At 61.8% G+C, this 53,641-nt stretch carries 58 protein-coding genes, 4 tRNA genes and 1 pseudogene (1 of these 63 cut by a window edge); 14 read left to right on the top strand and 49 right to left on the bottom strand.

Annotated elements, in window-relative coordinates; all coding sequences use genetic code 11:
* The 9 genes from rplB to rpsL all read right to left on the bottom strand — a co-directional run.
* Positions 1 to 718 carry the 5' portion of a 50S ribosomal protein L2 gene (rplB, locus tag QQK95_RS08265; protein WP_010909276.1) on the bottom strand. It extends 116 nt beyond the left edge of the window, so only the first 718 of its 834 coding nucleotides appear in the window; it begins with the start codon at positions 716 to 718; its stop codon lies beyond the left edge, outside the window.
* A 22-nt stretch (positions 719 to 740) separates the two neighbouring features.
* Positions 741 to 1,034 (bottom strand): 50S ribosomal protein L23, encoded by a 294-nt coding sequence (locus QQK95_RS08260; protein WP_010909275.1) that lies wholly within the window; start codon positions 1,032 to 1,034, stop codon positions 741 to 743.
* Complete coding sequence (gene rplD / locus QQK95_RS08255) at positions 1,031 to 1,651, bottom strand: 50S ribosomal protein L4 (protein WP_019857964.1); 621 nt, start codon at positions 1,649 to 1,651, stop codon at positions 1,031 to 1,033. The genes QQK95_RS08260 and rplD overlap by 4 nt, the downstream gene beginning before the upstream one ends.
* Positions 1,651 to 2,364, bottom strand: a complete 714-nt coding sequence (gene rplC, locus QQK95_RS08250; RefSeq protein WP_010909273.1) for a 50S ribosomal protein L3 — start codon at positions 2,362 to 2,364, stop codon at positions 1,651 to 1,653. The genes rplD and rplC overlap by 1 nt, the downstream gene beginning before the upstream one ends.
* A gap of 61 nt (positions 2,365 to 2,425) precedes the next feature.
* The gene (rpsJ, locus tag QQK95_RS08245; RefSeq protein WP_010909272.1) at positions 2,426 to 2,734 is read right to left on the bottom strand and encodes a 30S ribosomal protein S10; all 309 of its coding nucleotides are present in this window, start codon (positions 2,732 to 2,734) and stop codon (positions 2,426 to 2,428) included.
* A 69-nt stretch (positions 2,735 to 2,803) separates the two neighbouring features.
* A complete protein-coding gene (gene tuf / locus QQK95_RS08240) occupies positions 2,804 to 3,979 on the bottom strand; it encodes an elongation factor Tu (RefSeq protein WP_010909256.1) in 1,176 nt (391 codons plus the stop codon).
* Between the two features lie 67 nt (positions 3,980 to 4,046).
* Entirely contained in the window at positions 4,047 to 6,137 is a 2,091-nt protein-coding gene (gene fusA, locus QQK95_RS08235) for an elongation factor G (RefSeq protein ID WP_284270863.1), read from the bottom strand.
* 29 nt (positions 6,138 to 6,166) lie between these two features.
* On the bottom strand, positions 6,167 to 6,637 hold the full coding sequence (rpsG, locus tag QQK95_RS08230) for a 30S ribosomal protein S7 (protein ID WP_006202127.1): 471 nt from the start codon (positions 6,635 to 6,637) through the stop codon (positions 6,167 to 6,169).
* A 60-nt stretch (positions 6,638 to 6,697) separates the two neighbouring features.
* Complete coding sequence (gene rpsL / locus QQK95_RS08225) at positions 6,698 to 7,069, bottom strand: 30S ribosomal protein S12 (protein WP_006333356.1); 372 nt, start codon at positions 7,067 to 7,069, stop codon at positions 6,698 to 6,700.
* Between the two features lie 473 nt (positions 7,070 to 7,542).
* Here rpsL and QQK95_RS08220 point away from each other — a divergent pair, with 473 nt between their 5' ends.
* The 3 genes from QQK95_RS08220 to QQK95_RS08210 all read left to right on the top strand — a co-directional run bounded on the left by QQK95_RS08220 (position 7,543) and on the right by QQK95_RS08210 (position 9,955).
* Positions 7,543 to 7,824 (top strand): hypothetical protein, encoded by a 282-nt coding sequence (locus QQK95_RS08220; RefSeq protein ID WP_010909270.1) that lies wholly within the window; start codon positions 7,543 to 7,545, stop codon positions 7,822 to 7,824.
* 28 nt (positions 7,825 to 7,852) lie between these two features.
* The gene (locus QQK95_RS08215) at positions 7,853 to 8,953 is read left to right on the top strand and encodes a PLP-dependent cysteine synthase family protein (RefSeq protein WP_284270842.1); all 1,101 of its coding nucleotides are present in this window, start codon (positions 7,853 to 7,855) and stop codon (positions 8,951 to 8,953) included.
* Positions 8,954 to 9,028: 75 nt separating this feature from the next.
* A complete protein-coding gene (locus QQK95_RS08210; protein WP_284270840.1) occupies positions 9,029 to 9,955 on the top strand; it encodes a Gfo/Idh/MocA family protein in 927 nt (308 codons plus the stop codon).
* Positions 9,956 to 9,958: 3 nt separating this feature from the next.
* Here QQK95_RS08210 and QQK95_RS08205 read toward each other — a convergent pair.
* The 14 genes and pseudogenes from QQK95_RS08205 to tuf (QQK95_RS08140) all read right to left on the bottom strand — a co-directional run bounded on the left by QQK95_RS08205 (position 9,959) and on the right by tuf (QQK95_RS08140) (position 27,258).
* Positions 9,959 to 10,623, bottom strand: a pseudogene (locus tag QQK95_RS08205) (O-methyltransferase).
* 154 nt (positions 10,624 to 10,777) lie between these two features.
* Positions 10,778 to 14,974: a DNA-directed RNA polymerase subunit beta' gene (gene rpoC / locus QQK95_RS08200; protein WP_284270838.1), complete on the bottom strand. Its 4,197-nt coding sequence runs from the start codon at positions 14,972 to 14,974 to the stop codon at positions 10,778 to 10,780.
* A 130-nt stretch (positions 14,975 to 15,104) separates the two neighbouring features.
* Positions 15,105 to 19,241, bottom strand: coding sequence for a DNA-directed RNA polymerase subunit beta (gene rpoB / locus QQK95_RS08195; RefSeq protein ID WP_010909266.1), 4,137 nt, complete (start codon positions 19,239 to 19,241; stop codon positions 15,105 to 15,107).
* A gap of 250 nt (positions 19,242 to 19,491) precedes the next feature.
* Positions 19,492 to 19,869 (bottom strand): 50S ribosomal protein L7/L12, encoded by a 378-nt coding sequence (rplL, locus tag QQK95_RS08190; RefSeq protein WP_010909265.1) that lies wholly within the window; start codon positions 19,867 to 19,869, stop codon positions 19,492 to 19,494.
* A 54-nt stretch (positions 19,870 to 19,923) separates the two neighbouring features.
* Positions 19,924 to 20,442 carry a 50S ribosomal protein L10 gene (gene rplJ, locus QQK95_RS08185; protein ID WP_019857958.1) on the bottom strand — a complete coding sequence of 173 codons (519 nt, stop codon included), beginning with the start codon at positions 20,440 to 20,442 and terminating at the stop codon, positions 19,924 to 19,926.
* 392 nt (positions 20,443 to 20,834) lie between these two features.
* The gene (gene rplA, locus QQK95_RS08180; protein WP_010909263.1) at positions 20,835 to 21,533 is read right to left on the bottom strand and encodes a 50S ribosomal protein L1; all 699 of its coding nucleotides are present in this window, start codon (positions 21,531 to 21,533) and stop codon (positions 20,835 to 20,837) included.
* A 4-nt stretch (positions 21,534 to 21,537) separates the two neighbouring features.
* A complete protein-coding gene (rplK, locus tag QQK95_RS08175) occupies positions 21,538 to 21,966 on the bottom strand; it encodes a 50S ribosomal protein L11 (protein WP_010909262.1) in 429 nt (142 codons plus the stop codon).
* 189 nt (positions 21,967 to 22,155) lie between these two features.
* Entirely contained in the window at positions 22,156 to 22,683 is a 528-nt protein-coding gene (gene nusG, locus QQK95_RS08170) for a transcription termination/antitermination protein NusG (RefSeq protein WP_010909261.1), read from the bottom strand.
* A gap of 29 nt (positions 22,684 to 22,712) precedes the next feature.
* The gene (secE, locus tag QQK95_RS08165; protein WP_010909260.1) at positions 22,713 to 22,916 is read right to left on the bottom strand and encodes a preprotein translocase subunit SecE; all 204 of its coding nucleotides are present in this window, start codon (positions 22,914 to 22,916) and stop codon (positions 22,713 to 22,715) included.
* Between the two features lie 364 nt (positions 22,917 to 23,280).
* Positions 23,281 to 23,356: transfer RNA gene (locus QQK95_RS08160), tRNA-Trp, on the bottom strand.
* An 82-nt stretch (positions 23,357 to 23,438) separates the two neighbouring features.
* On the bottom strand, positions 23,439 to 23,651 hold the full coding sequence (locus QQK95_RS08155) for a putative glycolipid-binding domain-containing protein (RefSeq protein WP_284270819.1): 213 nt from the start codon (positions 23,649 to 23,651) through the stop codon (positions 23,439 to 23,441).
* Between the two features lie 26 nt (positions 23,652 to 23,677).
* Positions 23,678 to 24,163: a group II truncated hemoglobin gene (locus QQK95_RS08150; RefSeq protein WP_284270817.1), complete on the bottom strand. Its 486-nt coding sequence runs from the start codon at positions 24,161 to 24,163 to the stop codon at positions 23,678 to 23,680.
* 98 nt (positions 24,164 to 24,261) lie between these two features.
* Positions 24,262 to 25,866 carry a COG3904 family protein gene (locus tag QQK95_RS08145; RefSeq protein ID WP_284270815.1) on the bottom strand — a complete coding sequence of 535 codons (1,605 nt, stop codon included), beginning with the start codon at positions 25,864 to 25,866 and terminating at the stop codon, positions 24,262 to 24,264.
* 216 nt (positions 25,867 to 26,082) lie between these two features.
* Entirely contained in the window at positions 26,083 to 27,258 is a 1,176-nt protein-coding gene (gene tuf / locus QQK95_RS08140) for an elongation factor Tu (RefSeq protein ID WP_010909256.1), read from the bottom strand.
* 294 nt (positions 27,259 to 27,552) lie between these two features.
* Here tuf (QQK95_RS08140) and QQK95_RS08135 point away from each other — a divergent pair, with 294 nt between their 5' ends.
* Together QQK95_RS08135 and QQK95_RS08130 are read left to right on the top strand one after the other, a co-directional pair.
* Entirely contained in the window at positions 27,553 to 28,440 is an 888-nt protein-coding gene (locus tag QQK95_RS08135; RefSeq protein ID WP_284270808.1) for a DMT family transporter, read from the top strand.
* Positions 28,441 to 28,551: 111 nt separating this feature from the next.
* Positions 28,552 to 28,689, top strand: coding sequence for a hypothetical protein (locus tag QQK95_RS08130; RefSeq protein WP_284270806.1), 138 nt, complete (start codon positions 28,552 to 28,554; stop codon positions 28,687 to 28,689).
* Between the two features lie 62 nt (positions 28,690 to 28,751).
* Here QQK95_RS08130 and QQK95_RS08125 read toward each other — a convergent pair whose 3' ends face one another.
* Positions 28,752 to 29,009 carry a GlsB/YeaQ/YmgE family stress response membrane protein gene (locus tag QQK95_RS08125; protein ID WP_284270804.1) on the bottom strand — a complete coding sequence of 86 codons (258 nt, stop codon included), beginning with the start codon at positions 29,007 to 29,009 and terminating at the stop codon, positions 28,752 to 28,754.
* 130 nt (positions 29,010 to 29,139) lie between these two features.
* Between QQK95_RS08125 and QQK95_RS08120 the strand changes: the two genes are divergently transcribed.
* Positions 29,140 to 29,589 (top strand): YidB family protein, encoded by a 450-nt coding sequence (locus QQK95_RS08120; RefSeq protein ID WP_284270802.1) that lies wholly within the window; start codon positions 29,140 to 29,142, stop codon positions 29,587 to 29,589.
* Positions 29,590 to 29,668: 79 nt separating this feature from the next.
* On the opposite strand, the gene QQK95_RS08115 is transcribed toward QQK95_RS08120, so the two are convergent.
* Together QQK95_RS08115 and QQK95_RS08110 are read right to left on the bottom strand one after the other, a co-directional pair.
* A tRNA-Gly gene (locus QQK95_RS08115) sits at positions 29,669 to 29,742 on the bottom strand.
* Positions 29,743 to 29,832: 90 nt separating this feature from the next.
* Positions 29,833 to 29,917, bottom strand: a tRNA-Tyr gene (locus QQK95_RS08110).
* 203 nt (positions 29,918 to 30,120) lie between these two features.
* Here QQK95_RS08110 and QQK95_RS08105 point away from each other — a divergent pair.
* On the top strand, positions 30,121 to 30,969 hold the full coding sequence (locus QQK95_RS08105; protein ID WP_284270799.1) for a TrmH family RNA methyltransferase: 849 nt from the start codon (positions 30,121 to 30,123) through the stop codon (positions 30,967 to 30,969).
* 95 nt (positions 30,970 to 31,064) lie between these two features.
* On the opposite strand, the gene QQK95_RS08100 is transcribed toward QQK95_RS08105, so the two are convergent.
* From QQK95_RS08100 to gcl, 3 genes are all read right to left on the bottom strand, one after another.
* Positions 31,065 to 31,982, bottom strand: a complete 918-nt coding sequence (locus QQK95_RS08100) for a 2-hydroxy-3-oxopropionate reductase (protein WP_284270797.1) — start codon at positions 31,980 to 31,982, stop codon at positions 31,065 to 31,067.
* A 106-nt stretch (positions 31,983 to 32,088) separates the two neighbouring features.
* Positions 32,089 to 32,886 (bottom strand): hydroxypyruvate isomerase, encoded by a 798-nt coding sequence (gene hyi / locus QQK95_RS08095; protein ID WP_284270795.1) that lies wholly within the window; start codon positions 32,884 to 32,886, stop codon positions 32,089 to 32,091.
* 10 nt (positions 32,887 to 32,896) lie between these two features.
* Entirely contained in the window at positions 32,897 to 34,678 is a 1,782-nt protein-coding gene (gene gcl, locus QQK95_RS08090; protein WP_284270793.1) for a glyoxylate carboligase, read from the bottom strand.
* 213 nt (positions 34,679 to 34,891) lie between these two features.
* Between gcl and bhcR the strand changes: the two genes are divergently transcribed.
* On the top strand, positions 34,892 to 35,713 hold the full coding sequence (gene bhcR, locus QQK95_RS08085) for an HTH-type transcriptional regulator BhcR (RefSeq protein WP_284270791.1): 822 nt from the start codon (positions 34,892 to 34,894) through the stop codon (positions 35,711 to 35,713).
* 135 nt (positions 35,714 to 35,848) lie between these two features.
* The gene (locus QQK95_RS08080; protein WP_284270789.1) at positions 35,849 to 36,265 is read left to right on the top strand and encodes a hypothetical protein; all 417 of its coding nucleotides are present in this window, start codon (positions 35,849 to 35,851) and stop codon (positions 36,263 to 36,265) included.
* An 83-nt stretch (positions 36,266 to 36,348) separates the two neighbouring features.
* Here QQK95_RS08080 and QQK95_RS08075 read toward each other — a convergent pair whose 3' ends face one another.
* The 3 genes from QQK95_RS08075 to QQK95_RS08065 form a co-directional block, all read right to left on the bottom strand.
* Positions 36,349 to 36,654, bottom strand: a complete 306-nt coding sequence (locus QQK95_RS08075) for a BA14K family protein (RefSeq protein WP_027045656.1) — start codon at positions 36,652 to 36,654, stop codon at positions 36,349 to 36,351.
* A gap of 185 nt (positions 36,655 to 36,839) precedes the next feature.
* Positions 36,840 to 37,040, bottom strand: a complete 201-nt coding sequence (locus tag QQK95_RS08070; protein ID WP_284270784.1) for a hypothetical protein — start codon at positions 37,038 to 37,040, stop codon at positions 36,840 to 36,842.
* 204 nt (positions 37,041 to 37,244) lie between these two features.
* Complete coding sequence (locus QQK95_RS08065; protein WP_284270782.1) at positions 37,245 to 37,412, bottom strand: hypothetical protein; 168 nt, start codon at positions 37,410 to 37,412, stop codon at positions 37,245 to 37,247.
* Positions 37,413 to 37,569: 157 nt separating this feature from the next.
* Between QQK95_RS08065 and QQK95_RS08060 the strand changes: the two genes are divergently transcribed.
* A tRNA-Thr gene (locus QQK95_RS08060) sits at positions 37,570 to 37,645 on the top strand.
* A 236-nt stretch (positions 37,646 to 37,881) separates the two neighbouring features.
* On the opposite strand, the gene QQK95_RS08055 is transcribed toward QQK95_RS08060, so the two are convergent.
* Both QQK95_RS08055 and QQK95_RS08050 read right to left on the bottom strand, forming a co-directional pair.
* On the bottom strand, positions 37,882 to 38,124 hold the full coding sequence (locus tag QQK95_RS08055) for a hypothetical protein (RefSeq protein WP_284270780.1): 243 nt from the start codon (positions 38,122 to 38,124) through the stop codon (positions 37,882 to 37,884).
* Complete coding sequence (locus QQK95_RS08050) at positions 38,114 to 38,497, bottom strand: hypothetical protein (protein ID WP_284270777.1); 384 nt, start codon at positions 38,495 to 38,497, stop codon at positions 38,114 to 38,116. The genes QQK95_RS08055 and QQK95_RS08050 overlap by 11 nt, the downstream gene beginning before the upstream one ends.
* Positions 38,498 to 39,118: 621 nt before the next feature.
* Here QQK95_RS08050 and QQK95_RS08045 point away from each other — a divergent pair.
* Complete coding sequence (locus QQK95_RS08045; protein ID WP_284270775.1) at positions 39,119 to 40,633, top strand: TadE/TadG family type IV pilus assembly protein; 1,515 nt, start codon at positions 39,119 to 39,121, stop codon at positions 40,631 to 40,633.
* Positions 40,630 to 40,926, top strand: coding sequence for a hypothetical protein (locus QQK95_RS08040; protein WP_284270773.1), 297 nt, complete (start codon positions 40,630 to 40,632; stop codon positions 40,924 to 40,926). Before QQK95_RS08045 ends, QQK95_RS08040 begins: the two co-directional genes overlap by 4 nt.
* Here QQK95_RS08040 and QQK95_RS08035 read toward each other — a convergent pair.
* From QQK95_RS08035 to QQK95_RS07970, 15 genes are all read right to left on the bottom strand, one after another.
* Entirely contained in the window at positions 40,923 to 41,414 is a 492-nt protein-coding gene (locus tag QQK95_RS08035) for a hypothetical protein (protein WP_284270771.1), read from the bottom strand. The two genes, QQK95_RS08040 and QQK95_RS08035, sit on opposite strands and share 4 nt — an antisense overlap.
* Before the next feature lie 14 nt (positions 41,415 to 41,428).
* Positions 41,429 to 41,746, bottom strand: a complete 318-nt coding sequence (locus QQK95_RS08030) for a hypothetical protein (protein ID WP_284270769.1) — start codon at positions 41,744 to 41,746, stop codon at positions 41,429 to 41,431.
* The gene (locus QQK95_RS08025; protein ID WP_284270767.1) at positions 41,736 to 44,708 is read right to left on the bottom strand and encodes a hypothetical protein; all 2,973 of its coding nucleotides are present in this window, start codon (positions 44,706 to 44,708) and stop codon (positions 41,736 to 41,738) included. Before QQK95_RS08025 ends, QQK95_RS08030 begins: the two co-directional genes overlap by 11 nt.
* 3 nt (positions 44,709 to 44,711) lie before the next feature.
* Entirely contained in the window at positions 44,712 to 45,062 is a 351-nt protein-coding gene (locus QQK95_RS08020; protein ID WP_284270765.1) for a phage upper tail fiber protein, read from the bottom strand.
* Positions 45,063 to 45,073: 11 nt separating this feature from the next.
* Entirely contained in the window at positions 45,074 to 45,850 is a 777-nt protein-coding gene (locus tag QQK95_RS08015) for a hypothetical protein (RefSeq protein WP_284270763.1), read from the bottom strand.
* Positions 45,851 to 45,859: 9 nt separating this feature from the next.
* The gene (locus tag QQK95_RS08010) at positions 45,860 to 47,326 is read right to left on the bottom strand and encodes a hypothetical protein (protein ID WP_284270761.1); all 1,467 of its coding nucleotides are present in this window, start codon (positions 47,324 to 47,326) and stop codon (positions 45,860 to 45,862) included.
* Positions 47,323 to 47,628, bottom strand: coding sequence for a hypothetical protein (locus tag QQK95_RS08005; protein WP_284270759.1), 306 nt, complete (start codon positions 47,626 to 47,628; stop codon positions 47,323 to 47,325). The genes QQK95_RS08010 and QQK95_RS08005 overlap by 4 nt, the downstream gene beginning before the upstream one ends.
* 344 nt (positions 47,629 to 47,972) lie before the next feature.
* Complete coding sequence (locus QQK95_RS33460; protein WP_409371665.1) at positions 47,973 to 48,218, bottom strand: DUF6074 family protein; 246 nt, start codon at positions 48,216 to 48,218, stop codon at positions 47,973 to 47,975.
* 139 nt (positions 48,219 to 48,357) lie between these two features.
* On the bottom strand, positions 48,358 to 48,807 hold the full coding sequence (locus tag QQK95_RS08000) for a hypothetical protein (RefSeq protein WP_284270756.1): 450 nt from the start codon (positions 48,805 to 48,807) through the stop codon (positions 48,358 to 48,360).
* Positions 48,804 to 49,004 (bottom strand): hypothetical protein, encoded by a 201-nt coding sequence (locus QQK95_RS07995; protein ID WP_409371664.1) that lies wholly within the window; start codon positions 49,002 to 49,004, stop codon positions 48,804 to 48,806. Before QQK95_RS07995 ends, QQK95_RS08000 begins: the two co-directional genes overlap by 4 nt.
* The gene (locus tag QQK95_RS07990) at positions 49,001 to 49,324 is read right to left on the bottom strand and encodes a hypothetical protein (RefSeq protein ID WP_284270753.1); all 324 of its coding nucleotides are present in this window, start codon (positions 49,322 to 49,324) and stop codon (positions 49,001 to 49,003) included. The genes QQK95_RS07995 and QQK95_RS07990 overlap by 4 nt, the downstream gene beginning before the upstream one ends.
* Positions 49,321 to 49,557, bottom strand: a complete 237-nt coding sequence (locus QQK95_RS07985; protein WP_284270750.1) for a hypothetical protein — start codon at positions 49,555 to 49,557, stop codon at positions 49,321 to 49,323. Before QQK95_RS07985 ends, QQK95_RS07990 begins: the two co-directional genes overlap by 4 nt.
* Complete coding sequence (locus QQK95_RS07980; protein WP_284270748.1) at positions 49,554 to 49,742, bottom strand: DNA-binding protein; 189 nt, start codon at positions 49,740 to 49,742, stop codon at positions 49,554 to 49,556. Before QQK95_RS07980 ends, QQK95_RS07985 begins: the two co-directional genes overlap by 4 nt.
* 72 nt (positions 49,743 to 49,814) lie before the next feature.
* Positions 49,815 to 50,606: a hypothetical protein gene (locus QQK95_RS07975; RefSeq protein ID WP_284270746.1), complete on the bottom strand. Its 792-nt coding sequence runs from the start codon at positions 50,604 to 50,606 to the stop codon at positions 49,815 to 49,817.
* A complete protein-coding gene (locus tag QQK95_RS07970) occupies positions 50,603 to 51,955 on the bottom strand; it encodes a tyrosine-type recombinase/integrase (protein WP_284270744.1) in 1,353 nt (450 codons plus the stop codon). Before QQK95_RS07970 ends, QQK95_RS07975 begins: the two co-directional genes overlap by 4 nt.
* A 302-nt stretch (positions 51,956 to 52,257) precedes the next feature.
* On the opposite strand from QQK95_RS07970, the gene QQK95_RS07965 reads away from it, so the two are divergent.
* The gene (locus QQK95_RS07965; RefSeq protein WP_284270742.1) at positions 52,258 to 53,115 is read left to right on the top strand and encodes a hypothetical protein; all 858 of its coding nucleotides are present in this window, start codon (positions 52,258 to 52,260) and stop codon (positions 53,113 to 53,115) included.
* A 143-nt stretch (positions 53,116 to 53,258) separates the two neighbouring features.
* Positions 53,259 to 53,501, top strand: coding sequence for a hypothetical protein (locus QQK95_RS07960; protein ID WP_284270739.1), 243 nt, complete (start codon positions 53,259 to 53,261; stop codon positions 53,499 to 53,501).
* The last annotated feature ends 140 nt before the right edge of the window (positions 53,502 to 53,641 follow it).

The following is a 53,641-nucleotide window of genomic DNA, read 5'->3' as shown; positions in this document are numbered from 1 at the left end:
AGGTGCGGCCTTCACCACCGCCGTGCGGATGGTCGACCGGGTTCATGGTCACGCCGCGATTGTGCGGACGCTTGCCACGCCAAACCGTGCGGCCGGCCTTGCCGTCGTTGATGTTGCCGTGGTCGGGGTTCGACACGGCACCGACAGTGGCCATGCAGGAGCCGTGAACGACACGCTGCTCGCCCGAGTTGAGGCGCAGGATCGCCATGCCCTGGTCGCGACCGACGAGCTGGGCGTAGCCGCCGGCCGAACGGGCGACCTGGCCACCCTTGCCTGGCTTCAGCTCGATGTTGTGGACGATCGTGCCGACCGGCATCGAGGCCAGCGGCATCGCGTTGCCCGGCTTCACGTCGACCGCTTCGCCAGCCACGATCTTGTCGCCGGCGGCAAGGCGCTGCGGGGCGATGATGTAGGACAGCTCACCATCGTCGTACTTGATCAGCGCGATGAAGGCGGTGCGGTTCGGATCGTATTCAATGCGCTCGACCGTGCCGACGACGTCGAACTTGCGGCGCTTGAAGTCGATGATGCGGTACGAACGCTTGTGACCACCGCCGATGAAGCGGGCGGTGATGCGGCCGTAATTGTTGCGGCCGCCCGACTTGGTCAGGCCCTCGGTCAGACCCTTGACGGGCTTGCCCTTGTAGAGGCCCGAGCGGTCAACGATGACCAGCTGGCGGGTGCTCGGCGTTACCGGGTTGAATTTTTTCAGTGCCATTGTTCTGTCCTCGCGGCCTTGCTCAGAGACCCGTCGCGACGTCGATCGACTGGCCGTCGGCCAGCGTCACAATCGCCTTCTTGACGTCGCTCTGGCGGCCGATCGTGCCGCGGAAGCGCTTGATCTTGCCCTTGCGGACAAGCGTGTTCACGGCCATCACCTTGACGCCGAACAGCGCTTCGACGGCGGCCTTGATTTCCGGCTTCGACGCCTTCTTGGCGACGTTGAAGACGACCTGGTTCTGCTCGGAAGCCATGGTCGACTTTTCAGTGATCGCCGGGCTGACGATCACGTCGTAGTGACGAAGGTCGGTCATTTAAAGCGCTCCTCGAGAGCCTCGACGGCGGCCTTGGAAAGGACCAGCGTGCCGCGGCGCAGAATGTCGTAGACGTTGATGCCCTGGATGGGCAGCACGTCGATGTTGGGGATGTTGGTCGCGGCCAGCTTGAAGTTCTTGTCAAGCTCGGCGCCACCGATCACCAGGGCGTTGCTCAGGCCCAGCGTCGCGAAATTCGCGATCAGCGCCTTGGTCTTGGCCTCGGTCAGCTTCAGCTCGTCGATGACGATGATCGACGCGCTCTTGGCCTTGGCCGAGAGAGCATGCTTCAGGCCCAGAGCGCGCACCTTCTTCGGCAGATCGTGCTCGTGGCTGCGAACGACCGGGCCGTGGGCCTTGCCGCCGCCGCGGAACTGCGGAGCGCGTGCCGAATGGTGACGGGCGCGGCCCGTACCCTTCTGCTTGTACATCTTGGCGCCGGTGCGCGCGATTTCGGCGCGGCCCTTGGCCTTGTGCGTGCCCTGCTGCTTCTTAGCGAGCTGCCAGCGCACGACGCGCTGCAGGATGTCCTCGCGCGGATCAAGGCCGAAAATCTCCTCGGAGAGTTTCACCTTGCCGGCGTCCTTGCCGCCAAGCGTTGTGATCTTGAGATCCATTATTCCGCTCCCTCTGTGGCCGGAGCCTCGTTCTTAACAGCGGCGCGGATCGCGGCGGGCTTCGGCGCATTGGCCGGCAGTGCCACCTTGGCCGCATCGCGGACCAGGATCCAGGCGCCCTTCGATCCGGGAACCGCTCCGCGGATCAGGATCAGGCCGCGGTCCGCATCGGTCGAGACGATCTCGACATTCTGCGTGGTCACGCGGGTATCGCCCATGTGGCCGGCCATCTTCTTGCCCTTGAACACCTTGCCGGGGTCCTGGCGCTGGCCGGTCGAACCGTGCGTACGGTGCGAGACCGAGTTACCGTGCGTCGCGCGGCCACCACCCATGTGGTGACGCTTGATGACGCCCTGGAAACCCTTGCCGATCGTCGTGCCCGTCACATCGACCTTCTGGCCGGCGACGAAGTGCTCGACGGTGATCTCGGCGCCGACATCGATCATGTTGTCGGCCGAGACGCGGAACTCGGCAACCTTCGCCTTCGGCTCGACGGAAGCGGTCGCGAAATGGCCGCGCATCGCCTTCGACGTGTTCTTCACCTTGGCGAGGCCAACGCCGAGCTGAACGGCGGTGTAGCCATTCTTCTCCTGCGTGCGCTGCGCCACGACCTGGCAGTTCTCCATCTGGAGAACGGTGACGGGAACATGTTCCCCGGCATCGTTATAGATGCGGGTCATTCCCACCTTCTTTGCAATCACACCTGAACGCATCGGTTCAATTCCTTTAGAGTTCCGGGCCAGGGGCACCGCCCCTTACCGCGCTCTCATTCCCTTAGAGCTTGATCTCGACGTCGACGCCGGCGGCCAGATCGAGCTTCATCAAAGCATCGACGGTCTGCGGGGTCGGATCGACGATGTCGAGCAGACGCTTGTGCGTGCGCATCTCGAACTGCTCGCGGCTCTTCTTGTCGACGTGGGGCGACCGGTTCACCGTGAACTTTTCGATCCGCGTCGGCAGCGGAATGGGGCCGCGGACGTTTGCGCCGGTGCGCTTGGCCGTCGACACGATTTCCTTCGTCGAGGCGTCGAGCACGCGGTGATCAAACGCCTTCAGGCGGATGCGGATATTCTGTCCGTTCATGCGTCACTTCCTTGTTCTGGCGCGGCGCGGGCAACTTCCGCGCCCGCGACAGATCGGTTTAAGTCCAAATTACTCTTTGATGGTGACGACGATGCCGGCACCGACGGTGCGGCCGCCTTCACGGATGGCGAAGCGCAGCTTCTCTTCCATGGCGATCGGCACGATCAGCTCGACATCGACCGTGATGTTGTCGCCAGGCATCACCATCTCGGTGCCAGCCGGCAGCGACACGATGCCGGTCACGTCCGTCGTGCGGAAGTAGAACTGCGGACGGTAGTTGGTGAAGAACGGCGTGTGACGGCCACCTTCGTCCTTGGTCAGGATGTAGGCTTCGGCCACGAACTTCTTGTGCGGCTTCACCGTGCCGGGCTTGGCCAGAACCTGGCCGCGCTCGACACCTTCACGGTCAACGCCACGCAGCAGCGCGCCGATGTTGTCGCCAGCCTGGCCCTGGTCGAGCAGCTTGCGGAACATTTCCACGCCCGTGCAGGTCGTCTTGGTCGTCGGACGGATGCCGATGATCTCCAGCTCCTCGCCGACCTTGACCACGCCGCGCTCGACGCGGCCGGTCACGACCGTGCCGCGGCCCGAGATCGAGAACACGTCTTCGATCGGCATCAGGAACGGCTTGTCGAGCGGACGAACAGGCGTCGGGATGTAGGCGTCGACCTGAGCCATCAGCTCGCGGATCGCGTCCTCGCCGATCGTCTTGTTCGAATCTTCAAGCGCCGCCAGCGCCGAACCCTTGACGATCGGAATGTCGTCGCCGGGGAACTCGTTCTTCGACAGAAGCTCGCGAACCTCGAGCTCGACCAGTTCGAGCAGCTCGGCGTCGTCGACCTGGTCGACCTTGTTCAGGAACACCACGATCGACGGCACGCCGACCTGGCGGGCAAGCAGGATGTGCTCGCGGGTCTGCGGCATCGGGCCGTCGGCGGCCGACACCACCAGGATCGCGCCGTCCATCTGCGCGGCGCCGGTGATCATGTTCTTCACATAGTCGGCGTGGCCGGGGCAGTCGACGTGGGCGTAGTGACGGTTGGCCGTCTCGTATTCGACGTGAGCCGTCGAGATCGTGATGCCGCGTGCCTTCTCTTCCGGCGCCGCATCGATCTGGTCGTAGCGCTTGTACTCGCCAAAATACTTCGTGATCGCCGCCGTCAGCGACGTCTTGCCATGGTCAACGTGACCAATCGTGCCGATGTTCACATGAGGCTTAGTGCGCTCGAATTTACCTTTTGCCATGTGATGTCTCCATTTCCTGCTCGCCCATGCGGGCTTTGAATTGCGTTACCGCGACGGCTCTTTCGAGTTACGCGTACTTTTTCTGGACTTCCTGGGCGACCGCGGTCGGGACCGGCTCGTAGTGGTCGAACTGCATCGTGTAGGCCGCGCGGCCCTGGCTCATCGAGCGCAGGTTGTCGACGTACTTGAACATGTTGGCGAGCGGCACCATCGCGTTGATGACGACGGCCACGCCGCGCGCTTCCTGGCCCTGGATCTGGCCGCGGCGGCCGTTCAGGTCGCCGATGACGCTGCCGACATAGTCTTCCGGCGTCACGACTTCGACCTTCATGATCGGCTCGAGCAGCTGCACGCCAAGCTTGGGTGCGGCTTCACGGAAGCAGGCGCGGGAAGCGATTTCGAAGGCCAGCACCGAGGAGTCGACGTCGTGGTAGGCGCCGTCGATCAGCGTCGCCCTGACGCCGATCATCGGGAAGCCCGCGAACGGACCGGCGCCCATGACGCTCTGGATGCCCTTTTCGACACCCGGGATGTATTCCTTCGGCACCGCGCCGCCGACGATCTTGGACTCGAAGACGAACTCTTCGCTCTCCGTATTCGGCTCGAAGATAACCTTGACGCGGGCGAACTGGCCGGTACCGCCGGTCTGCTTCTTGTGGGTGTAGTCCTGCTCGTGCTTGCGGGTGATCGTCTCGCGATAGGCCACCTGCGGAGCGCCGACATTGGCTTCGACCTTGAACTCGCGACGCATGCGGTCGACGATGATGTCGAGGTGCAGTTCGCCCATGCCGGAGATGATGGTCTGGCCGCTTTCATCGTCGGTCTTGACGCGGAAGGACGGATCCTCGGCAGCCAGACGGTGAAGGGCGAGGCCCATCTTTTCCTGGTCGTTCTTGGTCTTCGGCTCGATGGCGATCTGGATGACCGGATCGGGGAATTCCATGCGCTCGAGGATGACCGGGTGCAGCGGATCGCACAGCGTGTCGCCGGTGGTCGTGTCCTTGAGGCCTGCCAGAGCGACGATGTCGCCGGCGAAAGCTTCTTCGACGTCGGCGCGCGAATTCGCATGCATCTGCAGCATGCGGCCGATGCGCTCCTTCTTGCCCTTGACGGTGTTGTCGACCGAGATGCCCTTGGTGAGCTTGCCCGAATAGATGCGGGCGAAGGTCAGCGAACCGACGAACGGGTCGTTCATGATCTTGAAGGCCAGCATCGACAGCGGCTCGTCGTCCACCGCATGACGCTCGATCTCGGCGTCGGTCTTGGCATCGACGCCCTTGATGGCGGGAACGTCGGCCGGCGACGGCAGGTATTCGACAACGGCGTCGAGCAGCGGCTGCACGCCCTTGTTCTTGAAGGCCGAGCCGCAGAACATCGGGAAGAACTTGACCGCGATCGTGCCCTTGCGGATCAGCGAACGGATCTCGTCATTCGACGGCATCTTGCCTTCGAGGTAATTCTCGAGGGCCGTCTCGTCCATTTCGACGGCGGCTTCGATCATCTTCTCGCGGTATTCCTGGGCACGGGCCTGAAGGTCGGCCGGGATCTCGACGACGTCCCAGGCAGCGCCCAGCGTCTCGTCGCGCCAGACAAGCGCGTTCATCTCAACGAGGTCGACGACGCCCTTGAATTCGGTCTCGGCGCCAATCGGCAGCTGCATGACGACAGCCTGCGCACCGAGGCGCGAGCCGATCATCTCGACCGAGCGGTAGAAGTCGGCGCCGATCTTGTCCATCTTGTTGCAGAAGATCATGCGCGGCACGCGGTACTTGTCGGCCTGGCGCCAGACGGTTTCCGTCTGCGGCTCGACACCGGCGTTGGCGTCGAGCAGCGCGATGGCGCCATCGAGCACGCGCAGCGAACGCTCGACTTCAATGGTGAAGTCGACGTGTCCGGGGGTGTCGATGATGTTGAAGCGGCGCATCTTGCCGTCACGGCCCTTCCAGAAGGTCGTGGTGGCGGCGGACGTGATGGTGATGCCGCGTTCCTGCTCCTGCTCCATCCAGTCCATGGTGGCAGCGCCGTCGTGCACTTCGCCGATTTTGTGCGACTTGCCCGTGTAGTAGAGGACGCGCTCGGTGGTCGTCGTCTTGCCGGCGTCAATATGCGCCATGATACCGAAATTGCGGTAGTCTTCGATTTTATATTCGCGGGCCATCGTAGCTGCCTCTCAGTCCTGTTCGCGCTTTACCAGCGGTAGTGTGCGAAAGCGCGGTTGGCTTCAGCCATCTTGTGGGTGTCTTCACGCTTCTTGACAGCCGTGCCGCGGTTGTTGGCCGCGTCCATCAGCTCGCCGGAGAGGCGATCGATCATGGTGGTCTCGTTGCGGTTGCGGGCAGCCGCGATCAGCCAACGGATGGCCAATGCCTGGCGGCGCTCCGGGCGCACGTCGACCGGAACCTGGTAGGTGGCGCCGCCGACACGACGCGACCGCACTTCGACATGCGGCGCAACATTGTCGAGCGCCTGATGGAAGACGGTGACCGGCTCCTGCTTGGTCTTCGACTGGACCTGGTCGAGCGCGCCATAGACGATGGTCTCGGCGACCGACTTCTTGCCGTCATACATGACGGCGTTCATGAACTTGGTAACGATCAGATCGCCGAACTTCGGATCCGGGTTGATCTCACGCTTTTCTGCACTGTGACGACGCGACATGGCTTTTGTCTCTCAATCTCGTAGCCCGACGCATTCAAGCAGCGCCAGGGCCGGAAAATCTTACTTCGGACGCTTGGCGCCGTACTTCGAACGGCGCTGCTTGCGGTTCTTCACGCCCTGCGTGTCGAGCACGCCGCGGATGATGTGGTAGCGAACGCCCGGAAGATCCTTGACGCGGCCGCCGCGGATCATGACCACGGAGTGCTCCTGAAGGTTGTGACCTTCGCCGGGGATGTAACCGATCACTTCAAAACCATTGGTCAGGCGGATCTTGGCCACCTTGCGCAGCGCCGAGTTCGGCTTCTTCGGCGTCGTCGTGTAGACGCGCGTGCAGACGCCCCGCTTCTGCGGGTTCTGCTGCATGGCCGGGACCTTGTTGCGCTTCACCGGCGCAATGCGCGGCTTGCGGATCAGCTGGTTGACGGTAGGCATTAAACCCTCTTGTCTCTCAATTCCGTGTCTCGCCCGGTCAGGGCCGCTCAAAGCGTCATTTCCATACGCAAATTCGGGCCACAAACCGCGCCTCGCGGTCTTGCCCGAACAAATGGCAGAGGAAGCGGAAGCCGCTTCGTGCACGCCGGAAATGTCTTTTCGCTCGTAAAACGAACCCTGTTTGAAGCAAACTCCAAAGCGTGTCGCTTCGGAAAGGAGAGCCTCACATCGGTTCTGACTGGGCGGCTTCTACTCGTAAGCCCGCGAACCGTCAACCCCGCAGTGCCAAATATTGCATTGAGGCCAGGGCTTGGCAGCCATGCGAAAGGCGCATGTAATTTTCTTTCGCAATTTTGCAAGGACGGAGAAGAAAGTGACCGGCTTTTTGGCTGTCGCGAGGCCCCGCTTCATGCGAAAAGGCCGCCTGAGCACTCAAATCCCCTCGCCCGCGCTTTGCCAGGAGGAATCAGCCCGTGAACGACAACGAAGAACGCCCGGTCACCATCATCACCGGCCGGGTTTGGAAGCGCAAAGGCGGCAAGGCGGAAGGCGTGCATGTCATGCTGGTCGCTCCCGACGACGATTCGGCGGTGCGCCGTGCCCTCGAATCGCTGGCGGCGGAAGGTTATGCCGAGGCCGAGCTCGACCAGATCGGCGACATGGACGGCGTGCCCGACGACGAGCCACATCTGTCGGCCTATCAGGGCGCGCTCGAAGGCGAAGTGTCGATCGTCACGTTCGACGCGCCGATCTGAAGCCAGGGCACCGATGATGGCCGGAACAATGGGGGTTAAACCTGCATCCCGAGCGTGGGCCGACCAGGCGGTCGCCGCGATCGAGGCCGACCAGCACCGTTCGGCCGACACGCACCTGTGGAAACTCGACCTGCCGGCGCTGGCTGGAATCGACTTCTATCTCAAGGACGAATCCACCCACCCTACCGGCAGCCTGAAGCACAGGCTGGCGCGTTCGCTGTTTCTCTATGCGCTGTGCAATGGCCTTGTCCGCGAGGGCACCCCGGTGGTCGAGGCCTCATCGGGCTCGACAGCGGTGTCGGAAGCCTATTTCGCCCGCATGATCGGCGTGCCTTTCTATGCGGTGATGCCCCGGTCGACGTCGCGTGAAAAGATCGCCGCGATCGAGCATTATGGGGGCAACTGCCATTTCATCGACGACGGCAGGCGCATCTATGCCGAGTCGGCCGAACTCAGCCAACGGCTCGGCGGCCATTTCATGGACCAGTTCACTTATGCCGAACGCGCCACCGACTGGCGCGGCAACAACAACATCGCTGATTCCATCTTCGGACAGATGCGCGAGGAGCGGCATCCCATCCCGGCCTGGATCGTGATGAGCGCCGGCACTGGTGGCACAACCGCCACGATCGGCCGCTTCCTGCGCTACAAGCAGCATGCGACGCGGCTGTCGGTTGTCGATGTCGAACGCTCCGCCTTCTTCGAGGGCTTTGCCACGCATAATCACAATTGCCGCTGCGAGCAGCCGTCGCGCATCGAAGGCATTGGCCGGCCGCGCATGGAGCCGTCCTTCGTGTCAGGTGTCATCGATCACATGCTGCGGGTGCCGGATGCCGTGTCGCTGGCGGCAATGCGAGTGTTGTCACGCCGGCTCGGCCGTCGTGTCGGTGGTTCGACCGGTACCAACTTCATCGCCATGTGCCTTCAGGCGTCGCGCATGATCGAGCACGGCAAGACCGGCTCGCTGGTGACGCTCATCTGCGATTCCGGCGACCGTTACGCCAACACCTACTATTCTGATGAGTGGCTGGCGGCCAACGGCCTCGACCCCTCACCCTTCGAACCTGCGATCGAAGCCTTTCTGGCGGGCGGAAAACTGACGCTGCAATTCGAGGAAAGCTGGGGCTGACTTTTCGGCTTCCGGCTTGCCCGAGGCAAGTGTTCTGATAGAAACGCTCACCATCATCAAACAGACGGAGCGGTCGTGTCCCAGCCCATCAAGATAGGCATCGTCGGCGTTGGCAAGATCGTCCGCGACCAGCATCTGCCGGCCTTGGCCAAAGACCAGAATTATCGCCTCGTCGCCGCCGCCAGCCGGCATGGCAAGGTCGACGGCATCCCGAACTTTCCCACCATCGAGGCAATGCTCGACGCGGTGCCGGAGCTCGAGGCCGTCTCGCTCTGCATGCCGCCGCAATTCCGCTACGATGCCGCGCGCACCGCGCTCGAGGCGAAGAAGCATGTCTTCCTGGAAAAGCCACCGGGCGCCACGGTCAGCGAGGTCGAGGACCTAAAGGTGCTGGCCGCGAAGAACGGCGTCTCTTTGTTTGCCAGCTGGCATTCGCGCTACGCGCCGGCGGTGGACGCCGCGCGCGGCTTTCTCGCGACGACCCGGCTCCGCTCGGCAGCGATCGTCTGGAAGGAAGATGTGCGCCGCTGGCATCCGAACCAAGAGTGGATCTGGGCGCCGGGCGGCTTCGGGGTCTTCGATCCCGGCATCAACGCGCTGTCGATCGCAACCCACATCCTGCCGGCGATGTTCATCACGTCGGCGGTGCTCGACTTTCCCGAAAACCGCGCCGCCCCGGTCGCGGCACAAGTCGCCTTCCGCACCTCGAACGGCCTGCCGGTGACGATGGACCTCGACTGGCTGCAGACCGGCCCGCAAAGCTGGGACATCCTGGCCGACACGGATGCCGGCAAGATGGTGCTTTCCGGTGGCGGCTCGAAGCTCGCCATCGACGGTCGCGTGGTGCATGAGGAGCCAGAAGCGGAATACCCCATGCTCTACAAGCGTTTCGCCGAGATCGTGCGCGCCGGGACCTCGGATGTCGACCTCGCGCCGTTGCAGCACGTCGCCGACGCCTTCATGCTCGGCAAGCGCAACGTGGTCGAGGCGTTTTTCGACTGACTTTCAACTGACAATCGCAATCGCGAAGCCGTCATAACCCTTGGCGCCGACGGTCTGGATGGCGGTGCCATCCAGGCGCTTGTCGCCGCCGATGAACGAGAATGCCGCCCGGGCGCCTACGACATTGGCGTCATGGCCATCACCTTCGAGCACCGCGCCGTCGCGGATGACATTGTCGCAGATGATCACTGTCCCCGGCCTAGAAAGCCGCATGGCGCAGGACAGATAGTTCGGGTTGTTCGGCTTGTCGGCGTCGATGAAGATGAGATCGAATGGCCCGGCATTTTCAGCGCTTAGCGCGGCCAGCGATTCAAGGGCCGGCCCAACCCGCAGATCCACCCGCTCCGACACTCCTGCCCGTTCGAAATTCGACCGCGCCACCTTGGCGTGATGCGGGTCGAGCTCAAGCGTCACGATCTTGCCGTCCATGGGCAAGGCCCGCGCCATCCAGATCGTCGAATAGCCGCCCAGCGTACCAATTTCGAGAACCTTCTTCGCGCCCCGGTGCGTGTGAGAAGCGAAAGCAGCTTGCCCTGCGCCGGCGAGACGTCGATCGGTGGCAGGCCTTGGTCACGGTTGGCGGCCAGAACAGCGTCGAGGGAGGGATCCGCTTCGAACAGGGTATCAACGATGTAGTCGTCGACTGCGGCCCAGGTCTTCCTGCTCATCGTTTCTTCTCCGATCGAAGCCGAAATGCGGAAAGGTAGGCCCGGCGGGGACCTCTCTTACCACCACGGATACCAATTTCGCCACGTCCAGAAAACAAAAAGGCCGCCAGGTTGCCCCGACGGCCCAGTTGCCTGAGATCTGTTGCCGCCGCGCTTACTGCGCGGCGGTTGTCATATCGGCCAGCATCGGCTCGGCGATCTCCACACCGGAGGCCTTGCGGCGCTCGTCGATGATGAGTTCGTCGCGCGAGGTGGCGATGCGCCGGATCTGGCTCATCGTGCCGCCCGTACCGGCCGGGATCAGCCGGCCGACGATGACGTTTTCCTTCAAGCCCTGCAGCATGTCGGTCTTGCCGGCAACCGCGGCTTCCGTCAGCACCCTGGTCGTCTCCTGGAAGGAGGCGGCCGAGATGAAGGACGGCGTCTGCAGCGAGGCCTTGGTGATGCCGAGCAGCACCGGCTGACCTTCGGCCGGCTTCTTGCCGTCCTCGATCAGGCGCTCGTTGACCTCTTCCAGCTCGATCACGTCGACGTGGTCGCCCGGAATGTAGGTCGAGTCGCCCTGCGTGGTGATCTCGACCTTCTGCAGCATCTGGCGAACGATCACCTCGATGTGCTTGTCGTTGATCGACACGCCCTGCAGGCGGTAGACTTCCTGGATCTCGTTGACGAGGTAGGAAGCGAGTGCCTCCACGCCCTTGATCGCCAGGATGTCGTGCGGCGCCGGATTGCCGTCGAGGATGTAGTCGCCCTTCTCGATGACGTCGCCGTCCTGGAGATGGAACGGCTTGCCCTTCGGGATCAGGTATTCGACCGGCTCGAGCGTCGAGTCATGCGGCTCGATGATGATGCGGCGCTTGTTCTTGTAGTCGCGGCCGAAGCGGATCGTGCCATCGATCTCGGCGATGATGGCGTGATCCTTCGGACGACGTGCCTCGAACAGTTCGGCGACACGCGGCAGACCGCCGGTGATGTCCTTGGTCTTGGCGCTTTCCATCGGGATACGCGCCAGCACGTCGCCGGGACGAACCTGCGCACCCGGCTCGACCGAGAGAATGGCCTCGACCGAGAGCAGGAAGCGGGCATCGCCACCCTTCGACAGCTTGCCGACCTTGCCCTTGGCGTCCTGAACGACGATCGCCGGCTTCAGGTCGTTGCCGCGCGGCGTCGAACGCCAGTCGATGACCTCACGCTTGGTGATGCCGGTCGACTCGTCGGCCGTTTCCTGGACGGAGATGCCGTCGACCAGATCCTCGAATGCCACCCTGCCCTCGATTTCGGTGAGGATCGGGCGGGTGTAGGGATCCCACTCGGCGATACGCTGTCCGCGCTTCACCTTGTCGCCATCGTCCACGAAGATGCGCGAACCATAGGTGACACGGTGCGTGGCACGCTCCTTGCCGGCTTCGTCGAGGATCAGCACCGCCATGTTGCGGCCCATGACCATCTGCTGGCCGTCGGAGTTGCGCACCACGTTGCGGTTGCGGATCTCGACCTTGCCCTCATAGGAGGCTTCAAGGAACGAACTGTCCACCACCTGCGCCGTACCGCCCATGTGGAAGGTACGCATGGTGAGCTGTGTGCCCGGCTCGCCGATCGACTGCGCCGCGATGACGCCGACGGCTTCACCCTGGTTGACCGGGGTGCCGCGCGCCAGATCGCGTCCGTAGCAGACCGCGCACACGCCGACCCTGACCTCGCAGGTCAGTGCCGAGCGGATGCGGACCGACTGGACGCCGGCCTTTTCGATCTGCTCCACGTCGCGCTCGTCCATCAGCGTTCCGGCCTTGACCAGAAGGTCGCCGGTCACCGGATGGTTGATGTCGTCGAGCGCGGTGCGGCCCAGCACGCGCTGGCCGACCGAAGCGACGACCTGGCCGGCATCGACGATCGGCTGCATGGTGAGGCCCTTGTCGGTGCCGCAATCCACGGAGTTGACGATGCAGTCCTGCGCCACGTCGACCAGACGGCGGGTGAGGTAACCCGAGTTCGCCGTCTTCAAGGCGGTGTCGGCCAGACCCTTGCGGGCGCCGTGGGTCGAGTTGAAGTACTCGAGCACGGTCAGGCCTTCCTTGAAGTTCGAGATGATCGGCGTCTCGATGATTTCACCCGACGGCTTGGCCATCAGGCCGCGCATGCCGGCGAGCTGGCGCATCTGGGTGGGCGAGCCACGCGCACCGGAGTGCGACATCATGTAGATCGAGTTCATCGGCTTCTGACGGCCATTGTCCTCGAACTCGACCGCCTTGATGCGGGCCATCATCTCGTCGGCGACCTTTTCCGAGCACTTGGCCCAGGCGTCGACGACCTTGTTGTACTTCTCGCCCTGCGTGATCAGGCCGTCATTGTACTGCTGTTCGTATTCCTTGGCCAAAGCCTCGGTGTCCGACACCAGCTTGATCTTGCTGTCCGGGATCAGCATGTCGTCCTTGCCGAACGAAATGCCGGCACGGCAGGCGTGAGCGAAACCGAGCGCCATGATGCGGTCGCAGAAAATGACCGTCTCCTTCTGACCGCAATGGCGGTAGACGGTGTCGATCATCTTGGAGATGTTCTTCTTGGTCATCTCCTGGTTGGCGGTCTCGTAGGGCACATTGACGTTCTTCGGCAGAAGCTCGCCGATGATCATGCGGCCAGGCGTGGTGTCATGGATCTTCGACACGACCTTGCCTTCGGCGTCGACCGTGCGGAAGCGGCCCTTGATCTTGGCGTGCAGGGTCACTGCCTTGGTCTCGAGCGCGTGCTGGAGTTCGCCCATGTCGGCAAACACCATGCCCTCGCCCGGCTCGTTCTGGTTGACGATCGAGAGATAGTAGAGACCCAGAACCATGTCCTGCGACGGCACGATGATCGGCGCGCCGGAAGCCGGGTGCAGGATGTTGTTGGTCGACATCATCAGCACGCGGGCTTCAAGCTGCGCTTCCAGGGACAGCGGCACGTGGACCGCCATCTGGTCGCCGTCGAAGTCGGCGTTGAAGGCCGTGCAGACCAGCGGGTGCAGCTGGATCGCCTTGCCTTCGATCAGGATCGGCTCGAACGCCTGGATGCCGAGGCGGTGCAGCGTCGGCGCGCGGTTCAGCAGAACCGGGTGCTCGCGGATGACCTCGTCGAGAATATCCCAGACTTCCGGACGCTCCTTCTCGACCAGCTTCTTGGCCTGCTTGACGGTCGAGGAGTAGCCCTTGGCGTCGAGGCGGGCGTAGATGAAGGGCTTGAACAGTTCGAGCGCCATCTTCTTCGGCAGGCCGCACTGATGCAGCTTGAGCTCCGGACCGGTGACGATGACCGAGCGGCCGGAATAGTCGACGCGCTTGCCGAGCAGGTTCTGACGGAACCGGCCCTGCTTGCCCTTCAGCATGTCGGACAGCGACTTCAGCGGACGCTTGTTGGCGCCGGTGATGACGCGGCCGCGACGGCCGTTGTCGAACAGCGCATCGACGGCTTCCTGCAGCATGCGCTTTTCATTGCGCACGATGATGCCGGGAGCGCGCAGCTCGATGAGCCGCTTCAGGCGGTTGTTGCGGTTGATGACGCGGCGATAGAGGTCGTTCAGGTCGGACGTCGCGAAACGGCCGCCGTCCAGTGGGACGAGCGGACGCAGGTCCGGCGGGATGACCGGAACCACCTTCATGATCATCCATTCCGGACGGTTGCCGGATTCCATGAAGTTCTCGACGACCTTGAGCCGCTTCAGATACTTCTTCTGCTTCAGCTCGGACGTGGTCGAAGCCAGTTCCGAACGCAGGTCGCCGGCGATCTTCTCCAGATCCATGCCGGCCAGAAGGTCATGAATGGCCTCGGCGCCGATCATGGCGGTGAAGCTGTCCTCGCCATACTCGTCGACGGCGATCATGTACTCTTCCTCGCTGAGCAGCTGGTGCTCCTTCAGCGCGGTGAGGCCAGGCTCGGTCACGATGTAGTTCTCGAAGTAGAGGACGCGCTCGATGTCCTTCAGGGTCATGTCGAGAAGCGTGCCGATGCGCGAGGGCAGCGACTTCAGGAACCAGATGTGAGCGACGGGAGCGGCGAGCTCGATATGGCCCATGCGCTCGCGGCGGACGCGCGACAGCGTGACTTCCACGCCGCACTTCTCGCAGATGACGCCCTTGTACTTCATGCGCTTGTACTTGCCGCACAGGCACTCGTAGTCCTTGATCGGGCCAAAAATGCGCGCGCAGAACAGACCGTCACGCTCCGGCTTGAAGGTGCGGTAGTTGATGGTCTCCGGCTTCTTGATCTCGCCGAACGACCAGGACAGAATCTTCTCAGGGCTGGCCAGTGAGATCCGGATGGAATCGAACACCTGCGCAGGCGCCTGCGGATTGAAGAGATTCATGACCTCTTGGTTCATGCCGTTCTCCTTTTCGGGGTCCTCGAAAGCCCCTTGCATCTAGTCGCGGGCCAAACGCCCGCCGTCTTTGTCGGCCACCGGCCGTCGAATTCCGTTGGCGCGCCGCAACTTCGTGCGGCGCGCGCTAGCCTTACTCAGCCGCGTCGGGCAGCCGAACCGGGGCGTCGTCGAGCTTGGTGTTCTCCAGCTCGACATTGAGGCCGAGAGACCGCATTTCCTTGACGAGCACGTTGAAGCTCTCCGGAATGCCGGCCTCGAACGTGTCGTCGCCGCGCACGATCGCCTCGTAGACCTTGGTGCGGCCGGCGACGTCGTCCGACTTCACCGTCAGCATTTCCTGCAGCGTGTAGGCGGCGCCATAGGCTTCCAGCGCCCAGACCTCCATTTCGCCGAAGCGCTGGCCGCCGAACTGCGCCTTGCCGCCCAGCGGCTGCTGGGTGACGAGCGAGTACGGTCCGATCGAACGAGCGTGGATCTTGTCGTCCACCAGGTGGTGAAGCTTGAGCATGTAGATATAGCCCATCGTCACCTTGCGATCGAACGGCTCGCCCGTGCGTCCGTCATAGAGCTGCGACTGACCGCTGGTGTGCAGGCCCGCCTGCTCCAGCATGATGTTGATGTCAGCCTCGTGCGCGCCGTCGAACACCGGGGTTGCGATCGAGACGCCGCGGCGCATCTGCTCGCTCAGGCGAACAATGCTCTCGTCGTCGTATTCGCGGATCGGCTCGTTGCGATCATTGGCCGGCATGAAGCTTTCCAGCGTCTTGCGCAGCGGCTTGATGTCGCCAGCGGCCTTGTACGTGTCGATCAGCTCGCCGATCTTCTTGCCCATGCCCGCGCAGGCCCAGCCCAGGTGCGTTTCCAGGATCTGGCCGACATTCATGCGGCTCGGCACACCCAACGGGTTGAGCACGATATCCGCATGCGTGCCGTCCTCGAGGAAAGGCATGTCCTCGACCGGAACGATGCGCGACACGACACCCTTGTTGCCGTGACGGCCGGCCATCTTGTCGCCCGGCTGCATCTTGCGCTTCACGGCCACGAAGACCTTGACCATCTTCATGACGCCCGGAGGCATTTCGTCGCCGCGCTGGACCTTCTCGACCTTGTCCATGAAGCGCTGTTCGAGCGCCTTCTTGGAGTCGTCGTACTGGCCACGCAGGGCTTCCAGCTCGCTCTGGAGCTTTTCGTTCTCCACGGCGAACTGCCACCACTGCGAACGCGGATACTCGTCGAGCGTATCCTTCGACAGCGTCGAGCCCTTCTTGAAGCCCTTCGGTCCAGCGATCGCTTCCTTGCCGACGAGCACGTCGGAAAGACGCGCGTAGACGTTGCGGTCGAGGATCGCCTGCTCGTCGTCACGGTCCTTGGCGAGGCGTTCGATCTCCTCGCGCTCGATCGCCATGGCGCGCTCGTCCTTCTCCACACCGTGGCGATTGAACACGCGCACCTCGACGACGGTGCCGAAAGTGCCTGGAGGCATGCGCATCGAAGTGTCGCGCACGTCGGAAGCCTTTTCGCCGAAGATGGCTCGCAGAAGCTTCTCTTCCGGCGTCATCGGGCTTTCGCCCTTTGGCGTGATCTTGCCGACCAGGATGTCGCCCGGCTGCACTTCGGCACCGATATAGACGATGCCGGCTTCGTCGAGGTTCTTCAGCGCTTCTTCCGAAACGTTCGGAATGTCGCGCGTGATTTCCTCCGGACCAAGCTTTGTATCGCGCGCCATGACCTCGAACTCCTCGATGTGGATCGAGGTGAAGACGTCGTCGGCGACGATGCGCTCGGACAAGAGGATCGAGTCCTCGTAGTTGTAGCCGTTCCACGGCATGAACGCGACCAGCACGTTGCGGCCGAGCGCCAGATCACCGAGCTCGGTCGAGGGACCGTCGGCGATGATGTCGCCCTTGTTGACCCGGTCACCCATACGCACCAGCGGACGCTGGTTGATGCAGGTGTTCTGGTTCGAACGCTGGAACTTCATCAGCCGGTAGATGTCGACGCCGGACTTGCCCGGATCGAGATCTTCCGTCGCGCGGATGACGATACGCGTCGCGTCCACCTGGTCGACGATGCCGCCGCGGCGGGCGCCGATGGCGGCGCCCGAGTCACGGGCAACGATCGGCTCCATGCCGGTGCCGACGAACGGCGCCTCGGCGCGCACCAGCGGCACGGCCTGACGCTGCATGTTCGAGCCCATCAGAGCGCGGTTGGCGTCGTCGTTTTCCAGGAACGGGATCAGGGCCGCGGCCACCGACACCATCTGCTTGGGCGACACATCCATCAGGTCGACGTTTTCGCGCGGCGCCATCATCACTTCGCCGGCGCTGCGGCAAATGACGAACTCGTCGACGAAGCCGCCATTCTTGTCGAGCTCGGCGTTGGCCTGCGCGACGTGGTGCTTGGCTTCTTCCATCGCCGAGAGATAGACGACGTCATTGGTCAGCTTGCCGTCGACGATCTTGCGGTACGGGCTCTCGATGAAGCCATACTTGTTGACGCGCGCGAAGGTGGCCAGCGAGTTGATCAGACCGATATTCGGGCCTTCCGGCGTCTCGATCGGGCAGATGCGGCCGTAATGCGTCGGGTGCACGTCGCGCACCTCGAAGCCGGCGCGCTCGCGCGTCAGACCGCCCGGTCCAAGCGCCGACAGGCGGCGCTTGTGGGTGATCTCCGACAGCGGGTTGGTCTGGTCCATGAACTGCGACAGCTGCGAGGAACCGAAGAACTCGCGCACGGCGGCTGCCGCCGGCTTGGCGTTGATCAGGTCCTGCGGCATGACCGTGTCGATCTCGATCGAGGACATACGCTCCTTGATCGCGCGCTCCATGCGCAACAGGCCGACGCGGTACTGGTTCTCCATCAGCTCGCCGACAGAGCGCACGCGGCGGTTGCCGAGATTGTCGATGTCGTCGATCTCGCCCTTGCCGTCGCGCAGTTCGACCAGCGTCTTGACCACGGCCAGGATGTCTTCCTTGCGCAGCACGCGCACGGTGTCCTCGGCCTTGAGTTCGAGGCGCATGTTCATCTTGACGCGGCCGACGGCCGACAGATCATAGCGCTCGCTGTCGAAGAACAGCGAGTTGAACATGGCTTCGGCGGTCTCGAGCGTCGGCGGCTCGCCGGGGCGCATGACACGATAGATGTCGAACAGCGCGTCCTGGCGGCTCTCGTTCTTGTCGACGTTGAGCGTGTTTCTGATATAGGCGCCGACATTGACGTGGTCGATGTCGAGAACCTTGATCTCCTGCTCGCCGGTGCCAAGCAGCACCTTGAGCGTCTTTTCGTCGATCTCGTCACCGGCTTCGAGGAAGATCTCGCCGGTGGCGTAGTTGACGATGTCCTCGGCCAGGTAGTTGCCGAGCAGATCCTCGTCAGTCGCCTTGATCGCCTTCAGGCCCTTTTCGCCGAGCTGGCGCGCCTGGCGGGCGGTGATCTTCTTGCCGGCCTCGACAACGATCTCGCCCGTATCGGCGTCGACCAGGTCGCCGACGGCCTTGAGGCCGCGGAAACGCTCGACGTTGAACGGAATGCGCCAGTGGTCGCCGGCGCGGACATAGGTGATCTTGTTGTAGAAGGTCGACAGGATCTCTTCGCCATCCATGCCGAGCGCCATCAACAGCGACGTCACCGGAATCTTGCGGCGGCGGTCGATGCGGGCGTGCACGACGTCCTTGGAATCGAACTCGATGTCGAGCCACGAGCCGCGATAGGGGATGACGCGCGCGGCAAACAGAAGCTTGCCCGACGAGTGCGACTTGCCCTTGTCGTGGTCGAAGAAGACGCCCGGCGAACGGTGCATCTGCGAGACGATGACGCGCTCGGTGCCGTTGACGATGAAGGTGCCGTTCAAGGTCATGAGCGGCATGTCGCCCATGTAGACGTCCTGCTCCTTGATGTCCTTGATCGACTTGGCGCCGGTATCCTCGTCGATATCGAACACGATGAGGCGCAGCGTCACCTTCAGCGGCGCGGCATAGGTCAGGTCGCGCTGACGGCATTCGTCAACGTCGAATTTCGGTCCTTCGAACTCGTACTTCACGAACTCCAGCATCGAGGAGCCGGAAAAATCGGAGATCGGGAAGACCGACTTGAAAACAGCCTGCAGTCCCTCGTCCGGACGGCCGCCCTTGGGCTCGTCCACCATCAGGAACTGGTCATAGGATGCCTTCTGAACCTCGATCAGGTTCGGCATCTCCGCAACTTCCGGAATCTTTCCGAAGAACTTGCGTACGCGTCTGCGGCCATTGAAAGTCTGGGTCTGGGCCATCGTCGCTCCTTAGCTCTAAACTCGGGACGGACCTCGCCGCGGTCCGCCTTGCATACCGAGCCGCCTGGGCGGCGGCTCTCTGTCTGTTCTCCGTTCGCCTTTCGGCGGCCGGCTAAAACGGGAGAAAACCGGTTTCCTGAAGGCCGGTTGCGGCCCTCAGGAAAGAGGTTCTCGTACATCTCGCGCTACGCGTCCTCCCTCCAGGCGAAGGGAGTGGCGGACGGCGCGAGGCCGCCCGCCGCTTTTACGCTTACTTCAGGTCGACCTTGGCGCCGGCTGCTTCCAGCTGGGCCTTGAACTTGTCGGCGTCGGCCTTGGAAACGCCTTCCTTGACCGGCTTCGGAGCCGCTTCAACCAGGTCCTTGGCTTCCTTGAGGCCAAGACCGGTGATGGCGCGGACTTCCTTGATGACGTTGATCTTCTGAGCGCCAGCGTCGGTGAGGACGACGTCGAATTCCGTCTTTTCCTCGGCCGGAGCAGCAGCAGCGGCAGCGCCGCCAGCAGCGGCAACCGCCACCGGAGCAGCAGCCGAAACGCCCCACTTTTCTTCCAGAAGCTTCGACAGCTCGGCCGCCTCGAGGACGGTCAGCTTCGAAAGGTCGTCTACGATCTTTGCGAGATCAGCCATTGTTGTATTCCTTCGTTAGGTTCGAACGTGTGTTTTTGATAGCGAGGAACGGCCTCATGCCGCCTCGTCCTTCCGGGCGTAAGCGCCGATGACGCGCGCGACCGAAGCCGCTGGCGCATTGACGATCTGGGCGATCCGGGTTGCCGGCGTGGCGATCATGCCAACCAGCCTGGCGCGCAGCTCATCGAGCGACGGAAGTGTGGCGAGTGCCTTCACACCGTCGGCATTGAGCGAGGTGGTGCCCATTGCGCCGCCGAGAATGACGAGCTTGTCATTTCCCTTGGCGAAATCGGACGCGACCTTCGGCGCCGCAATCGGATCCTCCGAATAAGCAATCAGCGTCTGTCCCTTGAACAGGTCGATGATCGATGCGGAGTCCGTGCCCTGAAGAGCGATTTTGGCGAGACGGTTCTTCGCGACTTTAACGGTGCCACCGGCGGCGCGCATTTTCGACCGAAGGTCGTTCATTTGCGCGACGGTGATACCGGCATAGTGGGCCACGACCACTGAACCTGCGTTTCCGAACGCTTCGTTCAGGCCCGTGACGAGTTCGCGTTTTTCCGCTCTGTCCACTGCCTATCTCCAGTTGACCCCAATCCCGTCAATGAGAACATCTCATTTCGAGGACAGGCGTCGGGTTGCCTTTTTGCCGGCCGGGCCATCCAGTAACGGATCTCCCGAACGACGCTCGAGGATCCTGCCCCCTTTCGCCACACCGCCGGCAAGCCAACGATGCGCAGACAAAAGGCAAACACGGTTCGAACCTTTCATTGGAGCATTCGCTCCGTTGTCGGGTCTTCACCCGTCTCATGCAGGCCCACATGAATTAAGGCTTTTGGGCCGCCTGCAATCTCGGACAGGATGTCCGGAAGCCTTTCGACTTCCGGTACCGGGTCCAGGATAAATCCGAGACCCGGAATTCAATCACGGACCGGCCTTCCCGCGGCCGATCCAAATGGTCTTGATCAGGACGCTGCGAGCGTCGAGACGTCGAGCTTGAGGCCCGGGCCCATCGTCGAGGTGACCGACACCTTCTTGACGTAGTTGCCCTTGGCGCCAGCCGGCTTTGCCTTGGTCACCGCATCGGCGAAAGCGCGGATGTTCTCTTCCAGCGCCTTGACGTCGAACGAGACCTTGCCGACGCCGGCATGAACGATGCCGGCCTTCTCGACGCGGAACTCGACCGCGCCGCCCTTGGATGCCTTGACGGCGGCGGCGACGTCGGTGGTGACGGTGCCGACCTTCGGGTTCGGCATCATGCCGCGCGGGCCGAGCACCTTACCGAGACGGCCGACCAGCGGCATCATGTCCGGCGTGGCGATGCAGCGATCGAAATCGATCGTGCCCTTCTGGACGATGTCGACCAGGTCCTCCGCACCGACGATGTCGGCGCCAGCGGCCTTGGCTTCCTCGGCCTTGTCGCCACGGGCGAACACGGCGACGCGAACCGAGCGGCCGGTGCCGTTCGGCAGGTTGACCACGCCGCGGACCATCTGGTCGGCATGACGCGGATCGACGCCGAGGTTCATGGCGACTTCGACGGTCTCGTCGAACTTGACCGAGGAACGGTCCTTGAGCAGCTTCAGCGCTTCACCCAGGGCGTAAGCCTTGTTGGGATCGATGCCTTCGCGGGTCTTCGATACACGCTTTGCAATCTTTGCCATGATCTCAGCCCACCACTTCCAGACCCATCGAGCGGGCGGAGCCCTCGACCATGCGCATGGCCGCCTCGACGTCGTTTGCGTTCAGATCCTTCATCTTGGCGGTCGCGATTTCACGCACCTTGTCGCGCGAAACGGTGCCAGCCTTGACCTTGCCCGGCTCCTTCGAGCCCGACTTCAGGTTCGCGGCCTTCTTCAGGAAGTAGCTCACCGGCGGCGTCTTCATGACGAAGGTGAACGACTTGTCCTGGTAGTAGGTGATGACGACCGGAACCGGCGATCCCTTTTCCATTTCCTGGGTCTGCGCGTTGAACGCCTTGCAGAACTCCATGATGTTGATGCCGCGCTGACCAAGCGCCGGGCCGATCGGGGGCGACGGCGTAGCCGAACCCGCGGAGACCTGAAGCTTGAGCTGGCCTGCAATTTTCTTAGCCATCTCTTTTCCTGCCTTTGTCTATGCCGGCCCCATCGTCAGGGGAAACACCGGCGGTTGCAGTCTGGTGGTGCGGTTCGCGTGGCCGGCTAAAGCCACATTCGCCTCCCACCGTTCTCAGGCCATGCGTTTCCGCACCGCCTCCCCTGATCGCCAGACCGGCGGCGCCGGCCCAACATCAGGGATTTCGGATCAGCCCTTTTCGACCTGTCCGAATTCCAGATCGACAGGCACGGCGCGCCCGAAGATCGAAACTTCCACCTTGAGCCGCGCCCTCTCCTCGTCCACTTCCTGGACGAAGCCGTTGAAGGACGCGAAAGGACCGTCCGAGACGCGGATCGCCTCGCCGATCTCGAAAGTGACCGAGGGCTTCGGGCGCTCGACGCCTTCCTGCACCTGGTTCAGGATGCGCTGCGCTTCCGCCTCGGTGATCGGCACCGGCTTGGAGTCACCGAGAAAGCCGGTGACCTTCGGCGTGTTCTTCACCAGCGAGAACACGGCGTCGGTCAAATTGGCCTTCAGGAGCACGTAGCCCGGGAAGAACTTGCGCTCGGCATCGACCTTGCGGCCGCGACGAACCTCGACCACCTTCTCGGTCGGCACCACGATCTGCTCGATATCGGCGGACAGGCCCTTCTGCTTGGCCTTGTTCTCGATGTCCTCGGCGACCTTCTTTTCAAAGTTCGAATAAGCGTGGACGATGTACCAGCGCGCAGCCATTTTTTTAGACTTCTCCGTAGTCGCCGGACTTAGCGTCCAATGCCCAGAATCTGTTCGATCGCGAGGCCCATCAACTGATCGGCGCTAAAGAAAAAGATCATCGCAATCACAGCGAAGGCCAGAACCATCACCGTCGAGATCATCGTTTCGCGCCGCGACGGCCAAGTCACCTTGGCGGTCTCCGAGCGAACCTGCTGGAGAAAGACGAAAGGATTTGTGGTTTTCGAAGCCATATGCCGCTCTGTCTTCAAGACCCGTTGGCCGGGTCCCCTGGATGATCCCGCTGGCCGGGACGTGCCGCCTGAGCCCAGTCTCGCGCCGAATCAGCGCAATCATTTCGCCCATGCAAATCAGACGCGTAAAGCCGGCTTCCCAGCTCCACGCGTCGCGTGTCTGTTCTGTCTACATAAAACCGATTCTTGATCCACGCAAGTGGCAAGTGTCCGCTTTATGACCAAACGCCGCCTCGGAACCATCCAGTCGTTCCGTCCCGGCTATGGCGCCCTTATGCCCCAATCGGGCTAATATGGCAAGCGTGTCGCCGATTTTCAAAGGGCGGCCCGCGGAATTATCGTTTCTGATGGCCATTTTGGAAAATGGCACGGGCAGCAGGGCTCGAACCTACGACCTGCGGTTTTGGAGACCGCCGCTCTACCAACTGAGCTATGCCCGTATCGTGCGCGCCTCGGCGCAGCAGGGGCTTCCTAAAAGCTTCCGCGCTGTCTGTAAAGAGTGGTTTGCACGCAAACGCGCCTTCATCCCCTTTGCCAGGAATCGGGATAGGTAATGACCAGCCCATCGCGGTCGATCTCGAGTTCGCGGCTGAAGCCGCTGGCGCGCGATTCATAGAGATATCGCCTGCCCTCATCGAGACATGTGTAGCGCTGCGGGTTGCTGACGACGGTGAGCGCCGGGAATTCGATAAAGGCGGTGGTGATCTCGGCGCTCTGCCCAGCGGACAGCCGCAAGCGCAGGATCGGCCTGTTCGCAACCGCTACGATTTCCCGGCCGGCGGCGTGTACGGCCCGCCAGGCACGCCCCAGCCCCAGGCCGGCATCGGTTCGGTTTCGGGATCGCAGGTCTCGCCGAGATTGGAGTTCATCTTGGCCAAACGCGATCCCCATTCGACATAGCCCATGAAGGCCGAGCGGAATTCGGGATCGTCCGGCAAGCCGGCCTCGTCGGCGGCGTCGGCGAGCAGGTTGATCCAGCGGCGCCGCTGCTCTTCCGTCAAATGCTTGCCCAGGTGATGCATGACCATCTCGCGGTGGCCGCCGAATTTCTCGCTATAGGTCTTCGGCCCGCCGAACACTTCACCGATGAAGGCCGCGACATGGGCGGGATGGTCCGGCGACATCGCCTTGAATACCGGCCCGACAACCGGATCCTTTGCCACCTTGTCATAGAAGGTCTGCGTCAGCCGGTTCAGTGCATCGTTGCCGCCGGCCCATTCGTAGAGTGTCGGAACATCCCGGCTCATTATCGATCCTCCGCCAGCCCCGGCGCCACCGGCCGCGACGATAGCGGAAAGATCGAAGACATCTCAACCTGCCTCGATGGCCAGTTTCCGAAGCCGAGCTACAGCCTCGCGGGCGCGTCGGCCGCCGCATTGGCAGGCGGCAGGCCGCGGCAATTGTCGGGCCTGGGAACAGCCTTGCAGATCGTGGCGCCGGTCAGTGCGTCGACCGATTGCGGTCCCGTTGTCAGTCCCGCCTTCAGCATGATGTCCGGTTCAAGCTGCTGCTCGGCCGACCGCCCCGCGATCGTTCTGAACAGAGCGGGACCGATCGCCATCTCCTCGAGATACGCCTTGACCATCTGCTTCTGTCCCATCGAGTACAGGCTGAGCCGAGCCTGCGGACCGACAAGCCTTCTCGCACCGCCGGCAAGCATCAGCGCACAGGCCGAATCGCATTCGACGCCCGCATCGATGCTCAACCCGGCATAGGCGCCCTCCTTGGCCAGGCAATTCCATGCCCCTGGGTCGCAATCGACGAAATCGGTCCGGCCCACGGCGACGTCGAGCTTCCTCTCGCGGACAAGCCGGCCCGCGGCCAGCGCGCCGGACAGGTCGCCGCCCCGCGAGCTGATCACGACGGGCAGGCGCCGATTGCCAAGCGTGGCGAGCAATTGGCGCAACTTCTGCGGCGTCTGGCTCGTGATCGCGCCTTCCGCCGATATCCATTCCGGACAGTCGGGATTGCACAGCGGATTGCTACCGCGAACCACGACAAAGCGCATCTCCGCACCGGCCTTCGCGGTTTCCGGTCCAACCGGCACGACATCCCTGGGCTTGGCGATCGCAGCGGCCGATGGCGTCGCATCGTTTGCAGGGCTCGGTGTCTTCCGGCAATTCGCGGCAGGCTGTTGCGGCGCGCACAGGCTGGCGGAGGTCAACAGATCCACCGCGTCGCGGCTGGTCACCAACTTCATCGTCAGCATATCGTCGAGCGCGATCTGGCGGATGTCGCTGGCCGGCGTGGCCTTCATCATCTCAAGCACGCCGTCGCCTATCCCCATCTCCTTCAGATAGGCCGATAGCGTTTTCTCGACCGCCTTGCTCATCTCATAGGTCTTGTAGCTGCCCGCGTTCTTGCGGCTGACGACCTTGGTGCTGATGATCTTCTTCCTACCGTTTACGATACGGTAGGTGGTCCGGTAGAGCAGCTTTTCGCGCTTGTAGGTGGTGGTGATCTGGTGGACGCCGAGATAGGCGAAATCTCCGACCACGCGGCGGACACCGCCGGAAAACATCAGCGGACAGGCAGAATTGCACATGGCCCCATCGTCAAAAGCCATGCCGAAATAGTCTGCAGCCCTGCCCTTGTTGTCGCTGCAATCCTTCGCCTCCGGCTGGCAGCCGGAAAAAACCGTCACGCCGACGGCGATATCGAGCTTGTTCTTGCGGATCATCCTGCCAAGTGCGAGTGCGGCATCGACATTGCCGCCGGGCGAGCTGACGACGACAGGCAGTTGCCGTCCCTTGAGCGTTTTGAGCGTGCGTTTGAAGAGCGACGGCGTGTCCGCCGCGATCGTGCCTTCAGCCGATATCCATTCCGGACAGTTGGGCTCGCAGCCCGGCGCATTGCTGCGCACGACAACGAAGCGCATCGGCGGGATGTCCAGCGACTGCTCCTGGGCCCGCGCCGCCGAGACAGGCAGGACCGCGGCGACCAACAGCATGAGACGGACCAGTGCCCGCAACCGCCACCCCTTCTCGCCGAAACAGCGCCCTGGAACCACTCTTTCGCAAAGCTCCCTCAATGCAACCTATACTAGTTGCCGTGGTGGCGCTTGCAACAGGGTGGGCACGGTTCCGATGTCACGCAGTTACGCAAACGAAAAAGGGCGGCCGAAGACCGCCCTTTCCCTAGTCGATCCGGCCAATGCCGGTGTCGATTATTCCTTGATGGTGACGACGATGCCGGCACCGACGGTGCGGCCGCCTTCACGGATGGCGAAGCGCAGCTTCTCTTCCATGGCGATCGGCACGATCAGCTCGACATCGACCGTGATGTTGTCGCCAGGCATCACCATCTCGGTGCCAGCCGGCAGCGACACGATGCCGGTCACGTCCGTCGTGCGGAAGTAGAACTGCGGACGGTAGTTGGTGAAGAACGGCGTGTGACGGCCACCTTCGTCCTTGGTCAGGATGTAGGCTTCGGCCACGAACTTCTTGTGCGGCTTCACCGTGCCGGGCTTCGCCAGAACCTGGCCACGCTCGACACCTTCACGATCAACGCCACGCAGCAGCGCGCCGATGTTGTCGCCAGCCTGGCCCTGATCGAGCAGCTTGCGGAACATTTCAACGCCCGTGCAGGTCGTCTTGGTCGTCGGACGGATGCCGATGATCTCCAGCTCCTCGCCGACCTTGACCACGCCGCGCTCGACGCGGCCGGTCACGACCGTGCCGCGGCCCGAGATCGAGAACACGTCTTCGATCGGCATCAGGAACGGCTTGTCGAGCGGACGAACAGGCGTCGGGATGTAGGCGTCGACCTGAGCCATCAGCTCGCGGATCGCGTCCTCGCCGATCGTCTTGTTCGAATCTTCAAGCGCCGCCAGCGCCGAACCCTTGACGATCGGAATGTCGTCGCCGGGGAACTCGTTCTTCGACAGAAGCTCGCGAACCTCGAGCTCGACCAGTTCGAGCAGCTCGGCGTCGTCGACCTGGTCGACCTTGTTCAGGAACACCACGATCGACGGCACGCCGACCTGACGGGCAAGCAGGATGTGCTCGCGGGTCTGCGGCATCGGGCCGTCGGCGGCCGACACGACCAGGATCGCGCCGTCCATCTGCGCGGCGCCGGTGATCATGTTCTTCACATAGTCGGCGTGGCCGGGGCAGTCGACGTGGGCATAGTGACGGTTGGCCGTCTCGTATTCGACGTGAGCCGTCGAGATCGTGATGCCGCGTGCCTTCTCTTCCGGCGCCGCATCGATCTGGTCGTAGCGCTTGTACTCGCCAAAATACTTCGTGATCGCCGCCGTCAGCGACGTCTTGCCATGGTCAACGTGACCAATCGTGCCGATGTTCACATGAGGCTTAGTGCGCTCGAATTTACCTTTTGCCATAGTCTCTTTCCTTGGACGGCCTTGACCTTCAGTTCAGTCGAATGCGGGGCGATTAGCGACAAAGGCCAAAAAACACAAGCGTCTTTTGGCCGGGTGCCGTCTCACTCAGTCCGAACCTTAGATCCGATTGCGGGGAGATGGCACTGATATAGGAAGGCGATGGAGGAAATGGAATGGCTGACAGGCCGATCGATCGAGGCCTGCATCTCATGTCCTTGCCGGCCAATTCCTGTCTCGATCACGGCCAGTTGATGGCCCATTGCGGCGGCCACCGAGGTCTGATCTCCTGACCCCATGCAATTCATCCCCGTCTCAATCCGCGGCCCGCTGTTCATGATCATCTCGACCGGCTCGTACCTGGTCAACGATACGATGATGAAACTCGCGACCGCGGGGCTGCCGTCCTACGAGGTGCTGTTCCTGCGCGGCGTGGCGGCAGCGCTTTGGGGCTTCCCGCTGTTGTTCCTGCTGGGCTACGGCAAACAGATCCCGCTGATCTTCGACGGCCATGTGCTGCGCAGGAACCTGCTCGAGCTGGCGGCGATCCTCTGCTACGTCGTGGCGCTCGCCAACATGCAGATCGCGGATTCCACGGCGCTTGGACAAATCACGCCGCTGCTGATGCTGGTCGGCTCGTCGATCCTGTTTGGCGAGCGCATCGGCGGCCAGCGGATGGCGCTGATCGGGCTCGGCTTCATCGGCGCGCTGATGGTGGCGCAGCCGACCATGGAAGGTATTTCGATCTACGCCCTGCTGGCGCTCGGCAACGCGGCGCTGTCGGCCGCGCGCGACCTTGCCGGGAGGCGTGTCGCCGCTGAGGTGCCAGGGATGATCGTGGCGATTTCCGCCGTGGTGGTGGTACTGATGGGCGCCGGTGCGGCGCATCTGGCGTCCGAGCGCTGGGTGATGCCCGAAGCACGCCATTTGCTGCTGCTGGCCGGCGCCGGTCTTTTCCTGATCTTCGGCCATTTCTTCATCTTCATGGCCTATCGCGTCGGGCCGACCAGCGCGGTGGCGCCATTCTATTACTGCTTCACCGTCTGGGCCGTCATTTCGGGCCTGCTGGTGTTCGGCCAGTTCCCCAATGCATTGGCGGTCTGCGGCATCCTGCTGGTGGTGGCCAGCGGCCTGACCATCGTGTCGCTGGACCAGCGCAAGCGCCGGCTGACCGTCGTCGCCTAGCATCGGCGGCCGAGCGCCTGTTTCCAATGTTGCGGAGGCCAGACCGATCGTCTATTCGGCGATGTATCGTCTTTCCACGACGCCATGATCAATCAGCCAAGGGAGCTTCCCATGACCGATCTTGACCAGAACAAGAACTCCGACGCCGAGCACAAGGCGGCCATTCGCAAGTCGCTGGTCGGCTGGGCGGTGTTCATCGCCGGAACGCTGATCTTCTTCGCCGCGGCCGATGCAGTGCTGATGCCATAGGCAAGCCCGAAGCGGGTCTTGCCTCAGTACAAATTCAAAAATTCAGACGATGCGACCGGCGCTTAGAGCGTCCGCCTTCCGCTGAACTGATGGTAGGCCCACAGCACGACTATCGCGCCAACCACCGCGACGATCAGGCTGGAGATGTTGAGACCGGTGACACCCACGCCAAAGAGCCGGCTGCAAATCACGCCGCCGACGATGGCGCCGACAATACCGAGCACGATATCCATGATCAGCCCTTCGCCGGTCTTGTTGACGATCTTGCTGCCCAGGAAGCCGGCGATGGCGCCGAGAATGATCCAGCTGATGATACCCATTTTTTCCTCTCCATCCCTCGCCATCGCGACATTTTCATATGATTGTCAAAAGCTCAAGCCAGCTTGAAATTCCGCCCGGATGCGCCATTCTTGGAGGCGGGCTAGGCTTGGTCGAGATGGAGGATCCACTATGGGACTTTTTGACAATGCCGTTCCCGGCGGCAACATCACCAAACCGCTGATGATCGCGCTCGGCGCGTTGCTGGTCGGAAAGATGCTGAGCGGCAGAAGTGCCGAACAGCCGGATCAGCCTCAAACACCGGTGCCGGCCGACCCTGCCGCCAGTGACGGCGGACTGCTCGGAGGACTGGGTGGCCTGCTCGGCAGGCTCAAGGACGCCGGCCACGGCAATGTCGCCGATTCCTGGGTCGGCACAGGGCAGAACCAGTCGATCAACGCCAATGATCTCGGAGCCGCGCTTGGGCCGCAAGTCATCCGCGAGATCGCGCAGCGTACTGGAATGGACGAGGGGGAACTCCTCAAGCAGCTGTCCACCGCCTTGCCCGGCATCGTCGACAAACTGACCCCGAACGGTCAGGTGCCTCAGCAACACCAGGTGGCTTCCGCGTTCAACAGCTGACGCGGCGTACGTTGATGTCCTGAAGCGCTGCGCGCTTTGTCGGGCAGTGTTTCGGTTTGCCGATTGTGGGATGAAAGTCTGGAGCGGGTAGCGGGAATCGAACCCGCATATTCAGCTTGGAAGGCTGCTGCTCTACCACTGAGCTATACCCGCGCCTTGCACTGAAGTATCGGATTCGCCCGAAAAGCGCCATGCACTTTTCGGCCCGATGCTTTTCTCGTTTCAGGGCTTCCGGGCCGGCAGTGGTGGAGAGGGTTGGATTCGAACCAACGTAGGCTAAGCCAACGGATTTACAGTCCGTCCCCTTTAACCACTCGGGCACCTCTCCAGTCTGCCGCCGGAGCCATGCAACGAGGCATTCTTGCCGATCCCGAAGCCCGAGTTGGATATCTTCTCCGAAATCAGCGAAGCGCCTTATGGCGGCAAGGCCAGTGGGTGTCAACCGCACTGGGAAGGGTTTTTCGATGTTGTTCGCCGGCTGCGGCGACGGGCCATATCCTTGGTCACGCGAGACAGCTATAGAAGCCGGCCATGAGCAACAAGACCAATACCCCCAAAGACACCCATTACGCCAAGCTGCGCCGCGCACACCGCGATGAGAAGAGCGGCGGCGCGCCGGCATTCCGGCCCCGCCTGCCTGTGCCGCCCGGCGAGAACGCCGCCGACGGCCTGGTGCGACTTTATGGCCTGCACACCGTGCGGGCGGCGCTCGACAATCCGCGCCGCAAGATTCGCAAAATGCTGGTGACCCGCAATGCGGCCGAGCGCCTGGAGATAGAAGATCTCGCCGCCCTGCCCTTCAAGGCGGAGCTGGTCGAACCCAGGGACATCGACAAGATCACCGGGTCGGACGCCGTGCACCAGGGCGTGCTGATCGAGGCGGAGCCGTTGAAGCCCAAGCGCCTCGACGCGCTTGGCGACACAAGGCTGGTGCTGGTGCTCGACCAGGTCACCGATCCGCACAATGTCGGCGCCATCCTGCGCTCGGCGGTCGCCTTCGGCGCCGGCGCGCTGATCACCACCGCGCGCCACAGCCCGCAGGAATCGGGCGTGCTGGCGAAATCCGCCTCCGGCGCACTGGAACATATCGACCAGATCGAGGTGAAGAACCTCGCCGACGCGCTCGGGCAGCTGCATGAGGCCGGCTTCCAGACCATCGGGCTTGATTCGGATGGGCCGGCTGAACTCGAAACCAGCTTTGCCGGCGACAGGATAGCGCTGGTGCTCGGCGCCGAAGGCAAGGGCCTGCGCCAGAAGACGCGTGAGACGGTGACGACGCTGGCGCGGCTCGACATGCCCGGCGCCATCCGCTCGCTCAATGTGTCGAATGCAGCGGCGATCAGCCTTTATGCCGCTAGGGCATTCTTGAAGCGCGGCTAAGCCGGAAGCGCTCTGCCAAGAAAACAAGAAACGGGTTCCAGCGACAGCGCGGGAAGAGGTGGCGGCTTGGGAACGTTGCGCCGCCCTCTCCCGGCCTATGCCGCTTTGCCTTTCACCTCGGTCACTTCGCCGCCGACCTCGAAATTCGCCATCCGCTCCAGCGCCCTGACCAAAGCCGAATGATCTTCCTTGGCGCCGCCGTTGGCCGCGCAGGAATTGAACAGCTGCTGCGTGGTCGAGGTGTTGGGCAGCGAGACGCTGAGTGCCTTGGCGCCTTCCAGTGCCAGGTTGAGGTCCTTCTGGTGCAGTTCGATGCGGAAACCCGGCGCGAAGGTGCGCTTGACCATGCGCTCGCCATGCACTTCGAGGATGCGTGACGCCGCCAGCCCGCCCATCAAGGCTTGCCGGACCTTGGCCGGATCAGCGCCGGCTTTCGAAGCAAAAACAAGCGCTTCGGCGACGGCTTCAATGGTCAACGCGACGACGATCTGGTTGGCGACCTTGGTGGTCTGGCCGACGCCGTTGGGCCCGACCAGAGTGATGTTCTTGCCCATCTTCTCGAAGACGGGTCTTGCGCGCTCGAAAGGCTTTTCCTCGCCGCCGACCATGATGGTGAGCGACGCCGCCTTGGCGCCGACCTCGCCGCCGGAAACCGGCGCGTCAAGATAGTCGCAGCCGAGCTCGTTGATTTTCTTGGCGAAAACCTTGGTTTCGATCGGCGAGATCGAGCTCATGTCGATGACCAGCTTGCCCTTGGTCAGGCCCGATGCCACGCCATTGTCGCCGAACAGCACATCGGCCACTTGCGGCGTATCGGGCACCATGGTGATGATAATGTCGGCCGCCTTGGCGACGGCGGCGTGTCCGGAGACTGGCTTCAGGCCCTTGGCGACGAGATCCGCCGGCGGCTTTGAGCGATGGTCGCTGGCGATGACCTTATAGCCGGCATCCAGCAGATGTCCCGCCATCGGCGCGCCCATGATGCCGAGGCCGATGAAACCGATGGTTTCCATTGTGGTTCTCCAAAGAATCTTGGCTCGAATTTATCGGAAGGTGGCGCTGCCCCTCATCCGCCTGCCGGCACCTTCTCCCCGTATAGAGACGGGGAGAAGGAAGCTCTCAGGCCGCCGCGCTGCCCTGTCCGGTCAGGTCCCGAAACCAACCCAACCCTGCCTCGGTGCCGGCCTTCGGCTTGTATTCCGCGCCGATCCAGCCGGAATAGCCGATGCGGTCGATGTGGTCGTAGAGGAAGGGATAATTGATCTCGCCCGTTCCCGGCTCGTGACGGCCGGGATTGTCCGCAAGCTGGATATGCGCGATGCGGCTAAGGTTTGCCTCGATTTTACGGGCGAGATCCCCCTCCATGATCTGCATGTGATAAATGTCGTATTGCAGGAACAGGTTTTTCGAGCCGACACGGTCGATCAGCGCCAGCGCCTGGTCCGAGTAATTTAGGAAAAAGCCCGGAATGTCGCGCGTGTTGATCGGCTCGATCAAAAGCCGGATGCCGGCCTGCTCCAGCTTTTCCGCCGCAAAGGCGAGGTTTTCGGCGAAAACATCCTCGAGCACCTTGCGGTCGACGCCCGCCGGCGCGATGCCGGCCAGGCAATTGACCTGCTGGCAGCCGAGCGCCTGTGCGTAGGTGATCGCCTTGGCGATCCCCTGGCGGAATTCCGGCACGCGGTCCGGCTGCACGGCGATGCCGCGCTCGCCCTTGGCCCAGTCGCCGGCCGGCAGGTTGAACAGCACCTGCGTCAGGCCGTTCTTCTTCAGCCTCGCGGCCACCACCTCCGGTGCATGGTCATAGGGACCGATATATTCGACGCCCTTGAAGCCCGCGCGGGCGGCTGCGTCGAAGCGGTCGAGGAAATCATGCTCGCCAAAGAGCATCGATAGATTGGCTGAAAAACGCGGCATTCTTTTTCTCCTAATCGAGCATCACGATCGCGGTAGGCGCGTCTTCCTGATTTTCGGCAAGTTCCTCGAATTCGGTGATCTTGTCGATCTCGGTGCCCATCGAGATGTTGGTGACGCGCTCCAGGATGAATTCGAGCACGACCGGAACCCGGTGCTCCTTCATCAGCCGCTGCGCCTGCTTGAAGGCGCCAGCGAACTCTTCCGGCTTGCGCACCCGGATCGCCTTGCAGCCCATGGCCTCGGCAACGGCGACATGGTCGACGCCATAGCCCGCCTCTGGATCGCCCGATCGGTTGATGTTCTCGAAGGCAAGGCTCACCTCATAATCCATCGAGAAGCCACGCTGCGCCTGGCGGATCAGGCCGAGATAGGCGTTGTTCACGACGACATGGATGTAAGGCAGCTTATGCTGCGCGCCGACCGCCAGTTCCTCGATCATGAACTGGAAGTCATAGTCGCCCGACAGCGCCACGATGGTGCGGTCGGGATCGGCGGCGCGCACGCCAAGCGCTGCCGGCAGCGTCCAGCCGAGCGGGCCGGCCTGGCCGCAATTGATCCAGTTGCGCGGCTTGTAGACATGCAGGAACTGCGCACCGGCGATCTGCGACAGGCCGATCGTGGTGACATAGGTGACATCGCGGCCGAAGGCCTTGTTCATCTCCTCATAGACACGCTGCGGCTTCAGCGGCACCTGATCGAAATGCGTCTTGCGCTTCATCGTCTTCTTGCGGGCCTGGCATTCCTTGGCCCAGCCCGACCAGTCGCGCAGCCTGCCCGCCGTCTTCCACTCGGTGGCGACGTCGAGCAGGATCTTCAGGGCCGCACCCGCATCCGAGACGACGCCGAGGTCCGGCGCGAAGACACGGCCGATCTGCGTCGGCTCGATGTCGACATGGATGAACTTCTTGCCCTTGGTGTAGACATCGACCGAGCCGGTGTGACGGTTGGCCCAGCGGTTGCCGATACCGAAGACGAAATCGGCTTCCAGCATCGTCGCGTTGCCGTAGCGGTGCGAGGTCTGCAGGCCGCACATGCCGGCCATCAGCCGGTGGTCGTCGGGGATCGCGCCCCAGCCCATCAGCGTCGGGATGACCGGAACGCCTGATATCTCCGCGAATTCGATCAGCAGGTCGGATGCATCGGCATTGATGATGCCGCCGCCGGCGACGATCAACGGCTTTTCCGCCGCGTTGAGCATCGCCAGCGCCTTTTCGGCCTGGGCGCGGGTCATCGCCGGCTTGAACGGCGCCAGCGGCTCATAGGCGTCGATGTCGAACTCGATCTCGGCCAGTTGCACGTCGACCGGCAGGTCGATCAGCACCGGACCGGGCCGCGACGAGCGCATGAGGTGAAACGCCTTCTGCAGCGCCATCGGCACGAGATAAGGCTCCATAACGGTGACCGCCCATTTGGCGACCGGTGCGGCGATGGCGGCGATGTCGACGGCCTGGAAATCCTCCTTGTTCAGCCGTGCACGCGGCGCCTGGCCGGTGATGCACAGGATCGGGATGGAATCGGCTGCCGCAGAATAAAGCCCGGTGATCATGTCGGTGCCGGCCGGCCCCGAAGTGCCGATGCAGAGCCCGATATTGCCAGCCTTAGCGCGGGTATAGCCTTCGGCCATGTGCGAGGCGCCCTCGACGTGGCGGGCAAGGACATGGCGTATCGTGCCCCTCGCCTTCAACGCCGAATAGAGCGGATTGATCGCCGCGCCCGGCACGCCGAACGCGCAGGAGATGCCTTCCTTTTCGAGAACGAGAACCGCCGCATCGACAGCGCGCATCCTGGCCATTTTCCGGCCCTCCACTTGGGTTGTCATTGTTGGATGGCCGATGATCTCAGCAAGCCGGCTATTTTTCAATTTTTTCAGAATATTTTTTCATTTCGAGAAAACGGCCACTATCTGCTGATTTTATTGGATTTTCGGTTTTCCAGGAATTTAGCGCCTCGCCACAATGAAAAACTTTTTCATTGTATGTTTGGAGAAATCGGCGAAACTGGCGTCATGGAAACCACTGAAAAACGCCAGCGCGGCCGGCCGCGTGCTTTCAACGGGCCTGCCGAAGCCAGTTCGGTGCAGTCGCTCGACCGGGCCTTGCGCATCCTGGCCATTGTCGCCGAGGGCAGCGGCCTGTCGCTGAGCGAGATATCGGCGCAGAGCGGCCTTGCCGCCTCCACCGCCTACCGCATGCTGACGACACTCGAGAACCACGGCATGGTCGAGTTCGACACGTCAGACCAGTTGTGGTCGATCGGCGTCGAGACCTACCGCATGGGTGCGGCCTTCCTGCGCCGCCGCAAACTGGTCGACCGCGCCCGCATCGTCATGCAGGAGCTGATGGAAAGAACCGGCGAGACCGCCAATCTCGGCGTCGCCGAGGATGATTGCGTGGTGTTCGTCAGCCAGGTCGAGACGCACCAGGCGATCCGCGCCTTCTTCCGCCCGGGCACGCGCAGCCCTTTTCACGCCTCCGGCATCGGCAAGGCGGTGCTGGCGCATCTCGAGCCGGAGCGCGTTGGGACCATCCTGCGCAAAGCGGGCCTGCAGCGCTTCACCGACAAGACGCTGTCCGAGATCCCTGCCCTCGCCCACGATCTGGCCGTCATCAAGCAGCGCGGCTGGTCGGTGGATGACGAAGAGCGACACCCCGGCATGCGCTGCGTGGCGGCCGCCATCTTCAACGAGTTCGGCGAGCCGATCGGCGGCGTTTCCGTATCGGGGCCGACCGTGCGGGTGACGCCGGAGCGGCTGGCCGAGATCGGGCCGATGGTGCGCACTGCCGCGGCCGAGGTGACCCGGATGATCGGCGGCGCGCAAGCCGGCTGATCAGCCTGCCCCTGGCAGCGCGCTCCTGGTCGCAATATCGAAGAAATCGAGCCGTATGGCCATGCCGGCAACGCAAGCGCCAGCCGCATGGGCTACGTCTTGCCGTCGCGTTCGAATGCATGCGAAAGGGCGCGGATGAGGAAAACGGTTCAGCTTCTGCTTGTCGCTTCGCTTTACGGATGCGTGGCGACGACACCTCGGCCCGATGCCGGCGACCAGCGCGTCGATCCCATTCCGTTCTCGCTCGCGCTCGAGGAGGTCGTCATCACCGGCATTCGTCAGCGCTTGCCGGATCCTGCTTCGGCCAGGCTCGGAAGGACGCTTGCCGGCGAGCGGACACTGAACGGCCGCAAGGAGATCGTGGCCTGCGGCTTCGTCAGCGGCAAGACTGCGGCCGGCGGCCCTGGCGGCGACCAAGCCTTCATCGCCAGGATCTACCCGGATTCGGCAAGCAGCTTCGAGCTCGTCGCCATGGGTGGCGCTTCGGAAACGAGGCGCCTCGTCGATAGCACCTGCCGCGCAGCCGGGCTGCCGATTTCCGATTCTGCCTGAACACGCAACTGTAAGTATTTGTGAGACAACGAAAAGGGGCCCGCGCGAGCCCCTTTTTCTTTTGCTGAGACAATCCCCTCCTCTCAAAGCCGGCAATAGTGGCTGTAGCCGTCGCGGCCGATGTAGGTGTCGGAGTCCGGATCGTAGCTCGAGTAGCGATCGAAGCAGCGACGGACGTGCCAGGAACCGCCGTCTTCGTCGACATAGACGGTACGCGGGGGCTGCTGGGCAAGCAGGCTGCCAAGGACGAACCCGCCGACGCCAGCGGCGATGCCGATGCCGAGGTCGTGGTGATGCGAATGAGCCGCCGAAGGCTGAACGGTGCCGACCAACGTGGTGGCGGCGACGGTGGTGGCGATGAGGCCGGAAACGAGTGTGCGCTTGAACATGATGATCTCCTTGCTTCGTTGACCGAGGCGATCCATCCGCCTCTTGATCATCTGTCGTCGCGGCAACGAAAAAGGTTCGAAGCTTCTTTGATCTTTTTTTGGAGGCTGTCGGTTCCTGGCTGCGGGCCACGGAAAATGCAAAAGGGCGGCCGAGGCCGCCCTTCGCACGCAACAGGCCCTTGGCATCAAAGGATGATAACCACCCTGCCATGGTGATGATGACGGTGATGATGGTGGTGGTACCACCAGTAGTCGCCATAGTCGTCGTCGTAGTAATGATGGTGATGATGCATACCGTAAGCCGACGACGTCTGAACCGTGGCGGCCAGCGCGCCTGTGGCGACGAAAACGGCTACGAGAGCGGAAGTGAGCATGCGCTTGAACATGATGATCTCCTGGATCCTTGACCGAGGCGACCATTCGCCTCTGGAGATCAGTCGGCGCGGCCTGTCAAAAGGTTCGAAAGGTCGAGGAGGTTTTTCAGAGGTAGGCAGTAGGCAGTAGGCAGTAGGCAGTAGGCAGTAGTGAAATGGCACCATCCAGATACGAACGACGCAATTCCCTATTCCTACTGCCTACTGCCAATTCCCTCACCCCATCCCCGTGATATGCCGAAGCCAGAAGGCGAGCGCGATGAAACCGATGATCGTGGTCACGCCGGTCCAGTCGACATCGGCCTTCCTGACGTCGCTGATGAGCTTCACCAGCAGCATCCAAGCGATGACAACGAGGGGCAGAATGATGACGAGCCTGATCATGCGACACTCCAGTCCGAAGCGATTGCATCTCACCATCATGTAGGAAGCCCGCTCGCGGATTTCAGCAGGGGCCGGCGGCGGCGTCATCCACCGCCGGGGTAACCGAAAACGGAGTTTTGTCTTTACTGGCGTACGAAATATGCTACCGGAGCGCCGTGCCCTTGTAGCTCAGCTGGTAGAGCAGCGGTTTTGTAAACCGAAGGTCGGCGGTTCGATTCCGTCCGGGGGCACCAGCAAAATCAATCACTTACGTCACCTTTCCCTGCCGTCAACCTAATGACATTTGGCCCCCGGGTAACGTTTCGGGTAACAGAATCGTGATTCCAACTAAAAGCCCGCCACCGTGAGGCAGCGGGCCACATCCTCCACAATGGCGGATTTCAGCTTCCGGCAATGAGGCGCTGCGCGATCCAACCAGCAAGCACTGTTCCCATGAACATGATGTCGAGCGTCGTCATGATCGCCCGCTTCAGTTCATCGGCGAGTGGCTTTCGCCCAACACCCGCGCTCTCGCCTGCCGGCCCGCCATCTCCTGCGCGACCGTCAACAGCGCCTCCTGCGTGATGATGAACTTGGCCACGCAGATTTTCTCCTGGCCGTCATAGGCGAAAAAACAGACGCGAAACAGGTTGGCTGAAACTTCATCGACGCGGCCGACGCCTTGAACGAACGTATCGAGGATGACGACGGGCTCCTGCATGTCAGAGCGCATAGCGTCCTCCTTTGGTCAGGTCGACGCCGGCAGTGGTCATAACGGCCAGAGCACGGCTGGCTGGGGATGGGATTGTCTCCCATGTCCCACGCGGGTCGCCGCGCAACGGAAAGTGGAACCAGCTTGCATGAGTGTTGCACGGCACTGACCGCGCGCATTCGTGATGGTTCTGCCCGGGGAAGATATCGCGCATCAGCATCAGGCGCTCAAAATGTAGCCATTCCGAATAGGCGTACAGAAGATCGACCCGACTAATGTTCGGCTCGGTGGCCTTGGCTACCACCAGACCCACGGGAAGCGCTACAGCAGCTCCCACGGCCGGAATAGAGGCGATTGCGCCGAAGGCGGCGCGGCGTGTCATTGCGTTGGTCATTGGTCTTTCTCGCGGTTCGAACCGGCCGTTCAAAGCCGGCGGAAAGCATTTCCTGAGGAAACAGTTTCCTATATCGGCGGACGGCGCCGAAGCCGGGGGTTGAACACTGGCCGCGAGACCAGTCAGAACGCCTTTAGGCTTTCGCCCTGGACATTGACGATCTGCCCCCGGCCGCGATATCGTGGCCGAAGTCAGTCGCCCGCTAAGGCGGCTATGCGCGCAAGCAGCCCGCCAAGGCCGCCGAACGCGCCTCAGCAGAGCCTACGACGCCAATCGTGGTGTTCTGCAGTATCGCGGTCAGGGTGTTCAAACCCGCGGTCAAGTTCCGCTTATTCGTTGGTTTCGTCAAGCACTCCCCGAAAGGGAGCTGGCTTGCGTTTATCCCATGGCGGGTCCGGTCCTGTCCCCGTGGGCGCCGGCACCCTGGCGCTTCTTCGGCTTAGGCTTCTCCGCGCCTTCCCCGATCAGCTACCGGAAGAGTGCTCAAGAATATATAGCCGGATATGCCGCAACCAACCGCGAAATAACCTTGCTGATTAACAGTGCCTTGCAAGGGATGGCAAAGGGGGCTTATTGTCCTTCAACGGGGAACTATTTGCGGCATGGCTTGGGGGATTTGCTATGCTCAGAATCTTGCGCGAATTCTGGAATGACCAACGCGGCGTCGCCTTGCTGTTGGTTGCGATTATGCTACCGGTACTCATCGGCTTTTCATTGCTGGCCATAGACATGAGCCGGGCTACGGGCCTTCACCAACAACTGCAAAAGGGTATAGACGCCATCGCTCTGGCCGCCGCTGCCGAACTTGATGGCAAATCAGATTCGATCACGCGGGCCAACCTCGCCGTGACGACCCTTATTGCCAATCAAACCCTATATTCGGACGTGGCCGGTCATACACTCGTTCCAGCCGATGTGACCATCACGTATTTGACCGGAATACCAGCTAGCGACGACATCACCTTGACCTCCGCTGGCGTCGATGCCGGCGGCGTGAACTGGGCCAGCATCGATCCAAAAGCGGTGGCTTTTGCCGAAGTGACTATAAACGCATCCGGCCTGGCGAAGGGCGCCGGGGCATTCACAACCATCTTTCCTGCAAGCCTGGTCGGCAGCACCGACACAATGGACATTCGACCACAGGCTGTCGCCGGGTTCGTTCAGTCTATCTGTGAAACCGTGCCGATCTTCATGTGCAACCCATTTGAGACAACCGATCCGTCAACCAGCAAGACAATCCAGCAGGCGTTCGCGTCTGGCGATACCTACAGCCGCGAATTCCGCGTCCTGAAGGTCGACAGCAACCCTGGTCCTGGCAATTTCGGATTGATCGATAACAACCTGAGTTCATTGCGCGATGCCATCGCGATCGGCACCTCTGGCACATGCTACAACCGCAATGCGCTCACCACCAAGACCGGCGTGACCCTGGGCCAGGTGAATACCGGCCTCAATGTCCGGTTCGATCTCTATAGCGGATCGCTGAACAAGAACAACAAGGACTTCAACTATCGGCCTGCCACCAATGTTCGCAAGGGTCAGAAAACCGGCTGTAGCAAATACGATCCGGTGGCGGACAACACTGCGCTCCCTCTCCCGCCAGGAACAAACTACGTTGACGCAAAGGGAATGTCGGACAAAATAGCATCGCAAGGCTTTTGGTCGAGCTACTGGCAAATCAATCACGGCACGGCATATCCGAACGTCCCAAGCGCCACCAACCCGACCGGCTCCAAGACCGCACCAGCTTCCCGATATGACGTCTACAAATACGAGATTTCTAGCGGGTTCGTCGGTGATAAGTCATTGGCGCCGACCAAGGAAACCGGCATCCCGTCCTGCTACAAGGGTAACGCCCCGACCGCAGATCCAGACCGCCGGCTTCTAAACATGGCGATCGTCAACTGCATAGCCAACCAGAGCGCGTTGAACGGGCATGTTTCCATTAAGCCTGACGGATACGCGAGCGTCTTCCTCAACATGCCGATCCAGAAACAGGACAACACAAAGGATCCCGAGGATCCCTCAGCTGGCGAGAAGCCGATCAGCCTCGAAATCGTGGACGTCGACGGCGGCTTTGCCAATAACACCCTCGTAGATAAAGCTTTCCGCAACGAGGCGCAGCTATATCGATGAGACAACTGGCTCTGGCCTTTCTGCTGATCTCCAACCCTGCGGCCGCAGAGATGTCTGTGACGGGCTGCAATGCACTAAGCGATTCTGCCGGCGCGGCTGCGTTGCAGCTGCGATCTACGGTCGCGGTCGTCAAGGGTGTGGCTTTCCATGAAGCAGTGCCGATGATGCCGACAAGCGCAAGAGACGAGGCGGCGGACCTCGAAGATGCGAGGATTGGCGCTGAATCAGCACTTCGCGAATATGCGCTGTCTCTGGAGGCATTTGCGAAAGCGATCAAGAATTGCGGTAACTAGGCCGCTTGTCGGCCGGCCCGCTTCTCGTCTTCGCTGATGCTGGCCTTCCGCATCTTGCCTTGACCGGGCTGCTTGAAGGCGCCCATCGGCGCCGACCTGAGCCGGCGGGCGTAGAGGTAGATCATCCCCGCAAGCGCGTGCCGTTGATGGACCACGCCGCGGAGTTCATTCACCATGGCCATGATCGGCCCAAGGGGCAGTTCATCGAACATCTCGAGCAGTGCCGTGGTCTTTCCCTCGACCAGATCGGGACAGGCCCGCAGCAGGTCGCTGATGGCCCACAGGCTCGTTTCGTCGATCAGGGCCTGATTGCCCCGGCCCTCGGCCAGGATGCAAAGGACGAGCCGCGCGTGCTCGACGCCATGGCGATCGATGATCCGGCGGATAGTGCCCACGGCCCGGGTCTCGCCGGGCTGGGGATACAGATGCGCGCCGACGATCTTGATGTCGAACTCTCGGCAGAGCTCCGCCACGCGCGGATCTGCCACGGCGCAGGTTCTCATTAGGCTTGGCCCTTTGCTGGTACCGCTGCAAGCCCCGCAGCGAGTGCCCGTTCATTCATATCATCGGTCGCGCCGGCGAGTTGGATGACAAAATCTGACACCCATTCCCGGCACATCGTAAACCGCTGGATGGTGCCGTCCGGCCTATAGAACTGGAATGCCAAGTAGGCACCGTCGTCGGAGGTGCCCAACCAGTAGCGCTTGATCAACGCGTCCGGGAAGCTGCCAAACTGGGCTTTGAAGTTTGCGCGGTTCTGCTCGACCAGGTGTTCGAACTCCGGCGGTGCCTTCCACCATTTCTCGATCTTATCGACCATTGAAGCCTCGCACCATGTCGCGGCCGGCGAGCACCAACTGGCGGCGCATCTCGGTAATGCTATCCTTGCTGACGTTGGCACCAGCAGCGATGTGGACAGTGAACGACTGCTGGATCGGCCGCTGATCGCTGCTCACGCCGCTGGTCGCACCGGATGACCCCGGCCGCACATCGGCGAACTGCTGCGGCGTGGCGATGATGACCTTCTCGTTCGGGCTCTTGAAGAACTCGACCTTCTGGGTGTCGCTGCTGTCGATGCCACCGGTGGCGAAGCCATAGACAGCCTTATGGCGTCGCGCCTCGGTGGCGGCGTGATAGGCATCCGTCTGTGCCAGCGCGTTTTCATAACCGTTGGCGCCGGCACTGCCGAGCGGTGACGCGCCACCAGCGACGATTGCGCGGGCGATCTGCTCCGGCGTGGCCCCAAGACCCTGTGCGCCATAACCAACGCTGCCGCCACCAACGATACCGGCGGCGCTGAAGTTTGCCCTGACCTGCCTCAGAACCTGGGCATAGGCCGAGGCATCGGATGACCCTCCAGATGAACCGCTGCCATATGTCGATCCGCCGCCGGCACCGCCGCTGATTGCCGAACTGCGGCTTGTCGTATTGATCTCATCGAGAAGTTGAGAGGTTTTCCGGGTGTTCGCCTCGATATTCATCAAGACGGTCCAGTAGCGCTCGTTCTCCTTCGTCGGATCGCGGCCGGTGAAGCCGGATTGCGGATTGGCAAGGGCCGTGGACTGAGCGTTAGGGATCACCATGCCGGCGGCGGAGGGAATCACAAACTCAGGTCCATGCTCGCCGACCAGATAGGGCATGCCCGGCAGGATCGGGCCGCCTGCAGCACGTGCACCGCCAAAACGGGTGACGGTAACACCCGTCGTGCCGCCGAAAGTGCCATAACTCGAGCCAGAGCCCGAGGCTTCGCCGCCGCCATAGTAGGACGGCACAGAATAGGCCTTCTGGGTCATGTCGGACTGCCCGCCGTAGCGGGTGACACCTACCGGGCCGCCTGGCACGTCATAGATGGATTGCTGGCCCGAACCGACCTGCCTGGTCAAGACCGTAATATTGACGACCTTATCCTTGATCGCCTGGATCGCGGAATTCATCTGTTTCGCGCCGGCTACATCGCTATCCAACTGCATGCGCGTACGCACGAGGCTGTCGACGAATTTGTTCACCGCATCGACGCCGAAACCATCCTGGACGAGCGTCTGGCGCACCATGTCGAGGCCCTGATACACGGCGTTGACGCTGGCGTTTCCGGTCTTCATTGCGTCGAAAAGCTTAGTGACGGTGCTCGTGGCGTCGGCAATCTCCGCACTCGCGTTCTTGATGGCGTGCGTATCGCCGAAAAACGCATCCATGTTTTGCTGGCTCGATGTCGTGGCGATGACTTTCTGAAGCCTGTCAGCTTCGGCCGTTGTCGCGTGAAATTGGCTTTGCAGATCCACCATCCCGGCAAGCTGATGCTGGCGTGCTTCCTGCACCGCCTGGTCCACGGTCTGGAACAGGCCGACCGTGGCCTGTAGCTGGCCGTTTAGCTGCTGGGTGCCGAACTGGCCGGCCAAAGAGCGCGTGACGCCGTAGCCACTGCTGGCGCCGGCATTCATGGTACCGAAGAGCTTCGCGATGGTCGCGTCGGCGTTGCCGGCGCTGGCATTGATGTCCTTGAAGCCCTTGGACACATCGGCCAAGGTCTCTTGCGCCTTTCCGCCGTTGAACGCGACATCGTTCACCACCTTGTCGACGCCAAGGCCCTTTTCCAGGGCGAGCGCATCCTTCAGCTTGGCGATGATTTTGTCGAACTGGGCGCCATTGCCCGGATTGGCGATCGAGATAGCCGACATCTTGTCGATCACGTCTTGCAGGGCCGGGGTGAGCCCCTTCCGAATGTCCGAATTCATTTCGAAGATGGCGTCAGAGAAGACGCCGAACGGCTTGCCCTGGGCTTTGTTGTTGCCGCCGAATTCGGTGAAGATGCTGGAAAGCTCGGATTTCAGCGCCTTGGTCTGAGCCTCTACGTCTGCCAGCAGCAAGGCATGCTGGAAAGTCGCGGATTCCTTCGTGTAAAGCTCCATCGCGGTCTTCGCGCCCGCATATGAGGCCGCAACCTCGTCGACTATCTGCTTGTGCCTGGTGAGCACTTCATTGACATCCGAGGCCCCACCCTTGAGCGCGCCGAGTGCCTTGATAGCGACCTCTGTTCCGACCGAGATGGCCAGGAATCCGAGAACGAAGGGATTGAAGATCACCGAACCCAGAGCGCCAAGCGCCTTCATTCCGTTGCCGAGGGTAAGCACCCCAGCGCCGGTCGAGGCGAGCCGTTCATTCATCACGATCAAGCTGCCCGGGATGCGGCTGAAGTTACCTCGTGCGATCTCGGCACCGAGTACACTGAATTCACGCGACACGCCTGCGCCAAGGCCGGCGGCTTCCGTCTCTGCGACGCCAAGAGCCGCCATGCTTGTGGCCGCCGATTTTGCGGAAACGGCAACCTCTTCGTTCGCCGTAGCAAGGCCAAGCATTCCAGGCGTGATCTTGGAAAGGTTCCCGCCCGTGGCTTCGAGCGCGGCGGCAAAATCCTTGGCCGCAATCGTGCCTGCGACAAGACCGGCGCCACCGCCTCCGAGGCTCGCCATTTCCGCATTGACGAGTCTGGTAGCCGTCGCGACCTGCGACAGTGCCGCCGTGGTTGCCGTGGTGGCTGTGCCGATCTTTGACATGACGGCGCCGGCTGCTGTGCCGCTGGTCGTGAGCTTGGCCAACAGTGCATTGGTCGTGTCGATGCCTGCCGAAATCTTGGCAAGGCCTTCCGAGAGGCCAGCACCGCTCAACTGCGCTGAAATCTGCGCATCGAAGGCTACGGCCTGCTGTTTGGCGCGCGCAAGAGCCGCCTCAAACGCGGAAATATCGCCGCCAATTTGGACTGTGATGCTACCGGCTGTTTCGGTCATGGATTAACCTACGATCAAATAGAGCGTTGCCGGATCTGCCGGGGACAGGGCGTCATATTCAGCCTGCGAGAGCTTGATGATGCGCTCGACATCCGATGTGACGGCAGGGAAATCAGCCGGGCCGATGTCGTAGGTGAACGTCGGCAATGAACACCGGATCACGTGCCTGGTGGGCATTGCGAAGGGGCCGATCGACGTATTTGCATTGATTGCGACGACACCGAAAGAAGCCTCGCCTGGGTTGTTACCAAGCCGCTCGATGCTGCCAGCACCGGTTCCGGAAACCGTGACGGTGATCGTGGAATAGGCCGGTAATGAAATGACTTCGTGGCCGTTTATCGGCAGCGCGGTCATGGTTCCTTCTCCTATGCCGCTACGGCATCGATGCCGGCTTCTCTGAGGAGTTGATCAAACCGCTCGTCGAATGCCTTCTGAATGAACGTCACCGGCTCTGGCGCTCTCTTGGCGCCTTTTTCTGCGGCGATCTCGCGCTCGACGGCGGTGCTTGCCGTGGCCATCCAGGAATTGAACAAAATATCCTGGCCTTCAGGGAAGCCGCACGCGGTCCTCACGGATCCAATGGCCATCTCGATCGCAGCCTGCGTCAGCTCGACTGCCTCCTTAGCGCTTTCGATCGCTTCGATGGCCGGACCATGGGTTTTCTCGATGATGTTGCGCTCAAGATGCGAACGCTGCTCCTGCGTCAGGCCGCTAAGCTCGGGCGGGCCTTCAAACGCCGCGATTTGAAGCTCAGGGCTATTCAGAATTAGTTCGAGGCGCTTGTCGTTGCCACGAAGAAATCCGCGGATCTCCTGACGAAGCAAAGCACTGGCGAAGTCGGCCTTGTCCGGCTGGGGCACCGCCATGCGTGCGAGATCGTTTTTGATTCCGCCGGCCGTTTTCTCAACCTCGAACATGCTGCGGCGAAGATCGGGAATGACCTTTTCGGCCGAAACCGACCGAACCGCGTCGTTAAGGCCTTTGGTGCTCAACGTGCCTGGCCCTGCAAGTTCGGTGCGGGTTTTCGGCACAGCCTCGATGAAGTTGAGGGCCTTGTTGAAGGCGCCGCTCAGCTTCGCAAGGTCCGGGCGGTCATTCCACTCGGGACGCCAGCGTGACTTAAGATTTTCAATCCGGTTCATATCGGTTCCTTATTGAGCCAAGAGTTTGTCGAGGAGGTCGTACGGGGTCGGAAGGCCGCCGTGGTGGTAGGTGGTGGTGTAGGCAACAGGCGCCTCCCGCTGCTGGAGGAGCAGATAGACGACACCGGCAACAGCGTTGGCCACGTCCTCGTGCCCGCCCGGAGGAGAATCGACGCTATCGCGGCCGGAACTGCTGGTCCGCCGCTCAAGACCGACCAACTGATCAATGAGCCGGTCGTTATCAATGAGTGCGACGCGCCCCGAGTTCAGGGCCGGCAGCAACGCGAGATACAATTCGGATTTCGGCGCCGGACTGATCGCGTAAGTGATGCCCCGGCGCTGGAATGGTTCGCGACACCATTCTCCTCCAAATCTATCTCCAACAACCCGTGTGATCCCATATGTTCGAAGCGTGTTGGCAAACTTGTCCGTGACGAACTCGGGGGAGTAAGGCGGCTTCTCCTCCAGCACCAAGTCGATAACGGCTTTCGTGCCTTCCTTATGGCCGATAGCTAGGGTCATGCTGTCCGCCGAGCCGCCCGACGGATCAATAAAAGCCTTGTACCTGACACCAGGATTGAAGGCCCGAACGGTCGTATTCAGATCAACCGCAAGCTCCACAGTCTCGCGGTCAAACAACATTTCGCAATCCACGCGGAATTCAGCGCCATACTCGGCCGAGGCTGATGCAGGATCGCGGGCAAAAGCCTTGTCAATTTCAGCTTGTGGCAGGGTCGAGTTGAAGACCCTGGACGGCCCCTTGGCCACGAGGATTGAAGGATCGCCTTCCGGGCCGAAGTCAGCCTTATAGGTGCGATACAATTCGCCACGTCTGGCATATGGCGAGCTAATTACCAGCAAAGGGCCGCCCGTGGTGATCAATGCCGGACGAAGCGCGGCCAGTATCTCGCGATCAGGGTTCCGACTGCCTTCAATGTGCCAAAAAGCCAGCTCGTCGCAAACCGCGCCGACCGCCGTGATACCGCGAATCGTGCGGAAGTTGGCTGGCTTGATTGTGATATCGACCCTGCTCGATAGGCGGATGGTTTCCGATGTCGGATCCCCGATAATCTGGCCCCGAAGCACCGGCGAATGCTGAAGTATACCAATGGCGTGCTGGTAAGCCCTATCGGCCTGGGATGTCGACGCAGCGAGAATCGGAAATACGCCACGCTCGCCAGGCGCAAGCCTGTCTGTCCAATCACACAGGGCGGATGAGTAAGCCGCCAGCGCGCCAGCAGCACGTGTCTTGCCCGCGCGCCGACCAACGACGCACCACATCTCATCAACGCGTTGGTGAGGCTCCTCAGGCCTGCCTGTGACAGCAGCGAAGGCCTCACGCTCATCATCGGTCAGAGGCTCGCCCATCGCGGCAATCAGCAGCGTCCGCCAGATTCGCCAACTGTCGCCAGGCAGCGCACCGCCGAGCAATTGCGGGTCTGTCAGGGCCTGCCTCATGGTCACCAGCGGTTTCATGCGGCGGCTGCGCCGGACAAGTAGGCTTCAAGGGAAGGCTTCTGCGGCTTGGTCCTGGCAGCGATGCCTAGCGCCTTCTCAGCCCGCTGCGCCTGGTTGGCGGTCCGCACGACATCATCGGCCGTGGCGCCAGAGCCGGCCATGAACGCCGCTCGTGTCATCTCGGCGACAACTGCAAGCTCGGCAGCTGCCTCGATCTGGCCGGCAAGGATGGCGGATACGTTGTCCCTGCCGATGGCGGTGGTGAACAACGCGATCAGTTCAGCGCGTCGCCGCCATTCCTTCGTGCGTCGATCGAGCATGACGGTTCCAAGACCGCGACCGATCGCCGGGGCATTCGCCAGGCTTCGGCCGTGCGTGTCGGTAGTGAATGGGGTGTTGTCTGCCAGCATCTTGTCCGCCCTGCTCTAACCGGGAAAACAGCCACGATTGCTACCCGTGCGTTACCCGGATCTAATATTAGCGGAATAATGCCTGAGCTAAAATCCTATCAAATAACAACAATTCCAAACGAGAGCACCGGTTTGGTTATCAGACGATCGGGCCGACTTGAATTGCAGGCCGGCGCGAAAAGGTCGGAAACAGGAGTCCTCTATCCGTCGCCGGGAAAATGGACGTGTCCCGACCGCGTCGATTGCTGCCTCTCTCAGGCTGCGCTTCCACCATGACCTAGCGGGACACAGCAGAACACTGCGTCAGTGAACGCGCGCATCTCTCGGTCGATTACCTCGCCGTCTATACCGGCCTGCATCATCTGACGGCGCATGACCATGACCTGCTGACGCCAATACCTATCGGCATCGAGGCCGTGCTTACGCCGAAGGATGGAGGCCACATGGCGGATACGGCCTGTTCGGTAGGTCGTCGGAAACGGGAGGACCTGGGCTGTCATTGGGCGCACCATGCCGAGATATAAGAGATCATGCCCATATGGGTACTAGTGACACTACAGGAATGGGCACCGACAACGCTCCTTTTAGCGCAGGAATGGGCACTGACTTGTGCAGGAATGGGCACTGGGAACCTGTTTTTCATGCTGCCCTTGCCTGTCGAGATTTTACCTCGGCCCGCTCGGCGTTGTGATAGGCATCAATCAGCCTCTCGGCACGGTCCTTGGTGATCCTTTTCCATTCATCCGTCGGCGCAACGCCGCCCTTCGCCTCGACATAGGTCAGGCGGTAGGCGTTGGGAGCGCGCAGATCTCCCACAGGCTCGGACGAGCGGATCGTTTCCATTAAACCCAGTTCGGCCCCGAGTGCCTGGGTCGAGACTATCTTGCGTCGGGAGATACTCGCGGCCTCAAACTGTCCGAACGACACATATAGCTGCCCATTGTTCTGGCCACCGTGGCGAAGGTGTTCGATTTCCAGTCGTTCCAGCATCCGGCGCAGCGGAACTGGCGCCAGTTGCCAAGGCGGGGAAACCAGAAGCTCGAGCCGATGAGGAACAAATGCAGTGAGCCAGGCGCGTTTTCTGCTCATACAGCGCGCGCCAAGATAAGGTTGGCCGCGGCGATCGCCTGACATGCCTCTGCGGCCGTCAAACCGAAGCGCTCGCGCAGCAGGGGGACCGCCGGCTTGTCTCGCTGACGCTTTGGCGTGATGGCGAGCCAGCGCGCGGCCTCGTCGATCGCGGCGCTGTGCTCGTGTTCCGCGGGAGTGAGATCGATGACGGTCACGCGGCGCCCCCGCAATCATCGTCCTCATCGTCCGACCCGACGTTCATGTCGGATATCCGGCGGGTCATGTCTATCTGCATCAACGCTAGGGCGCGGATGATGGCGATCTGGGTTTCGATGTTCGTCAACCCGTTCTGGTAGGCCGTGGTCTTGCGCAGATGGCCGACGAGGAAGTCGCTGCCAGGGTTCAACACCTCTTTCAGACCAGCGTGGATATGCGTGGCGGCCTCCGCTGTACGCCTGTGGTTGCACAGATCGCCTTCGGCGTCGCGGCCTAGGATATATGCCGGGCGAGCGCCTTTGTTGTCGTTGGCGTTCATCGACGAAGCTCCTGTTGAAACCATTGTTCAGCCTGGTCGAGATCCCAGAACGAAACGACTTCGCGATCACCTCCTTCTTTCCGGAAGGCGAAATACGCCAGGAAGATTCGACGATCGCCTCCATTTCGAGCGATGAGCCGAATCCCGGCCTTCCTTGCCGCAGTGTGCAGCGCCTTCAATCGTTCAAGGCGATCAGCCGGCCAGAACCGTTTAAATGAGGTGCTGATGGTCATGCGGCTTTCGCGGCACGGGCGCGCTCCCAAGCCACGAGATCGGTCTCGAGGAAGTATCGGCGCCGATTGATCACCATCGGGCGCGGGAAAGCGAGATCGGGATTGTTGAGCCAGCGGTGAAGGCTCATGTCGCTGATGTGATACCGCCCAAGCACCTGGCGAGCGGTGAGGTACGAATTTTCCATAAGGTTAGGTCCTGTTTTGCTACAGTGCCTAACTATCTATTGGGCTCTAACTGGCTCGTCACCGTGGACTTTTCAGTCCGATCCGAACGGGTCGAGGTCCACATTGGTGAACTCGACATCGGACGTCTTCCGCTGTTCTTCCTGTCTGCGATTGTCCTCGTCCGCCGCATGGATTTCAGGTCGAATGTGGTCATGTATCAACTGGAGGATCGTCTTCGCCGCCGGTCGTTGATCGCCTAAGGCGATAGACAGGCAATAGTCAATGAACCGAAGGAGTGGGTTGGTCGGATTCGGATCACGGCGAGGAAGGCCTAGCTTTTCATCAACGAGGTCGTGCCACACTTGGCAAAAATCGAAGATCATCTCCTGCAGGCTAACTGGTAGACGGGAGGTCGTGGACGGGGGGCGGCTCCAATGGTGTTTCCAGCGGGCCTTGTCCCATGCCATCAAATCATTCAGTTCAGCCTCGATGTCACATCGAACGTCCCACAGGCTGCGCACCCTCCAATTGTTCGAGCGATCAAAATGTCCGTTCGGTTCCGGGTCGTCCGCGTTCGGGCCTTCGCCCTGCAGCCAGGCGTAGGCGCCGGCTTCGTCCGTGAATGGGGCGAACTCATCGCCGTGAAGGGTCCACTCCTTAACCAGCACGGCCGCTAACGCTCGATCTAAGTGCTCCTGAGCGCGGTAAAGCCGCGAACTTTCGTCGTTGTAAAATCCCCTCCAACCGTCAAGGAAACGGTCAATGGCGAGGGTGATCAAGTCGACCAGTCGGTCTTGCTCTTGCTGGTCCAGCTTTCCGATGAAACTGGTGTGAACGAGAAGTTCGGCGCGGTCCAGATGTCCACTTGCCGCCGCCCTGGTCATTTCGCGCCCGCCTTGATGCTCACCACGTTTAACGCCGGCCGATCGTCGACCAGAATGTCCACAAAGGTCGCCCAGGCCTCCAGCGCCTTTCGTTTGTCGTCGGCATAGTCGTCCACCTGATAGATGGCGGCGATGCCGCGAAAGGAACCCGACTTATGGTTTAGAACCTTTTCGGTGACTTCCATCTTGATGCCTATGCGCTGCATGCCGGCGGCTACGGTTCGCCGAATGTCGTGGATCGTCCACGGCGGCACCGTTACCTTGTTTTCCGATGCGTACCCCGCCATCAGCTTGTCGATGCGCTGCTTCATCCTGGAGAACCCGCTGATGGCGTTCTCGCCGTCGGTGGTGAAAACATAGCCAACCTTGCTCTTGACGCGTGGCACGGCCCGCAGGATCGCCAGCGCCTGCTTAGAGAGCGGCACGACATGCGGCTCACCGTTCTTCGATCGTGCGGCCGGTATGGTCCACTCGGCGGCCTCCATATCGATCTCGTGCCAAGTCATCTCTGCAACCTCGGAACGTCGCTGGCCGGTCAAGATCAGCAGTTGCAGGAACGGGCCGAACGGCCCTCTCCCCGCCGCGCCGTCGTAGGCCTCGCACGCCCTCCACAGCCAGCGCAGTTCATTGTCACTGGAGCCCGGAACCTCTTTGCGCCGAGTGAGGATGCGGTTTCGGCTGGCGTTTTCCTCAGACGGCTGCTGCTGGCCCGACATTGGCGACCCCGTCTTGAGGATTCCCTTGGCGACGCTCCATTTGAAGAATTTCCGCAGTTCAGCAAATGTGCGGTTGGCGCCGATCGGCGCGGCTTCAGCGAGCTTCTCAAGATGCTCCTGAATATCATCGCCGGTGATGTCTTGAATGCGCTTTTCGCCCCACAGGCCAGCTGCTCTCTCGGGATTGGTCTTCCATGTCCCGTCAGCCTGCAAACGCATGCCAAGGAGCCGAGCCTTCTCCGGATAGTTCCGGCGCTTGGCAGCATACTCTTTCAAATAGCGGGTGACGACGCTTAGGAAAAGCTTCGTGTCATCCCTGGGCGCGCGCTTGGCGGCTTGCTTCTCGGCACCGGGATCTTCGCCGCGCCTCACCCGCTCCAGCAAGCCCGCCGCCTCCTGCCGCATGCGCGTCAGTTCAGCACCTGCCAAATCCGCATCGTCGCCAAATAGCGAGTTGCCGAGCGTAACCTTTTTTGGAGTGCCGGCTGAGCGATACCGAACTGCCCAGGCCTTCCTGCCAGTGGGCTGAATGACGAAGTAGAGCCCGGCTAAAATGCCATCAGGTATTTCCCGTCGCTTGGCTGGATCCGGTTTGAGTTTCAAAAGTGATGCTGCGGTGAGCGCCTTTGCCATCTTTCCCCCTCTGGGTAACACTGGGGTAACGGATGAGGCGTGTTACGCACCGTTACCCAGTGATGGCATCATATGCTAACACGGCCCGGAAATAAAGGCTGCGCAAGGCGTTCGGAACGAGAGATGTTCGGTTTTGGAGCGGATCGTTAGGACCTGTCACCGGTTTTGTAAACCGAAGGTCGGCGGTTCGATCCCGTCCGGGGGCACCAGTTTCCACCCGACAATCCCCAGAAATCAAGGAACCCAAGGGTTTCAACGTCCCCCGAGGTACACCAAAAGGTACACCGAGGGGTACACCGAGGATGAAAATGGCACTGGAGCACGTCCAGCCGCGCGGCAATCGGAAGGTCTATCGACGGAAGGTGCCAAAGCCCCTTCAAGGCATTCTAGGCAAGACAGAAATGGTCCTTCGCCTCGGCAAGACCGATGCCGAGGTGCGCAAGCAGTATGACGCCACCCACGCCGAGGCAGAGCAAATCTTCGCCAAAGCATGGGACGAGTTGCATGGGGTGAAGGCCCCGGCAGCGAAGCTCACAGCGCGCGAACTGTTCGACCAAGCGACCAAGCGACTTCGGGACCTCGGCTTCAACCCGTATCGCGCCGGCAGCGGCGATCCCGATGATCCTGATGAGTTGGCCGAATGGATTGCTCGCGACGTCGTCGCCGAGGGGATCGTCAAAGGTTACCCCCGAGGTTCATTCGTGTCATGCAGGAGGCCAAGGCCAAGGCCCGGGCTCGGGAGGTCAGCTATGGACTATGAAAGCATGCGTGACGCGATAAGGCGGCGCGATTGGGTCAAGACCTATCCGACACGCGAGGCCGCTCTGGCCATCATCGGATGGCTCGCTGGCGATGACTGGTCCTCACCCTCGGCGCTGGACAAGCGGCTACCGAGCGTCGGCATCGAATGGACTGACAGCTTCAGCGTGGCTGCCGAGCGTTGTTACGAGGTCTATGGCTATCCCGAGCTTGAAAGCGGGAACGTTGCAAGGCGCATTGCCGAGGCGTTCATGAGGCCCCGAAAGGAAAGCTCCTCAGCGCCGCGCGGAGGGGTCGCCGAAGGCAGCGACGGCCTTCCCCGATCATCCACCCCGACCGCACCCAGCGCACGCCCTGAGGGTCCGCAGATGATGTCTTATGGGTTCACCCCTCGGCGCTAACCCGCCACCACCAAGCCTATCCCGCAGGCCATGAGTAGCCGAAGCCTCTCAGACTGAACGCCTTGCGAGGACCACTCACGCACCCGGAGCAATGACGCGCCGGGGCGATCAATCACGACCCAGATTTGAAAGAAGGAACGACTATGAACAACGATCAAAACTACGCCTATCAGACCGACAACACGCCACTGGCTCAGGCCATGATGCGGGCTCAGGCCGCACAGGCCGAAGCGGACAAGGCCAAGCAGGATGCCCTCGCTGCCGAGGCAACAGAACGCGCCAAGCAGGAAGAGATCGACCGCGCGGTTGAGCTTTCTGTCAGGAACAATGCCCAGCTTCAGGCCGAGCGTATGAAGCACCGACCGTTCCCCGAAAGGCTGCGTTGACGTAACCCCTCCACTGACGCAACTACTCCGCTAACGTATTGAATTTATTTGATTTGACCACCTCAACCCGCCACCCGTATCCCTGGAGCTATGCTGGAATTTGGGTGACGAGGCTGATCAAGCGGCGCTCTGCGGCTTCA

The sequence above is a fragment of the Mesorhizobium huakuii genome, assembly GCF_030160235.1.
Taxonomy (GTDB): Bacteria; Pseudomonadota; Alphaproteobacteria; order Rhizobiales; family Rhizobiaceae; genus Mesorhizobium; species Mesorhizobium huakuii.
The sequence above is the reverse complement of the archived record's forward strand: the minus strand, read 5'-3'. Positions and strand labels throughout refer to the sequence as shown.

Excerpts from the sequence above, each read along its gene's own strand:
- QQK95_RS08125 (WP_284270804.1), bottom strand. The coding sequence starts at position 29,009 with ATGGGTATCATCAGCTGGATCATTCTCGGCGCCATCGCCGGCTTCCTG.
- gcl (WP_284270793.1), bottom strand. The coding sequence starts at position 34,678 with ATGGCCAGGATGCGCGCTGTCGATGCGGCGGTTCTCGTTCTCGAAAAG.
- rplC (WP_010909273.1), bottom strand. The coding sequence starts at position 2,364 with ATGCGTTCAGGTGTGATTGCAAAGAAGGTGGGAATGACCCGCATCTAT.
- rplL (WP_010909265.1), bottom strand. The coding sequence starts at position 19,869 with ATGGCTGATCTCGCAAAGATCGTAGACGACCTTTCGAAGCTGACCGTC.
- QQK95_RS08040 (WP_284270773.1), top strand. The coding sequence starts at position 40,630 with ATGAGACAACTGGCTCTGGCCTTTCTGCTGATCTCCAACCCTGCGGCC.
- QQK95_RS08120 (WP_284270802.1), top strand. The coding sequence starts at position 29,140 with ATGGGACTTTTTGACAATGCCGTTCCCGGCGGCAACATCACCAAACCG.
- QQK95_RS08100 (WP_284270797.1), bottom strand. The coding sequence starts at position 31,982 with ATGGAAACCATCGGTTTCATCGGCCTCGGCATCATGGGCGCGCCGATG.
- QQK95_RS08065 (WP_284270782.1), bottom strand. The coding sequence starts at position 37,412 with ATGATCAGGCTCGTCATCATTCTGCCCCTCGTTGTCATCGCTTGGATG.
- QQK95_RS08215 (WP_284270842.1), top strand. The coding sequence starts at position 7,853 with ATGGGGGTTAAACCTGCATCCCGAGCGTGGGCCGACCAGGCGGTCGCC.
- rplA (WP_010909263.1), bottom strand. The coding sequence starts at position 21,533 with ATGGCAAAGATTGCAAAGCGTGTATCGAAGACCCGCGAAGGCATCGAT.
- QQK95_RS08025 (WP_284270767.1), bottom strand. The coding sequence starts at position 44,708 with ATGACCGAAACAGCCGGTAGCATCACAGTCCAAATTGGCGGCGATATT.
- QQK95_RS08050 (WP_284270777.1), bottom strand. The coding sequence starts at position 38,497 with ATGACCAACGCAATGACACGCCGCGCCGCCTTCGGCGCAATCGCCTCT.
- QQK95_RS08070 (WP_284270784.1), bottom strand. The coding sequence starts at position 37,040 with ATGTTCAAGCGCATGCTCACTTCCGCTCTCGTAGCCGTTTTCGTCGCC.
- QQK95_RS08045 (WP_284270775.1), top strand. The coding sequence starts at position 39,119 with ATGCTCAGAATCTTGCGCGAATTCTGGAATGACCAACGCGGCGTCGCC.
- QQK95_RS07970 (WP_284270744.1), bottom strand. The coding sequence starts at position 51,955 with ATGGCAAAGGCGCTCACCGCAGCATCACTTTTGAAACTCAAACCGGAT.
- rpsJ (WP_010909272.1), bottom strand. The coding sequence starts at position 2,734 with ATGAACGGACAGAATATCCGCATCCGCCTGAAGGCGTTTGATCACCGC.
- QQK95_RS07975 (WP_284270746.1), bottom strand. The coding sequence starts at position 50,606 with ATGACCAGGGCGGCGGCAAGTGGACATCTGGACCGCGCCGAACTTCTC.
- QQK95_RS08015 (WP_284270763.1), bottom strand. The coding sequence starts at position 45,850 with ATGAACCGGATTGAAAATCTTAAGTCACGCTGGCGTCCCGAGTGGAAT.
- QQK95_RS33460 (WP_409371665.1), bottom strand. The coding sequence starts at position 48,218 with ATGACAGCCCAGGTCCTCCCGTTTCCGACGACCTACCGAACAGGCCGT.
- QQK95_RS08075 (WP_027045656.1), bottom strand. The coding sequence starts at position 36,654 with ATGTTCAAGCGCACACTCGTTTCCGGCCTCATCGCCACCACCGTCGCC.
- QQK95_RS08000 (WP_284270756.1), bottom strand. The coding sequence starts at position 48,807 with ATGAGCAGAAAACGCGCCTGGCTCACTGCATTTGTTCCTCATCGGCTC.
- QQK95_RS07960 (WP_284270739.1), top strand. The coding sequence starts at position 53,259 with ATGAACAACGATCAAAACTACGCCTATCAGACCGACAACACGCCACTG.
- bhcR (WP_284270791.1), top strand. The coding sequence starts at position 34,892 with ATGGAAACCACTGAAAAACGCCAGCGCGGCCGGCCGCGTGCTTTCAAC.
- rpoC (WP_284270838.1), bottom strand. The coding sequence starts at position 14,974 with ATGAACCAAGAGGTCATGAATCTCTTCAATCCGCAGGCGCCTGCGCAG.
- QQK95_RS08020 (WP_284270765.1), bottom strand. The coding sequence starts at position 45,062 with ATGACCGCGCTGCCGATAAACGGCCACGAAGTCATTTCATTACCGGCC.
- rpsL (WP_006333356.1), bottom strand. The coding sequence starts at position 7,069 with ATGCCTACCGTCAACCAGCTGATCCGCAAGCCGCGCATTGCGCCGGTG.
- hyi (WP_284270795.1), bottom strand. The coding sequence starts at position 32,886 with ATGCCGCGTTTTTCAGCCAATCTATCGATGCTCTTTGGCGAGCATGAT.
- rplD (WP_019857964.1), bottom strand. The coding sequence starts at position 1,651 with ATGGATCTCAAGATCACAACGCTTGGCGGCAAGGACGCCGGCAAGGTG.
- QQK95_RS08055 (WP_284270780.1), bottom strand. The coding sequence starts at position 38,124 with ATGCGCTCTGACATGCAGGAGCCCGTCGTCATCCTCGATACGTTCGTT.
- QQK95_RS08130 (WP_284270806.1), top strand. The coding sequence starts at position 28,552 with ATGACCGATCTTGACCAGAACAAGAACTCCGACGCCGAGCACAAGGCG.
- QQK95_RS07990 (WP_284270753.1), bottom strand. The coding sequence starts at position 49,324 with ATGAACGCCAACGACAACAAAGGCGCTCGCCCGGCATATATCCTAGGC.
- fusA (WP_284270863.1), bottom strand. The coding sequence starts at position 6,137 with ATGGCCCGCGAATATAAAATCGAAGACTACCGCAATTTCGGTATCATG.
- QQK95_RS08010 (WP_284270761.1), bottom strand. The coding sequence starts at position 47,326 with ATGAAACCGCTGGTGACCATGAGGCAGGCCCTGACAGACCCGCAATTG.
- rpoB (WP_010909266.1), bottom strand. The coding sequence starts at position 19,241 with ATGGCCCAGACCCAGACTTTCAATGGCCGCAGACGCGTACGCAAGTTC.
- QQK95_RS07965 (WP_284270742.1), top strand. The coding sequence starts at position 52,258 with ATGAAAATGGCACTGGAGCACGTCCAGCCGCGCGGCAATCGGAAGGTC.
- rplK (WP_010909262.1), bottom strand. The coding sequence starts at position 21,966 with ATGGCTAAGAAAATTGCAGGCCAGCTCAAGCTTCAGGTCTCCGCGGGT.
- secE (WP_010909260.1), bottom strand. The coding sequence starts at position 22,916 with ATGGCTTCGAAAACCACAAATCCTTTCGTCTTTCTCCAGCAGGTTCGC.
- nusG (WP_010909261.1), bottom strand. The coding sequence starts at position 22,683 with ATGGCTGCGCGCTGGTACATCGTCCACGCTTATTCGAACTTTGAAAAG.
- tuf (WP_010909256.1), bottom strand. The coding sequence starts at position 27,258 with ATGGCAAAAGGTAAATTCGAGCGCACTAAGCCTCATGTGAACATCGGC.
- QQK95_RS08080 (WP_284270789.1), top strand. The coding sequence starts at position 35,849 with ATGAGGAAAACGGTTCAGCTTCTGCTTGTCGCTTCGCTTTACGGATGC.
- QQK95_RS08105 (WP_284270799.1), top strand. The coding sequence starts at position 30,121 with ATGAGCAACAAGACCAATACCCCCAAAGACACCCATTACGCCAAGCTG.
- QQK95_RS08030 (WP_284270769.1), bottom strand. The coding sequence starts at position 41,746 with ATGGTCGATAAGATCGAGAAATGGTGGAAGGCACCGCCGGAGTTCGAA.
- QQK95_RS07980 (WP_284270748.1), bottom strand. The coding sequence starts at position 49,742 with ATGGAAAATTCGTACCTCACCGCTCGCCAGGTGCTTGGGCGGTATCAC.
- QQK95_RS08150 (WP_284270817.1), bottom strand. The coding sequence starts at position 24,163 with ATGAGCCGGGATGTTCCGACACTCTACGAATGGGCCGGCGGCAACGAT.
- rpsG (WP_006202127.1), bottom strand. The coding sequence starts at position 6,637 with ATGTCGCGTCGTCACAGTGCAGAAAAGCGTGAGATCAACCCGGATCCG.
- tuf (WP_010909256.1), bottom strand. The coding sequence starts at position 3,979 with ATGGCAAAAGGTAAATTCGAGCGCACTAAGCCTCATGTGAACATCGGC.
- QQK95_RS08135 (WP_284270808.1), top strand. The coding sequence starts at position 27,553 with ATGCAATTCATCCCCGTCTCAATCCGCGGCCCGCTGTTCATGATCATC.
- QQK95_RS08145 (WP_284270815.1), bottom strand. The coding sequence starts at position 25,866 with ATGCTGTTGGTCGCCGCGGTCCTGCCTGTCTCGGCGGCGCGGGCCCAG.
- QQK95_RS07985 (WP_284270750.1), bottom strand. The coding sequence starts at position 49,557 with ATGACCATCAGCACCTCATTTAAACGGTTCTGGCCGGCTGATCGCCTT.
- QQK95_RS08260 (WP_010909275.1), bottom strand. The coding sequence starts at position 1,034 with ATGACCGACCTTCGTCACTACGACGTGATCGTCAGCCCGGCGATCACT.
- QQK95_RS08005 (WP_284270759.1), bottom strand. The coding sequence starts at position 47,628 with ATGCTCGATCGACGCACGAAGGAATGGCGGCGACGCGCTGAACTGATC.